Below are 57,671 nucleotides of genomic sequence, written 5' to 3' on the forward strand. Positions count from 1 at the left end.
ACCGCGACAGCAACGCAATCACCGCCACCGACGCGCAAGGGACCGTTCACATCCCGGCAGCCAGTCTCGGGGTGCTGCTGCTCGGACCCGGCACCACCGTTACCCACCAGGCGATGATGCTGCTCGCTGACAACGGCGCCACAGTCGTCTGGGTCGGTGAGCGCGGAGTCCGCTACTACGCCCACGGACGGTCCCTTGCCCGATCCAGCCGACTCCTCGTCGCCCAGGCCTCCGCGGTGTCCCACCGGGACCGGCGGCTTGCCGTCGCCCGCACGATGTACGACATGCGGTTTCCCGACGAGGACACCGGTCAACTGACCATGCAGCAACTGCGGGGCGGACACCGGTCAACTGACCATGCAGCAACTGCGGGGCAGGGAAGGAGCGCGGGTCAGACGCACTTACCGGGAGCATGCCCGCCGTACGAAAGTGACGTGGACCCACCGGGACTACGACCCGGAGAACTTCGCCGGCTCCGATCCGATCAACCAGGCACTATCGGCGGCACACGTCTGCCTGTACGGCATCGTCCACGCCGTCATCGTCGCGCTCGGTGCGGCACCGGGCCTGGGGTTCATCCACACAGGTCACGAGCGTTCGTTCGTGTACGACATCGCCGACCTGTACAAGGCTGAGATCAGCATCCCGGTTGCCTTCGACGTCGTCGCGCGAGGATCGGCGGACGTCCCGGCGGACACACGCCGCGCCGTCCGCGACCGGCTGTTTGAGCTGAATCTCCTTGATCGGTGCGCGGCCGACATCCGTCGACTGCTCCTGCCCGACTCCGCAGGTCAGCAGGAGGGTCACGCGTTCAGCGAGGACGTCGTCAACCTGTGGGACGAGTCCGGCGCGGAGATGCCCAGTGGTATCAACTACGCCGACGAGTATGAGGTCGACTTCTGATGGTCGTCATCGTGCTGACCGCCTGCCCTGCCGGCCTGCGAGGACACCTCACCCAATGGCTGCTGGAGATCGCCGCTGGCGTGTACGTCGGGCACGTAACCTCGCGGGTTCGTGACCGGCTTTGGGCTCGGGTGACCGAACTCGCCGGACCCGGCCGGGCACTCATGGTGTACCAGGTTCGCGGAGAGCAGCGGCTCTCGTTCAAGGTGCATGACCATCACTGGCATCCGGTCGACTTCGACGGCATCATGCTCATCCGACGACCAGCGGATCCCGCCGCTCTGGCCGTCGCCCCGCCCTCCGGGTGGAGCAAAGCGTCCAAGCGGCGACGATTCGCTCGACGCGTTCCCACCCCCAAGTCAGGGATCGACCAGTCGGAGCGAAACCAAAGTGAATGAAAACGGCTGCTGCGTCGCTGAACCTGCAGGTCAACAAGTCTGCTCCCCGCGCACGCGGGGATGGTCCCGCGCCGGCCGTCGCCTGCCTCACCCTGGCCTCCTGCTCCCCGCGCACGCGGGGATGGTCCCAGCATCGCCACGCGGATCGTGCGCCGCGACGACTGCTCCCCGCGCACGCGGGGATGGTCCCAGCGGTGCGGGTGCCCGTCGCACCAGCGGACACTGCTCCCCGCGCACGCGGGGATGGTCCCCAGTCTCCTGCGGGTCGCGCGCCATCGTGGACCTGCTCCCCGCGCACGCGGGGATGGTCCCTGCAACCGGGGCCGGTCGTCGCCGGCTTTCTTCTGCTCCCCGCGCACGCGGGGATGGTCCCCGGGCGTTGCGGTAGCCGCAGGTGGGTGCCGACTGCTCCCCGCGCACGCGGGGATGGTCCCGCCGACGACCACCCGCAGCGGCGTGCCCGCAGCTGCTCCCCGCGCACGCGGGGATGGTCCCTCCAGCCCTGTCGCGGTCGCCCCGAACAGCGGCTGCTCCCCGCGCACGCGGGGATGGTCCCAGGGGCCGCGACCCGGCCCCCGATGGACCTGCCTGCTCCCCGCGCACGCGGGGATGGTCCCCGCTCCACCAGCAGCGCGGCGATCAGCTCGTCCTGCTCCCCGCGCACGCGGGGATGGTCCCGCCGCCGCCACCCCGGTGGCGACGGGCAGCTGCTCCCCGCGCACGCGGGGATGGTCCCTGCTGCACTACGCCGACCTGGCCATGTACGACCTGCTCCCCGCGCACGCGGGGATGGTCCCGAGCAGCCCCGGCCGGGATGGGGACCGGCCGGCTGCTCCCCGCGCACGCGGGGATGGTCCTAGAAAGGCACCACCATGACTGATCCGATCACCCTGCTCCCCGCGCACGCGGGGATGGTCCCGCGGTGACCGGCGGTGGTGGCTGATCGGGTGACTGCTCCCCGCGCACGCGGGAATGGTCCCTGGTCCGATGATTTGCGCAGCACCGCTGCGGGCTGCTCCCCGCGCACGCGGGGATGGTCCCCATTCCATCCGGGGTTGGCCTTTGCCGTCGCGCTGCTCCCCGCGCACGCGGGGATGGTCCTGGGTAGAACTCGGTGGCGAAAGCGTCCGCTTACTCCCCACGCACGCGGGGATAGCCCCACCAACGGGACGAGGGCTTCGATCAGCTCGACTGCTCCCCGCATACGCGGCGATGCGCTTCCTGCACTGCTGTCTGTTGCATGGCTGCAGGCCGGTTGGCAGTCAGGCGGGCAGCTCGAGTCCGGTTGTTCGAGAGTAGCAGAGTTACGCAAAGTGTGTGAGTCGGCTTCTGGCCGGTGGCCGGCCGATTCCGGCGAGCAGGTCGACGGTGGTGTGTGCGCGTACGTCGGGGTCGGTGCCGCCGGTGTGGGCGGCGACGACCGTACGGACGTGGTGTTCGGCGACGTCGGCGAGGCCGTCGTAGACGGCGGTGAAGACCTCCCGGGCGGTGTCGCGCAGCCAGCCCGCCGGTAGCAGCTGGATCGGCAGTTGCGGGTCGAGGGTGGGGAATCGGCGGTAGGTGTCCATCACTTCGGTGCGGGCCTGTACGGCGTGTGGGCCGTCGAGTCGGCCGGCGCTGATCCGGGGTAGCAGCGGCCGCCAGCGGTGCAGGAAGGCCTCGTACTGCTGGTGGATTTCGGCGATGTCCCAGGCGTCGATGGGTTTGCGGCCGGTGACGGCGTCGAGGTCGACGGCCCGGCCGCGGATGACGGTGACGGTGCCGGGGTCGAGCTGGGCCAGGTGGGCGCTGACCAGGTGGGTCGGCGGGTGCGGGGAGATCCACAGTCCGTCGTACAGCGGGGCGTAGCCGAGCCAGCGGAGTTGGCCGCGCAGTGCGCGGCGCTGGGTGCTCTGCTCCTGGGGCAGGGAGAAGGCGACAAGTGTCCAGTGTCCGTCCCACGCCGGTGGGCTGGTGGTGGAGGCGATGATCCAGCTGCCGCCGACGGAGAGGTTGGTGGCGGCGCGTTCGCTGAGCTGGTAGGAGCTGTGCCGGCCGTGGCGGCTGCCGTCGAGGATGCCGCGTCGGGCGAGGCGGCTGATCGCGGTCCGGGCGCCGGTGGCGGTGACGCCGCTCTCGGTGAGCAGGGCGACGATCGCGGCGGACGGTAGCGCGGCCCGGGTGCGCAGGGTGTAGTCGGCGAGCAGGGTGACGGCGAGGCCCTGGGGGGAGTTGCCGGCCTGGCGGCGGGGCAGCCGTACGGAGTCGTCGTGGTCGTCGGGGTAGATCTCCTCGATGGTGAACGGTCGCTTCACGGTCGCTCCGGGGCTCGTCTCGGCGGTGGCGTACCGCGACTGTAGACGGCGCTGATCATCGAGTTGCATCGATTGACACTTGTGCGTCCGAGGAGAACACTAAGTGCCACACGTTGCCGTGCAGGGTCGGGCAGGGCGCGCCGTACCTATCGAGGAGGGTGTATGAGAATCGTTCGAAGACTGCTGCTCGGCCTGGCCGCGTCGGTGGTGGCCGCCGGCCTGGTCGTGCCGGCGTTGACCCCGGCGCACGCGGCCTCACTGGTCGAGGTGACGAACTTCGGGAACAACCCGGGTGGCATGCGGATGCACGTGTACGTGCCGGACAACCGTCCGGCCAACCCGGCCATCGTCGTGGCGATGCACGGCTGCGGCGGCAGCGGTCCCGGCTTCTACTCCGGCAGCGAGTTCGCCTCGCTGGCCGACCGGTACGGCTACATCGTGATCTACCCGAGTGCGATGCAGCAGGCCGGCTTCGGCAACTGCTTCGACGTCTGGTCGGACGCGGCCAAGCGGCGCGGCGGTGGCAGCGACCCGGTGTCGATCGTGTCGATGATCAACTACGTGCAGCAGCAGTACCGGGGCGACCCCAACCGGGTGTACGCCACCGGCAGCTCGTCCGGCGGCATGATGACCAACCACATGCTCGCCGTCTACCCGGACGTGTTCAAGGCCGGGGCGGCGTTCATGGGTGTGCCGTACAACTGTTTCGCCAACGCCGCCGACTACCCGCCGGGCAGCAGCCAGTGCACCGGCGGCAACATGAACCGGACCCCGCAGCAGTGGGGTGACGCGGTCCGCCAGCAGGCGTACCCGGGCTACACCGGACCTCGGCCCCGGGTGCAGTTGTGGCACGGCACCAACGACACCCTGGTGCCGTTCAGCCTGCTTCAGGAGTCGGTCGAGCAGTGGACCAACGTGTTCGGGCTCAGCCAGACGCCGACGTCGACGGACACCCCGCAGCCGAACTGGAACCGCCGTCGCTTCGCCGACAGCAGCGGCACCGTCCAGGTGGAGGCGTACAGCATCCAGGGTGCCGGGCACAGCCTGCCCAGCTCCGGGATGGCCGCCGCCGCGATCACCTTCTTCGGCCTGACCAACCCGTCGCCGACGACCGCCCCGCCGACGACCGCACCGCCCACCACCGCACCACCCACGACGGCCCCGCCGACGACGGCGCCGCCGACGACGGCGCCGCCGACCACCGCACCGCCCACCACCGCACCCCCGACGACCCCGCCGCCGACCGGCGCCTGCCGGGTCACCGTAACCCTGAACGCCTGGAACACCGGCCTGACCGCGAACTACCGGATCACCAACACCGGTACGTCGCCGGTGAACGGCTGGTCCCTGGTGTTCACCCTGCCGGGTGGGCAGAACATCACCTCGGGCTGGAACGCGACCTACTCACCGTCCTCCGGGCAGGTCACCGCCCGCAACATGTCCTACAACGCCAGTATCCCGGTCAACGGATCGGTGGACATCGGTTTCCAGGCCACCCACACCGGTAACACGGCCCGGCCGACCTCGTTCGCCCTCAATGGAGCATCCTGCACCGTCGCCTGAGCGACCACCGTCGTCGGGCCGGTCGACCACCCGGCCCGGCGATGCGACGGCGACGCGCCGGGAACGGCAGGTTGGGCGTACCTGCCGTTCCCGGCGGCCGCGTCGGATCCGGCGTCTCACGTTGGCCGTGTCGGCTCCGGCCTCCCCTCCCCGCCGCTGTCAGATCAGGCCGTGGGCGAGCATCGCCTCGGCCACCCGGCGGAACCCGTCGATGTTGGCGCCGGTGATGTAGTCGCCCGGCATGCCGTACTCCTCGGCGGTCGCGTGGCAGCGGTCGTGGATGTCCCGCATGATCTCCCGGAGCCGGTCCTCGGAATGGGCGAACGTCCACGAGTCGCGGCTGGCGTTCTGCTGCATCTCCAGGGCGCTGGCTGCCACCCCGCCGGCGTTGGCCGCCTTGCCCGGGGCGAACCGTACGCCGGCCTCGGCGAAGACCCGTACCGCCTGCGGGGTGGTCGGCATGTTCGCCCCCTCGACGACGAGGGTGGTGCCGCCGGCGGCCAGGGTGACCGCGTCGGCGGCGCTGATCTCGTTCTGCGTCGCGCAAGGGACGGCGACCTGGCAGGGCACCTCCCAGACGCTGCGGTCGGCGACGAAAGCGGCGTGCGGCCGGACGTCGGTGTACGCGCTGATCCGCTCCCGGCGGACCTCCTTGATCTCCTTGAGCAGCTCCACGTCGATGCCCTTGTCGTCGTGGACGTAGCCGGAGGAGTCGGAGCAGGCGACCACGGTCCCGCCGAGTTGGTGCACCTTCTCGATGGCGTACAGGGCGACGTTGCCGGAGCCGGAGACGACGACACGTTTGCCGTCGAGGCTGTCACCGGTGGTGCGCAGCATCTCCTCGGCGAAGAAGACCACGCCGTACCCGGTGGCTTCGCGGCGTACCTGGGCGCCGCCGTAGCTGAGCCCCTTGCCGGTCAGTACGCCGGACTCGTACCGGTTGGTGATTCGTTTGTACTGCCCGAACAGGTAGCCGATCTCGCGGGCGCCGACGCCGGTGTCACCGGCCGGCACGTCGGTGTGTTCGCCGATGTGCCGGTACAGCTCGGTCATGAACGACTGGCAGAACCGCATCACCTCGCGGTCGGATCGGCCTCGGGGGTCGAAGTCGGATCCGCCCTTGCCGCCGCCGATCGGCATGCCGGTCAGGGCGTTCTTGAACAGCTGCTCGAAGCCGAGGAACTTGACGATTCCCAGGTACACCGACGGGTGGAACCGCAGTCCGCCCTTGTACGGGCCGAGTGCGCTGTTGAACTCGACCCGGAAGCCCCGGTTGATGTGCACCTCGCCGTGGTCGTCCTCCCATGGCACCCGGAAGATGATCTGCCGTTCGGGCTCGCAGATGCGTTCGATGATCTTCGCCTCGGCGTACTCGGCGTGGCGGTCCAGCGCGGGCACGATGCTGTCCAGGACTTCGCGGACGGCCTGGTGGAACTCGCTCTCACCCGGGTTGCGTCGCACGACCGAGCCGTAGATCGTCTCGATTTTGTCCCGTGCCGGCATGGCTCCTCCTGGGTGTGGGTTGACCTGGGTGTACGTCCGGCATGGTGGCACCCTGCCGGGGACGCTACCCGGTCAGCGGTGACCCGGTGTGACGGTCGGCATACCTGGTGGCGGTTCTGACGGCGGTGACGGGGGCGGTTCTGATGGCGGTGACCGGGCGGTTCAGCCGGCGGTGACCGGGCGGTTCAGCCGGCGGTGACCGGGCGGTTCAGCCGGCGGTGACCAGCGGGGCCGGTGCCGGGTCGCGGACCGCCCAGCGGCGGGCCAGCACGGTGGCACCGACGATGGCGCCGACGACGAGCGCGATCTCGAAGGCGACGACAGTGGGTACGGTGCTGAAGCCGGTCGCCCAGGCGTAGGCGATCGTGACCGGGGTGACGACGATGCCGGCGGTCGGCATGAGCAGCAGCATCCTGGTGGCGGTGGCGCGTATCCGGGGCAGGTCGCGCAGCCGGGTGCGCACAGCGACGACCGCGCCGGCGACCAGTAGCGCGGCCGGGATCCCGTAGTAGACGGCGACCGCCAGCAGCAGCGGCACCCGGAAGCTGCGGGGCAGGTCCACCAGGTGCACCACCACCGGGTAGATCACCATCATGGCCAGGTAGCCGACGACGGTGCCGGCCACCGCGCCGGCGAGGGCGGTCCGCACGACGCGACCGTACTCGGCCGGGACGCGGGCGACGCCGGCTTCGTCGGCCAGGCGGCGGGCGAGTCCGGGTACGTCGTCGCCGAGCAGCTGTGCCGGGGTGACGCCGTCGGCTACTGCGGCCTCCAGTTCGCTGCGCAGGTCGGCGGCGAGGGCCGCACGGTCGGCGTGGGTGACGCCGTAGGCCCGCCAGGCGGCGTCGGCGGTGGCGACGGCGTCGTCGATGGTGTCCACTGTCAGCTCCTCGGGTTGTCGCCGACGGCGTCGGTCAGGGTGGCGTCGACGATGCCGACGAAGGTGGCCCACTGCTGCCGCCAGCTGCGCAGCCGTGCGTGGCCGGCGGCGGTGAGCGCGTAGACCTTGCGGTCGGGGCCGGCTGGGCTGGGCTGGGTCTCGTTGGCGACCAGGCCGAGGCGGCGCATCCGGGTCATCAGCGGGTAGATGGTGCCGTAGCCGACGCCGGTGAATCCGGCGGCTTCGATCCGGCGGACGAGTTCGTAGCCGTGCGCCGACTCCTTCGCCAGCAGGGCGAGCAGACACATGTCAAGCGCGCCGCGCAGCAGTTGGGTCTGACGTTCGCTGTCTGCGGGCTCGTCCACCTCGGCCGCTATCATGCGTCGCATAATAGGCAGACCTATTATGCGACGTCAAATAGTTGCGGCCGTCGTGCGGCCGGGACTGTCGGTACCGCTCAGGTCGTGAACCGGGCGCGCAGGCCGGCCGGGGCGAGGCGGCCGGCGAACGCCGGCCCGACCGACGCGGCGTTCGGGGACGCGATGGTGAACCGGCCGGCCAGCCGGGAAGTGACGACTGCGAGTTGACGCCTGGTCAGCATCGTGCCCAGGCACACCCGTGGCCCGGCGCCGAACGGCAGGTAGGCCAGGCCGGGTGCGGCCCCGCCGGCCAGCCACCGGTCCGGGTCGAACTCCTCCGGCCGCGGCCACCACCGTGGGTCCCGGTGGATCAGGTACGCGTTGAGCAGCACCTCGTCACCGGCCCGCACCGACCATCGACCGACTGTGGTGTCCCGGCGGGCGGTGCGGGTCAGCAACCACGCCGGTGGGTACAGCCGTAGCGCCTCAGCCACGACCGCCCCGGCCAGGCCGCTGTCCGCGCGTCTGGCGTCGGCGCGCAGCCGGTCGACGAGCCATTGCCGCAGGGCCAGTTCCCGGACGATGGACGTCAGCGCCGCTGCGGGGACGCCGTACCCACCAATCAGGACGGTGCGCAGCGTCGACACCACCAGGTGGTCGGGCGGCGTCGGGTCGGCTGCGAGCAGTACGTCGAGCAGGTCGGCGGCGGCACCCGGCTCCACGGCGCCTGGGCCGCCGGGGCGGCGGTCACCGGCTGTCCGCCGCTGGGCGACGACGGCGGTCAGGGTGTCGGTGAACCGCCGGTGGGCGTGCCGGAAGCGTCGCCGTCGCGCAGTCGGCAGCCAGGCCGGCGGCGTGTAGGAGGCAGTCTCGAACGGTGCGGTGGCGGCGATGGCGTCGGCGAGTGTGCGGGGTACGTCGCCGGCGTCGGCACCGAGGCAGTGGTCGGCGATCGACCGGGCGGCGAAGCCGCGCATCACGTCGAGTACGTCGACCTCGTGGCCGCCGGTGGCGGTCAGCACCTGGTCGAGGATCTGGGCGGTCCGGATGTCGGTGGTGGTCGTCGCCTGCCCGACCAGCCCGGCCCGCGCCGCCCGCCGGGCCGGTGTCCACTCCCGTCCGGAGGCGGCGGCGAACTCCAGGTCGGGCGGGCCGTCGAAGGGCGCGAGCTCGGTGACGAAGTCGCCGCCGGTGCGGGCGAGGACGTCGTGGGCGACGACCGGGTCGATGACGCAGACGGTGCGCTCGTCGAACGAGAACACGTCGCCGTACTCGGTGTGGCAGCGTCGGAGGAAGCCGATCCGGTCGGCCTCGTACGGCCGGATGTTGCCGGTCAGCCAGTGCCCGCGCGGACCCGGTGGTCGGTTGGTCGCCACGGGTCCGGCGGGACGTGGTCGGCGGGGCAGCGTTGGATCAGCCGTAGTGGTAGGGCCAGTAGATGTAGCGTCCGCTGACGCGACGCCGGCCGATGAGCCGGGTCGCCAGGTGCCGGAGCGTGCGCATCTCGGCCACCTCCTCGATCAGTTGAGATGAATCGATCTCATGATCGTGGCACGTACCGGAGCGATCACGCAATGGAGCCGAATGAAAACTTGAGGTTACGGAGGTGGGGTCGACGTATTTCCGCCTAAGACGTCACCGGCCGGGCCGGACGGGACGCTGGTCGTCCCGTCCGGCCCGGCCGGCGGTGCCGTACGGTGCTGTTACCTCAGCGGTGGTGCAGCGGCCTGGTCACCGCCGCGAAGGCGTCGACGATGCCGTGACCGTAGAACCCGTTGAAGTTCTTCCCGCCGTCGCAGTAGGCGTCCCACTCGGGGGAGCGGCCCTCGTTGGCGTACGACACCAGACGCGGCTCCGGGCAGGCCGTCTTGGCCGCCGTCCGGTACAGGTGCGCCTCCACCTTGTCCGGGTCGAGGGTCAGCCCGCCGCGCCGCACGTCGCGCTTGCCGTACTTGCTGACGATCAGCGCGGCCACCCCGGAGACGTGCGGGGACGCCATCGAGGTGCCCTGCAGGTACGTGTAGTAGGCGCAGGCCCCGGCTGCGGTGCACTCCTTGGCGACGTACGCCTCGGCGCCGGGCACGATGTTGCCGTCGGCGTCGACCGCGCCCTCCTCCTGCAGCACGTGCAACGGGTACGACGACAGGATCGTGTTGTCGTACGTCCGATGGGTCGGGGTGCCGTACCCGTCGCGGAACCAGCCGCCCGGCGCGGCCACCGAGATCTGCTCGGTGCCGTAGTTGGAGTAGTCGGCCTTGGCCTTCGACGGGCCGATCGCCGACACCCCGATCACGTGCGCGCCCTCGACCGGCAGGTCCCAGCAGGTCGCGTTGTCGATGGTGCGCAGCCGGGGCGTGCCGCCGTAGTTCGGGCTCGACGAGTCCGGGCGGGGGCTGCCGAGGTCCTCGTGGTTGTTGCCGAGCGAGCCGACCAGGGTGACGCCGCGCTTGTGGGCGTACCGCAGGGCCCGGTTGACCGCCTCGATGGTGGCCCGCTGCGACGCCTGCTCCTCGGCGGAGTCGGCCGGGTTGTTCAGGCAGTTGTACAGCCACGGGTCGACGTAGAACGACATGTTGACCACGTCGATGCCGGCGTCACCGGCGTAGACCAGGGCGTTGACGACCGAGTCGAGGAAGAAGTAGCCGGAGTCCTGGCCGCCCTTGAGCGCCACCAGGCTGACGTTGGGGGCGACGCCGGACAGGCCGAATCCGTTGGCGGCCGCGCCGATGGTGCCGGCCACGTGGGTGCCGTGGCCGCTGTCGTCGCGGTCGACCGGGTCGAGGCAGCTCTCGACCTCGCACGGGCCGTCGATCTCGGGGATGTCGGGGGCGAAGTTGCGTGACAGCGAGTAGCTGAAGTTCGGCCGCAGGTCCGGGTGCTGGCCGTCGATGCCGGTGTCCAGGATGCCGACGGTGACGCCGCGCTCGCCCGGTTCGACCTTGCGGGACTTGTCGGCCCGCATCATTGCCAGACCCCACAGCTTCTCGTCGAGCGGGTCCATCCGGGCGCCCCGGTGGCCGCCGGCGCCGGCCGGCCGGCCGCCGACGATGCGGTGCTCCTGCTCGACGGCGTCGAAGCGGGCCCGGGGGGCATAGCCGATGGCGCGTTTCTCGGCGGCACCGAGCAGCGCCGGGGCGGCTGCGACCCGGGCGGCGAAGTCGGCCTCCTCGGTGACGACCTCGTACATGCCGACACTGGTGGTGCTGGCCACGACGGTGCCGCCGGCGGCCTCGATCGCGGCGACGGCCGCGGCGGTGCTGGTGCCGGCCTCGGCGACCACTGTGTATGCGGCGGTGTCGTGCGACGTGTCCGGCGCGGCCACGGCCGGTCCGGCCGGTACGGCGCCCAGCAGGGCCAGCGCCGTCACGGTCGCGACAGTGCCAGCGGTGAAGCGTCTGCTCACCACATCATCCCCTTCGTAGAATGTGCATGCATCACACGGGATCGACGCCGCTACGGGTAGTGGCGCCTGGGGTAATGTACAGCCGCTTCGTTACCGACGGGAGTCCACAGCGGGCGGTGCCGACCGGGCCGGTCCCGTGGGTCGTGGCCGGTGATCGGAGTGGGCGCCGAGGTCAGTGGGCGGTGCCGATCCGCCAGTAGCCGGTGAAGGTGATCCGCCGCTTCGGCACTCCGATGTCGACGAGGTGGCGGCGGCCGCTGGTCGGCAGGGCCTGCTCACCGGCCAGATAGGCGGAGACGGTGGCCGGGGTGTCGGTGGTCCAGGCCGTGACGGCGGCGAGCGCCACGGAACCGGGGCGGGTGCCGGGTTCCCGGTGCAGCCAGCGCACCTCGAAGCCGTCAGGGGCGTCGACCGGTTGGGCGTCGGCCGGGTCGGGGATCTCGACGACGGCCAGGCCGACGGCGTCGCGTGGCAGGTCGCGCAGGATGCCGGCGATCGCCGGCAGCGCCGTCTCGTCGCCGGCCAGCAGGTGGTACGTGGTGTCCGCAGGGTAGTCGTAGCCGCGACCCTGGTCGAGCAGGGCGACGGTGTCGCCGGGGGTGGTCCGCTGCACCCAGCGGGTCGCCACCCCGTCGTCACCGTGCACGACGAAGTCGATGTCGAGTTCCCGGGCGGCGGGGCGGAACGCCCGTACGGTGTAGTTGCGCAGGTGCGGGCGGGTCGCGGCCGGCATCCGCAGGTACTTCAGGTAGCCGATGGTGTCGGCCCGGTGCGGTACGTCGAAGTTGGTCTCACCGTGTTCCTGGGGCAGGAACAGCCGGAACCAGTGGTCGAAGCCGTGGTCCGGTAGTCGCTGCAGTTGCTCGCCGCCGACGGTGACCCGGATGATGTTCGGGCTGATCCGTTCGGTGCCGACGACGTCGACGACACACAGCGTGGTGTGCTTCTTGGCATCCTTGAAGCTCATGAGCTCTCCTTCCGGCGGCCCGCTGGCGCCGCCCGCCCGTTGCGCCCCGGCACCGACGATCATCGTTAGGTCAGGTTTGCCTAACCTTAGTTGATGCCGGAGTCGTCGGGAAGCGCCGCCGCGTCGCCGGCCGTGGACCGCCGGTCACCGCTGGCCGGTCTCTGCTGGCCGGTCTCTGCTGGCGGGTCTCTGCTGGCGGGATGTCGCGCAGGATTGGCACCGCTGCCACTGTCCCGGCCGGACACCGATCGGTGACGATCCGACCATGTCGAAGGTTCTCGCCGTACCGCCGGCGCCGCCGGCCGCCGCAGCCGCCCATTTCGCCGCCCAGCTGGCCTACCAGACCGACGTCAGCGACGTGTACGCCGATCTGGCTGCCACGGTGCCCGGTCTGGTCGTCGTGGACGCCCGGGGAGTCGAGGCGTGGCGGCACGGCCGGTTGCCCGGCGCGCTGCACCTGCCGCACCAGGAGATCGCCGCCCGGGCCGCCGACGTGGTGCCCGCCGACACGGTCGTCGTCACCTACTGCTGGGGACCGGGATGCAACGGCGCGACCCGGGCCGCGTTGCGCTTCGCCGCGCTCGGCTACCAGGTGAAGGAGATGATCGGTGGATACGAGTACTGGGTGCGGGAGGGGTTCGAGGTCGTCACCGACGCGGGGCCGCGTCGTGCGCGGGTCGACGAACTGACGGCCGTCGCCGCCAGCTGCGACTGTTGACCCACTGCCGCGGCCGGGCGGATGCTCCCGACGTGACCGACCAACGCCGGCGGCCGCCCACCTGCGGGTGGGCGGCCGGCACGGGTCGGAACTGACCGGTCGGTCACTGGGTGAGCTCGGCGACCTCCTCGGCGGTGAGCCGGCCCCGGGTGGCGGTGGCCGCCGCCGACCGGGCGGCCGCGGCGGGTGCGCTCGTCGGGGGCTCCGGCGGCCGCCGCCAGTGCCAGTCGGTGACCGCCTGGTACGCGGCGGCCACCGACAGCAGCCGGTCCTCGGCGTACGGCAGTCCACCGAGGATGGTGCCGATCGGCACCCCGCCGCCGGTGAACCCGATCGGGAGCGCGATCTCCGGCAGCCCGACGATGTCGAACGGCACCGGACTGGTCTGCACCACCACGTCGCAGGTGCCGAAGATCTGATCCAGGATCCGCTCCAGCAGCAGCAACTTGGCCCGCTGTCCGGTGACGTAGCCGTTGGCGTCGAGCAGGCAGCCCTGCAGCCAGCTGGTCACCGACACGCCGAAGCCGCGCAGGTCGTCGCGCAGATACGGCATGAACGGCTCGCTGCGCTCGGGCAGTCGGACGTTGTTGAACGCGCTGCCGGTGAGCAGGTCCCACTCGTCGGGGAACGGCACCTCGACCAGCTCGCACTCGGGGATCGCCGCCATGGCGGAGAGGAACGCCTGGCGGGCGAGCGCGGTCTCGGAGGTGCCGTCGGCGTAGCCGGGCAGTACGCCGATCCGGGTCTTCCACCGCATCCGCAGGTTGCCGCCGTCGTAGCGCGGGGTGGCCGCGTTGATCAGGTTCGGCACCGGCGGCAGGCCCTGACTGCGCGGGTCGGCCGGGTCCGGTCCGGCCATCGCCATCAGCATGATGGCGGCGTCCTTGGCGTCGCGGGCCAGCGGTCCGGGATGGTCGCGGCTGTAGGTCAGCGGAATGATCCCGGCCAGTGACACCCGGCCCATCGTGGGCTTGATGCCGGTGAGGTTCTGCGCGTTGGACGGCGCGGTGATCGAACCGCCGGTCTGGGTGCCGATGCCGGAGGTGGCCATCCGGCCGGCGACGGCGGTCGCGGTGCCGGTCGAGGAGCCGCCCGGGTTGGTCGACGGGTTCGTCGGCGTCCAGGCGTTGATCGTGGTGATCTGACCGTTCGGCAGCGTGGCCCGGCTGGTGGCCAGCGGCCCCATCTGGGTCTTGCCGAGCACGATGCCGCCCTGCACGGTCAGCTTCGCCACCGACGTGGCGTCGTACGGCGGCACGAAGTCCTGGAACAGGTAGGAGCTCGCGGTCGTCAGCACACCTTCGGTGAAGTAGTTGTCCTTGATGGCCAGCGGGATGCCGTGCAGCGGACCCCGGTACGGGCGGTTGGCCCACTGCCGGGCGGCCTTGAGCGCCGCCTCCGCGGTGACCAGGTTGAACGCCTGGTACGTGGAGTCGTAGGCGGCGATCCGGTCCAGGTACGCCTGCACCAGCTCCACCGGGACGATCTTGTTGTGCCGGATCATCCAGGCGGCCTCGGACAACGTCCACTCGGTCGGATCGGACATGACCGACTCACGAGGTTTGTTGTACGCGGCGCCCTTGTCCAGCTCAGGGTTGAACTTGACCGCTGGGCCGCTGACCGGGCTCGGCGCGGCCGAGGCGATGCCGGCCAGGCCGGGAAACGCCACGGTGCCGACGGTGGTGGCGGCGGCCAGAGCCGCGGTGCGGGCCAGGAACGCCCGGCGGTCGAGAAGCCGGTCCAGCGGTTGCTGTACGTCTGTCATGGCGTCCTCTGTCATCAGGGCTTGCGCCATTCGGTGCTGATGGACGGGTAGAGCATCGGCGCCGGCTGCTGGGACAGCGCCATCGCCGTCGCCGGGTCGGTGGCGTCCGGAGTGGGCAGCTGGTACGCGGCGAGCGTCGGGACGGTGCTGCGCATGAACGACCGCAGCGAGGCGAGTACGGAGTCACGACCGGGGGAGCCGGTGACCGGGTCGGCGGTGGTGCCGGCGGGCAGCTGGTCGAGGTCGATGCCGAGCGAGGCGAGCCGGGCGACGATCAGGGTGTTGAGCTGATCGTCGGTCGGAGGGGTCGGGGCCATGGAACCTCCTGGCTGTGAAGCGATGGCCCACAATCTGCGGTCGGTTCGTGTCCAAGACGTGTCGCGACCATCACGTGATCATGAAAATGCCCTGGTCAAGGCCGATCGATGGGTCATTGTGCCGGCCCTGGTACGGATTGCCAGTTGATGCCGTCCACGGTGACCTGGTTGGCCGACCACGGATGGTGACCGGAGCTCCACAACCGTCCCGGCAGCGCGTCGAGGACGCCGTACGGCCCGGCCGTGCCGGCGGTGAACGTCGCGCCGTCGTCGTCGCTCACCCACGTTGGACACCGGTCCCGGCCGGTGCCGGCGACCAGCAGCCGCCCGTCGGCGCCGATGGTCGCCACCCTGGTCGTTACGGCGGGCAACGTCGTCGGCACCTCCTGCCACCGCTGGCCGCCGTCGTCGCTGCGCCACAGCGTCGGCCGGCTGCCGACGCGGCTGTCGAACAGCGCGAACGCCGTCGCGGCGTCCCGGGCGGCCAGCCCGCTGACCGTGGACCCGGCCGGCCCGGCGCTCACCCGCCAGCTGGCGCCCTGGTCGGTGCTGACCGCCACCGCGGTACCCGTGCCGCCGACGGTGTACCCGGCCGTCCAGATCGCGCCGTCGGCGGTGACGTAGACCAGCCCCGTGTCGGTCGGGGGGTCGGCCAGCCGGTACAGCCGACCGTGCAGCGGGTCGACGGCGACCGGCGGCCGCAGGTCCGGGCAGGGCGTCAGACAGTTCACTGGCACCGCCCACGGGGGGAAGGCCTCGACGGTCAGCGCCGTGCCCGTCGCGTCCGACCAGGTACGGCCCGCGTCGGTCGAGACGTGGTCGGTGGCGCCGACGCCGACCACGTACACGTCCGGGGTGAGCGCGAACGCGGTGACCCGCGACACCCGGTGGCCGCCGGTGTCACGCAGACACGACGTTCCGGGGTCCGGCCCGACCAGGGGCAGCCAGCTGGCGCCGCCGTCCACACTGCGGGTGAACCGGACCCGGCAGTCCTGCTCACTGGTCTCGTAGCCGACCACCGTCCGGTCGTCGAAGACCACCAGCCGCAGCGGGAAGGCGGGCCGATCGTCCGCGTCCGGGTCCCGCCCGACGGTGGCGGCCAGCCCGGGGGCGACGACCGCGACGACGAGCAGTCCGATCGCCACCCCGACCAGGGTCGCCAGCCGACGGCGGGCCCGCGCCCGCAGCCGCCCCAGCGGTGGTGCGGTGACCCGCCGACCGATCCGGTCGGCGTCGAAGCCGGTCACAGGGGTCTCAGGCATGACTACTCCGATCCGGACGCGGCGCGTCGAGCAGCGCCGCCAGGGCGACCCGGCCCCGCGACAGCCGGGACTTCACGGTGCCCTCGGTCACCCCGAGGGCTTCGGCCACCTCGGCGACCGGCAGATCGGCCAGATAGTGCAGGGCGATCGCGTGCCGCTGCCCGTCCGGCAGCTCCCGCAGCGCCCGCATCAGGGCGACGTGCGCGGTGGAGGTGTCGGCGACGAGCCGTTCGGCCTCGACCGGTGCCGCGAGCCGGGGCAGCAGCCGGGCCAGGATCCGGCGCCGTCGGTGCCGGCTGCGGGCGAGGTTCACCGCCACCCGGCGCAACCACGCCTCCGGGTTGTCGAGCGTGGCGAACCGCTGCGGGAACATCAGCGCCCGCACGAACGCCTCCTGCACGACCTCCTGCGCCTCACCGAGGTCACCGGTGACCGCGTACAACTGGACGACGAGCCGTCGGTAGCAGCCGGCGTACAGCGCGCCGACGATGTCGCCGGCGGGCGCCGGGGAGTCTCGCATGCCTTGTCCCACTCCCCGGCGGGGTGCCAGGTTCCCGCGATCGGCGATCGGCGATCGGCGATCGGCGGTCCGGTCAGGGCCGGGGCGGTCCGGCGGCGGTGGCGCCCCGGCAGCCGGGTGGATCCTCCGGGTGCGCCCGGCCGCAGAAGAAGATCTCCTGCGGCTCCTGGTCGACCTGCGGCACGCTGGCGACGTACATCAGCGACAGGCGTTTCTCCACCGGCTCGCCGGTGCCGGCGTGGAACGTCGTCGGCCCGGTCACCCCGTCGTACGCCCCAGCGGTGTTCTGCCGCAGCACCTCGGTGAAGAGCGCGACCGCGCTCACCGCCGCCGGATCCCACGGCCGGGAGCCGACGGTCAACCGTGCGCCGAGCTCCTTCATCGCGTCGGTCAGCATCATCGTCGCGTCGTAGGCCAGCGCGACCCGCTCACCGACCGGTGGCCCGGTGTCGCCGGTGCAGCGCCGTTGGCCCAGCAGATCGTCGCGGCGGATCAGGTCGAGGAACCGTCGCCGCTTCTCGTCGACGCTGGAGTCGGCGACGAGCCGGCTGCACATCGCCAGCGCCGCCTTGGACACGTACGTCACCGGCAGGTTGCCCGGCGCGTTGGCGCGCAGCTGCGGGTTGGCCAGGTAGCGGTTGACCGAGTCGTCGGCGACGAGGTGGCGGGGCGGATCGTTGCGGCAGTCCCGCAGCGCCTCCAGGAACTCGTCGAACTCCGAGTAGCGACCGGCGAAGAAGAGCAGCCCGGAGTAGCCGCACTCGTGCCGTAACGAGTCACCGACCCGGAACGGGGTCACCGTCGCTCGATCGCCGAACCGGGTCCGCATCCCGGAGACCAACGTGTTGACGTAGAGGTCGTCGGCGAGCGGACTGTCGTCGCCGGTGGTGTAGTAGACGTGCGCCTCGTCGACGCCGAGCACGTCGCTGGCGTACGTCGACACCAGCTTCACCTGGTCGACGTTGGGGGCCACCATCTGCAGGTAGAGCTTCGAGTGCTGGTGCAGCCCGTCCGCGGACAGCGTCGGGGCGATCGCCGGCAGCCGGACCTCGTGCAGCCGCCGCAGCGCCGCCGCCGTGGTGGCGCGGCTCTCGACCAGGCCGACCACCCCGACGACCGTCGGATCCCGGCTCGCCAGCCCGGCGACCAGTTCGACGGTCCGCTCGGCGTGACGCATCTGCTTGCCGCCGTTGGCCACCACGATCCGCAGCAGCGGCAGTCCGTCGGTGCTCGCCGACCCTTTCATCAGCGCGTACTGCGCGACCGCCATCCCCTCCAGCTCTTCGCGTTCGGAGACGTAGGAGACCTCCCGTGGACCGGTCCGCTGGCCGGTCATGATGCCCAGGTACACCAGCGTCATCAACGGCCGGCGCCGCTGGCTGGCCTGCGAGATCTGGGTCACCTCCGCGTTCTGCCGGAAGATCCGCTCCTGGATGTCGCGCAGCGCCTGCTGACCGGGGTCGTGGTTGAACACGTACCGCAAGCTGTCGCTGTAACCGATGCACTCGCCGTCGATCAGCCGCAACGCGATCTGGCCCTGGCCGGGATGCGGCAGACAACCCGGCCCCCAGCGCCCGCCGGCCCAGGCCCCACCGGCGGCGACCAGGGCCAGGACCACGGCCGCCGCGACGGTGCGTCGGGCCCACCAGGGCGGTGCCGGCGGCACCAGGTCGGGCACCACCGGGTGGGCGTGCCGGTCGGTACGCTCCAGCGTCGACTCCAGCACCAGGAACCAGGCATCGGTACGGCGAAGCCGACGCTGCTCCGGCAGGGCGTCCCGCCACGCGTCCAGACCGATGCCCGCCTCGGCCAGGTGCAGCGGCGTCGGGATGCCCGTGGCGGCCGACCCGCCGCCGGCCGTGTCGGCCACGATCAGCAGCGGATCCCACCGGCCGGTCTCGTTGCGGACGTCGTTGACCAGCCGCAGCAGCGCGTGGCCGGCGTTGCCGGGGGCGACGTCGGACAGCAGCAGCACCGGGTACGCGGTGCGGTGCCAACCGGTCGGCGACCAGACCCGGCGGGCGTAGCCGGCCCGCAGGTCCTCCAGGAAGGCGTGCACCAACAGCTTGCGTACCTGCTCGGGTTGCTCCCCGGTGCGCCGGTCGGTGGTCAGCCGTTCCGCGAAGCCGATGAAGGTGCCGCTCTGCCGGGGCGCGAGGTACTGCTGGCGCATGAACCAGCGGTACCGTCCACCGAGCACCGGAAGTCGACCGGACAGGGCGGCCCGGAACACCACGTCCGGCACCGCGCGCAGGACCAGCCAGAGGACCAGCCGGTACGCGGTGGCGAACAGCGTCTCCGCCTCCGAGGCACCCTGCAGGTTCTCGGTGGCCGGCCGTCGGCGCCACTGCCGCAGCATCTGGGTGATCCGGGCCCGCCGTTCGGTGACCTCGACGTCGGCCAACCGCTGATCCATCAGCCACCGGGCCAGCGGGTAGTGCCCGAAGGTGAACGGCGTGCCGCCGAAGGCGTCCAACGCCAGCTGATGGTGCATCACGTCGAGCAACGACCGGATGCCCCCGGAGTCGGGGAACCGGGTGGCGTCGATGACGACGTGCGGGACGCGTCGCCGGTGCGGCCGCCGCAGCCGCCGCAGCAGCCCGGCGCGGATCTCGGCACCGTCGTTGCCGACGGTGATCACGATCGGCAGGTCGTGCTCACCCCGGCGGGGGCGGCGCAGCAGCCTGCCGACGACGGCCAGCAGTTCGGCCATCCCGAGTGAGGCGAGGCGGTCGCCGGCCCGGTCGCCTGGTGTGGAGTCACCGGTCACCTGGTCAGTGTCGACCATGGGCGCCAGCCGTGGGGGCACCGTCGTGCGGCGGTGCGCGTCGTCGGCTGAGTGTGCGCGTCGTCGGCGTGCCTCAGGCGGCGTCGCGCACCCATGCCTCGGCGTGCGGCCCGGCACCGACCAGTCGCAGCAACTGGACCGACTGGGTCGGATCGTCGACCGTGACGAAGTAGGAGTTGCCCCGGCGCAGGTGCTGGTGGACGGTGAGGCCGAGCGCGTCACCGGCGTCGGCGAGCGCGGTCAGCGCGCCCGGATCCGGGACCCGTACCCGGATCTGGCTGCGCCGCCGGGAGCCGTTGGCGACCAGCAGCGCCGCCCGCCACATCGTCCGGGCCGTCGACGTGCGCTGGCCGGCCCGCACCTGCGGGCCGACCTGCCAGGCCGCCGCCTGCCACAGCCGGTCCAGCCAGGCGGTGACCTCGGCGGCGTCGGCGGCGCTGACCAGGACGTCGAACTGTTCCCGGTCGTCGCGTCCGCGTAGCGGCGCGGTGGTGGCCACCCGTACGCCCGGGAACTCGGCGTCGATGACCGTGGCGACCCGTTGGGCGAGTGCCGGATAACCGGTGCTGACCAGGCTCACCAGACCGGTCCGGCGCTGCCACGGCACCGGGCGCAACAGGTGGGTGACGGTGGCCGCCTCCACCCGGGGCAGCCGGTCGGCGGGGACGGCGGCGGCGAGCGCGTCGAGCAGCCGCCGGTGCGGGATCGCTCCCCAGCGCGGCGTCCCCGCCCCGGCGCAACCACGGGTACGCACCTCAACCGACATGCTGGGCCTCCGCCACCGGTTCGGCGAGCGCCTGGTACGCCGGTTTGATGACATCGTCGATGATCGCCAACCGCTCGTCGAACGGGATGAACGCACTCTTCATCGCGTTGACCGTCAACCACCGCAACTCCGACCACCCCCACCCGAACGCCTCCACCAACAACCACATCTCCCGCGACATCGACGTCCCACTCATCAACCGATTGTCCGTATTCACCGTCACCCGGAACCGCAGATCACGCAACAACCCGATCGGATGCTCACCAATCGACCCCACCGCCCCCGTCTGCACATTCGACGACGGACACAACTCCAACGGAATCCGCTTGTCCCGCACATACGCCGCCAACCGCCCCAACCTCACCACACCACCAGCACCCACCTCCACATCATCCACAATCCGCACCCCATGCCCCAACCGATCCGCCCCACACCACTGAATCGCCTGCCAGATCGACGGCAACCCAAAAGCCTCACCCGCATGAATAGTGAAATGAAAATTCTCCCGCTGCAGATACTCGAACGCATCCAGATGACGCGTCGGCGGAAACCCCGCCTCCGCCCCCGCGATGTCGAACCCCACCACCCCCGCATCCCGGTACCGCACCGCCAACTCCGCGATCTCCTGCGACCGCGCCGCATGCCGCATCGCCGTCAACAACGTCCCCACCCGAATCACCCGACCCGACGCCGCCGCCCGCGCACACCCGTCCGCGAACCCCGCCACCACCGCCTCCACCACCTGACCCAACCCCAACCCCCGCGACAGATGCTGCTCCGGCGCGAACCGCACCTCCGCGTACACCACCCCGTCCGCCGCCAGATCCACCGCACACTCCGACGCCACCCGAAACAACGCCGACTCCGTCTGCATCACCGCCACCGTGTGCGCGAACGTCTCCAGATACCGCTCCAACGACCCCGAATCCGCCGCCGACACGAACCACCGACCCAACTCCACCGGATCCGTCACCGGCAACACATGACCCACCTCATCGGCCAACTCCACCACCGACTCCGGACGCAACCCCCCATCCAGATGGTCATGCAACAACGCCTTCGGCGCCCGAACGATCTCCGCCAACGAAACAACCGTCATGTCGCTTTTTCTTCCTTACTGTCTACTGGTCGGCCGGATGGCCGTGGTGCAGCGTGTGCCATACCCGGTCCCGGGTGAACGGCAGCGCGGTGAAACGGACCCCGGTCGCGTCGCGCAGCGCGTTGGCCAGCGCGGCGGCCACCGGGTTGAACGGACTCTCACTCATCGACTTCGCGCCGGCCGGCCCGAGCGGGTCGCTGGTCCGGGCGAAGTGCACCTGGGTCAGCGGCACGTCGGCCATCGTCGGCAGGTGGTAGCTGCGCAGGTCGGGGGTGCCGACGCGGCCGTCGCCGTCGATCGTCACCGCCTCGGCCAGGGCGGCACCGAGCGCCTGGGCCACCCCGCCCTCGATCTGCCCCCGGCACTGCATCGGGTTGATCACCGTACCGGCGTCGGCGCTGTGCACGCTGCGCAGAACGCGTATCTCGCCGCTGTCGGGGTCCACCGCGATCCGGAACCAGTGCGCGTTGAACGCCACCGATCGCCGCATCCCGTCGGAGTGTCCGTCGGCGGCCAGCAGTTCGCCGTCGGCGGCGGCGCGGCGGGCCAGTTCGTCGAGGCCGACCGGCCGGTCGGCGCACCACACCGTGTTGCCGTCGAGCCGGCAGTCGGCCGGATCGGCGCCGGTGGCCTGCGCGGCGGCGGCGATCAGCAGGCGCCGCAACGCCTGAGCGGCCCGCTGCGCGGCCGCGCCAGCCACCACGGTGCCGGTGGAGGCGAACGCGCCGGTGTCGTGGCCGACCAGTGCGGTGTCCGACTGCCGCACCCGGATCCGGTCCACCGTGGTGGCCAGGACGTCGGCGACCAGCTGCCGGTGCACAGTGGTGGAGCCGTTGCCGAACTCCGCCATCCCGATGTCCAGGTGGTATCCGCCGTCGGCTCCGACGGTGATCCGGGCCCGGCCGTGATGCCCGCCCGGCGGGCCGGTGGCGATCATCGCGACCGCCATGCCCTCGCCGACCTGCCACCCGTCGCCGTCCGGCACGGCTTCGTCGGGTGCCGGGTCCGTGTCGACACGGCGGGCCTGGTCGATCAGCTCCAGGCACTGGTCCAGGCCGTAGCTGTGCACCTGCACGGTGTCGTCGTGCCCGACCGGGGTGACCAGCGGATCGTGCGGCCCGATCACGTTGCGGGCCCGGAACGCGAGCGGGTCGTGTCCGAGCCGACGGGCGAGTTCGTCCACGGCGGACTCCACGGCGAACGACACCTGACCGAGCCCGTAGCCGCGAAACGCCCCCGCCGGCACCGTGTTGGTGTAGACCGACCAGCCGTCGACCTGCTTGTTCGGGCACCGGTACAGCGCCACCGACTCGCTGCACCCATGGGCCAGGACGGCCGGGCCGTGGTTGCCGTACGCCCCGGTGTCGGCGACCACCCGCAACCGGATCGCGGTCAGCGTGCCGTCCCGCCTCCCGGCGACACTCACCTGGACCTCGAACGGGTGCCGGGTGGTGGCCGCGGTGAACTGCTCCGTACGGGTGAACTCCAGTTTCACCGGCCGCCCGGTGCGCAGTGCCGCAAGGGCGACCACGTCCTCGACGAGCATCTCCTGTTTGCCGCCGAAGCCACCGCCGACCCGACCGGCGACCACTCGGACCCGTTCGAGCGGCAGGTCGAACAGCCGGGCCAGCGCCCGCCGGGTCAGGTACGGCGTCTGGGTGCTCGACCGGACGGTGATCCCGCCGTCGGGTTCCGGCCAGGCGATGGCGCCGTGGGTCTCGAGATGCGCGTGCTGCACCCGCTGGGTCCGGAACGTGGCGGTGTAGACGGCGTCCGCCTCGGCGATCGCCCGGTCCACGTCGCCGACCGCGCCGTGCACCTCACCGGCGACGTTGTCCGCCGGCCGGGCGATACCGGTGGTGGCGGCGTCCTTGTCGTGCAGCACCGGCGCACCCGGTGCCATCGCCGCGACCGGGTCGAACACCGCCGGCAGCGGTGCGTACCGCACCTGGACCAGGGCGGCGGCGGCCTGCGCGGCGGCCTCCGTCTCGGCCACCACCACCGCGACCCGCTGACCGACGAACCGGACCACGTCGTCGAGCAGCCGGGTGTCGGCCGGATCCTCGTGCGGGTGTTCGTGCTGGGCGGTCGAGTACAGCTTGTCCGGGCAGTCACGGTGGGTCAGGACGGCGAGCACCCCCGGCACCCGCATCGCCGCGTCGACGTCGAACCCGGTGATCCGGGCGTGCGGCACGTCCGCGCGGACCAGGACCGCGTGCGTCAGGCCGGGGACCGCCACGTCGAAGGTGAACCGGGCGGTGCCGGTGACGATCTGCCGCCCGGCCGGTGCCGGCACGTTGCCGCCGATCGCGCCCGCCTGGCCAGCCGCGCCCTGCGGGCCGACCGGGTCGGCAGCGCCCTGCGGGCCAGCTGGGTCGGCCGCCGGCCGGTCCGCGGTGTCGCAGGCCACATGGCACACGCCGGCGACGGCGTCGCGGATCGACCGGTAGCCGGTGCACCGGCACAGGTTGCCCTTCAGCGCCCGGGGCAGGTCGGCGCGCTGGTCGTCGTCGAGCGCGGCGACCGTCATCAGGAACCCGGCGGTGCAGAACCCGCACTGGAAGCCCTGTGCGTCGAGGAACCGCTGCTGTACGGGGTGCAGCTGGTCGCCGTCGGCGAGTCCCTCGACCGTGGTGACGCGCCGGCCGGCCGCCCGCACAGCCGGGTAGATGCAGCTGTGCACCGGCTGCCCGTCGACGTGGACGGTGCACGCTCCACAGTCGCCGGCGTCGCAGCCCTTCTTCACCCCGTACCAGCCCTGGTCGCGCAGGAACGTGCGCAGACACTGACCGGGGGCGGGCTGCCCGTCGGCGGTGACACCGTTGACCACGATGCTCATCGACGCCCACCCGTAGGCCCGGCGGCGGTCAGTTCGGCCCGTACCTCGGACGCCAGCCGCAGGGTGCGGTGCCGCCGCCAGGCGGGCAGCCCGTGGACGTCGTCCACCCAGCCGGCGGCGGCGCAGGCGTCGTCCACCTGCTCCCGTAGCTGCTCCTCGGTGAGTCGCGCCGTCAGCCGCAGCACGACCGGTCGGCGGGTGGCGGCGGTCACCGACAGCGACCACCGGTCGGCGTCCGGGTCGGCGCGGCCGACGACCAGCGCGGCGGAGCGTCCGTGGGTGAACAGCGACGCCCGCCGCATCGCGTAGCGGGCCCGCCCGGCCGACGCCGGCAGCCGTACGCTGCGCAGGTACTCGCCGTCGGACAGGACTGTGGACTCGACGTCGCGGACGAAGCCGACGGCCGGCACCGAGCGCCGCCCACCGGCCAGGTCGTCGACGACGCACCACGCACCGGTCGCCACCGCCAGGGACGTCATCGGGCCGGCGGGCAGCGCCGCGCAGATGTTGCCGCCCACCGTCGCCACGTTCCACACCTTGTGCGAGGCGAGCAGCGCGTCGCAGCAGCGGCGGATCAGCTCACCGACGCCCGTCCAACCGGCCGGAGGCGTGAACCGGGCCAGTTCGGCGATGGTGCAGGTGGCGGCGATCTCGACCCCGTCGTCGTCGACCCGCAGCGACGGCCAGCCCAGCAGGGTCAGGTCGCGTAGCCGACGTACGTCGGGCTGCGGCTGTGAGTAGAGATAGCTGCCGCCGGCGAGCCAGCGGTCACCCGGACGCCAGTCGCCGTCGTCGGCGGCGATCACGTCGGAGACGGTATGCAGATCCACGCTGGGCATCGTCGCGCCGGGCCGGTGAGCGGGACAATGACGGCGGACCACAATCCGGCACCGCCGATTCCGGCGGTGGTTGGACGAACCTACAAGGCGGCCCGGACGGGCTTGACCCGGCGATCAGCGGCTACCCATCGTGGGCTGATGTTCAGCCCCGATCTGCTCACCACGGTGCTGCGCTGGTGGTCCACGGGCGCGTCGGTCGCGCTGGCGTCGGTGACCGCCACCGCCGGCAGCGCCCCCCGTCCGGTCGGCACCGCCATGCTGGTGGGCCCGGACGGCTCCGTCACCGGCGGCGTCTCCGCCGGGTGCGTCGACGCCGCCGTACTCGACCTGTGCCATGACGTGCTACGGACCGGGGCGACCCGGTTCGCGCGCTTCGGCGACGGCGACGACGACGTGTTCGCGCCCGGACTGACCTGCGGCGGCACCGTCGAGGTGTTCGTGCAACGTCTGGACCGTACCGGTGCGCCTGACCTTGACCGGCTCGCCGCCGCGCTGCGGCAGGGTCGGCCGGTCGCGGCGGTGACCTGTGTGGATGGACCTGCGGCCAGCCGGGGCCGGTGGCTGCTGGTCGACGGTGGCACCGACCGTGGGACGCTCGGTGACGCCGCGCTCGACGCCGCCGCCGGGCGGGCCGGCCGGGCCGCGCTCGCCGACGGGTGGACCCGGCTGGTCCGCCCGTCGCCCGACGTGTCGCTGCTGGTACGCGGATTCACCGCACCGCCGCGCATGATCATCTTCGGGGTGTCGGACTTCACCGCGGCGGTGGCCCGACAGGGCCGCTTCCTCGGCTACCAGGTGACGGTGTGCGACGCCCGTGCGGTGTTCACCACCGCCGAGCGGTTCCCGGACGCCGACGACGTGGTCGTCGACTGGCCGCACCGCTACCTGTCCGCCGAGGCCGCCGCCGGCCGGGTCGACGACCGGACCGTGCTCTGCGTACTCACCCACGACCCCAAGTTCGACGTGCCGTTGCTGCGGGTGGCGCTGGACCTGCCGGTGGCCTACGTCGGCGCGATGGGGTCGCGCCGATCCACCGCCGACCGGCGTGCGCGACTGCTGGCCGCCGGGGTGCCGGACGCGGCGTTGGCACGGCTGCGGGCACCGATCGGACTGGACCTGGGTGCCCGTACCCCGGAGCAGACCGCGGTCAGCATCGCCGCCGAGATCGTCGCGACCGGCAGCGGCCGTACCGGTGGGTGGCTGACCGCCGGCACCGGACCGATCCACGACCGGGCCGACGACGCCGACGACGCCGACCGGGTGCAGGTGGGCGGCCGCAGCGGCCGGTCACCCGGCGGCGAGCCGCAGCGCCAGGAAGAAGTCCACCCGGTCCTCGAACCGGCTCAGGTCACGGCCGGTCAACCGCTCGATCCGGTGGATCCGGTACCGCAACGTGTTGACGTGCACGTGTAGCAGCTCGGCGCAGCGACTCCACGATCCACCATTGTCGAGGAACACGGTGAGGGTACGGACCAGGTCGGCGTGGTGGTCCCGGTCGTAGGCCTCCACCGGCCCGAGCAGCCGGTCCCGGAAGCCACGCCGGGTGCCGACCGGCACCCCGGCCAGCAGCAGCGAGTGCGAGGCGAGTTCGCCGGCCGCGACCACGCTGACCGGGCCCGAGGCGGACCCGGCCGCGGAGCGGTGGGCGTGCAGCGCCTCCTCCACCGCCCCGCCGAGACCGGCGGCACCGACGCCGGGCGCGCTGACCCCGAGGGTGAGCCGACCGCCGCGCAGCCCCGGTGACATCCGGTCGGCGGCGGCGACCAGCGCCGTACCGATCGACGCCGCCATCGGTGGCGGCAGGGCCAGCACGGCGAGCGCCCCCGACTCGAGATCCGGTTCGAGCAGCGCCACCGCCCGGTCCGGGACCACCCGGCTGAGGAACTCGTCGACCACCGCCACCGTCAACGTGCCGGGGGCGCGCATCCCGTCCAACGTCGCGGCGACCGCCACGAACGTCGCGTCCGGATCCAACCGGGCGGCCAACAGCGCCGCCCGCAACCCGGCCACGTCCCCGGGCACCCGCAGCGCGGCCCGCAACTGCCCGGCCAGCCGGGCCTCGACCCGGGCCACCTCGTCGAGATGGGCCCGCTCCAACGCCACCACACTGGTCAACTCGTCCACCGTGCCCGGCAGCGCGTCCAGCGCGCCCTGGCAGGCCACCAGCCACGCGGCGAGCCGATGCTCGGCCCGGCCCGGCACCCCGAACACCGAGTACTGCTCACCGTCGACCGTGACCGTCGTCGGCAGCCGCTGCGCCGTCAGGAAGGCCCGGCTGAGCGCGTCGGCGACAGTGTCCGGTAGCGGTGCCGTACCAGCCACCACCCGGCCACTGGTGGTCAACGTCCAGCAGTCCCGGCCGATCGCGCCGGCCACCGTCGGCAGCAGATCGGCCAGCCGGGCACCGGCCGCCATCGCCGCGACCAGCCCACGTTGGCGCCCCAGCACCGTCGCCAACGAACTGGCCCGCTGTGCCCACAGTGTCGGGTGCACGTCGTCGATGATGTCCCGGAACGACACGTCGGCCGGCACCTCGAACAGCGGCAACCGGTGCCGCCGGCAGGCCGTGACCAGATCCCGGGGCACGCTGCCGTGCAGCGCCCCGCCGGCACCGAGTGCGGTCACCCCGGCGGCGGCCAGCGCCGACACGAACACCTCCGACTCGGCCGGTCCCCGGTGCCACATCAGGCCGGTCAGCACCAGATCGGCGGCGGCCACGTACCGGCCCGGGTTGGGCAGGTCGATGACGTTGACCCGGCCCACCGTGCGGTCCCGTCCGTCGTCGCCGGTGAGCGGGACCAGCTTCAGGTGGGCCTTGTCGAGCACGTCGGCCAGCAGCACGGGGGTCGCCTCCGGTCACGGTGATTGGATGAACCTCCAAAACCGTACGGCGACGGTGTTTCGTCTTTGGTCCCCGCGCCGCTACCGACCCGCTGACCCCGACTGCTTGACTGCTGACCAGCGAAAGGGGTGCCGGGAGTGGATCGCGGACTCGACGTGTTCAACACGCTGCCCGCCGACGAGGCGCGCGCACAGCTGCTGAGCTGCTGCGCCGCGCCGGACTGGGCGGCCGCCGTGGCGGCGGCCCGCCCGTACGGGGACCGGGCGGCGCTGGCCGCGACGGCTCGTGAGCAGCTGAGCGGGTTACCCTGGCCGCAGGTGCTCGCCGCGGTCGCCGCCCATCCACGCATCGGGCAACCGCCGTCGGGCGAGGGCCGGGAAGCCAGCTGGTCCCGCCGGGAACAGGCTGCCTCGACCGGCGGCGACCAGCACGGCGACGACGCTGCCCGCGCCGAGTTGGTCACCCTCAACGACGCCTACGAACAGCGCTTCGGCTACCGGTTCCTGATCTTCGCCAACGGTCGGGGCGCCGGCGAGCTGGCCGCCGCCGCCCGCCGCCGGCTGCACCACGACGAGGCCACCGAACAGGCGGTGGTCCGCGTCGAGCTCGGGCAGATCGCGGCGCTGCGCGTCGGACGACTCGTCGACGACCTCACGCCGACCACCGCCAGCAACGCCGCACCGCTCTCCACCCACGTGCTGGACACCGCCACCGGCACCCCCGTACCTGGCCTGCCGGTCCGCCTCGACGTCGCCGATCCCCACGCCGACGGCGGCTGGCGCACCGTCGCGGCCGGACGGACCGACGCCGACGGGCGGCTGCGGGACTGGGCGCCGGGCCAGGCGTGGACCTGCGGTGGGTACCGGCTGGTGTTCGACGTGGCCGGGCACCTCGGCGACGCCGGCTTCTACACCGAGATCCCGGTCGCCTTCGTCGTGCGCGACACCGCCCGCCACCACCACGTACCGCTGCTGATCAGCCCGTACGGCTACACCACCTATCGAGGGAGCTGACTGATGGGGATCGTCCTGGGTCCGAACCGCTACGGCAAGGCGGAAACCCGGGTGGTACGGGTCGACCGTGCCGCCGATCGGCACACCCTGACCGACCTCACCGTCTCCGTGGCGCTCGCCGGCGACCTCGCCGCCACCCACCTCACCGGCGACAACCGTCAGGTGCTGCCGACCGACACCCAGAAGAACACCGTGTACGCGTTCGCCCGCCAGCACGGCATCGCCAGCGCCGAGGAGTTCGGCCTGCTGCTGGCCCGGCACTTCGTGGACAGCCAGACCAGCATCGACCGGGCCCGGGTCGACATCGCCCAGCACGACTGGCACCGGCTCGGTCCGCACTCGTTCGCCCGCGACGGTGGACACACCCGCACCGCCACGGTGCGCTACGACGGCCAGCGGGCGGAGGTCGTCGCCGGCCTGACCGGCCTGGTCCTGCTCAACTCCACCGACTCGGAGTTCCGCGGCTACGTCGTCGACCCGTACACCACGCTGCCCGAGACCGACGACCGGATCCTGGCCACCGCCGTGGACGCCCAGTGGCGCTACGCCGGGACCGACCCGGCCGGTGGCTTCGACGCCGCGCACGCCGACGTCCGGCGGGCCCTGATCGACGCGTTCGTCGGCACCTACAGCCGGTCGCTGCAGCAGACCTTGTACGCGATGGGGGAGCGGGTGCTCACCGACTGCCCGGACGTGGTGGAGGTGCGCCTGGCCCTGCCGAACAAGCACCACCTGCCGGTCGACCTCGACCCGTTCGGGCTGGACAACCCCGGCACCGTGTTCGTCGCGACCGACCGCCCGTACGGCCTGATCGAGGGCACCGTGGCCCGCGACGACGCCCCGCCGGCGCTGGGCGACTGGTGATGCTGGCCATCAGCGGCGCGGCGATCGCCACCGTCGACGCCGCCGGCACCGAACACCGCACCGGGCACCTCGTCGTCGGCGACGACGGCCGGATCGCCGCCGTCGGCCCCGGCGACGTGCCCGCCGACCTGCTGGCCCGGCTCACCGGCGGCGACCCCGACCGGGTACGGCGCATCGACGGCACCGGCTGCCTGGCCACCCCCGGCCTGGTCAACACCCACCATCACCTGTACCAGTGGGCCACCCGGGGCCTGGCCCAGTCCGACGACCTGTTCGGCTGGCTCACCACCCTCTACCCGATCTGGTCGCGCATCGACGCCGACACCGTGCACGCCGCCGCCGCCGCGAACCTCGGTTGGCTGGCGTTGTCCGGCTGCACCACCAGCACCGACCACCACTACGTGTTCCCCCACGACGGCGGGGACCTGTTCGCCGCCGAGGTCGCCGCCGCCGCCCGGATCGGCCTGCGATTCCACCCGTGCCGGGGTTCCATGGACCTTGGCCGTTCCGCCGGCGGTCTGCCGCCGGACTCCGTCGTCGAGGACACCGACGCCGCGTTGGCCGCCACCGAGGCCGCCATCGACCGGTGGCACGACCCGTCGCCGGAGTCGATGCTGCGGGTCGCCGTCGCCCCCTGCTCGCCGTTCTCGGTCACCCCGCGCCTGATGCGCGAGTCAGCCGAGCTGGCCCGCCGCCGGGGCGTACGGCTGCACACCCACCTCGCCGAAACCGTCGAGGAGGAGCAGTACTGCCAGGCCACCCACGGCTGCACCCCGGTGCAGTACGCCGACGACCTCGGCTGGCTCGGCGACGACGTGTGGCTGGCGCACGGGGTCCACCTCGACGACGCCGCCGTGGCCCGCCTCGGCGCCACCGGCACCGGCGTGGCGCACTGCCCCAGCTCCAACGCCCGCCTCGGGGCCGGTACCGCCCGGGTCACCGACCTGCTCGCCGCCGGCGTCCCCGTCGGGCTCGGCGTCGACGGTGCCGCCAGCCAGGAAGCCGGCCACCTCGGCGAGGAACTGCGCCAGGCCCTGTACGCGGCCCGGCTGCGCGGCGGCCCGGCCGCGATGACCGCCCGAGACGCCCTCGCCCTGGGCACCATCGGCGGGGCCCGCTGCCTCGGCCGGGACGCCGACATCGGCTCCCTGCAGGTCGGCAAACTCGCCGACGTGGCGCTGTGGCGCCTCGACGGGCTCGGCCACGCCGGCATCGACGACCCGGTCGCCGCCCTGGTGCTCGGCCCACCCGCCCCGGTGGAACTGCTGCTGGTCGGCGGTCGCCCGGTCGTCGAGAGCGCCGAACTGCGCACCGCCGACGCCGCCGACCTGGCCGCCGGGGCCGCGCACGCCCATCGCGTACTGACCACCACGGCCCGCCCTGAACAGGAGTGACGCCCATGTCCCGCACCCAGGCCGCGCAGTCGGCCGTACCGTCGGGTGACGTCGCGGACGTCCTCACCGACGACGCCGTCGCCTTCCTCACCGACCTGCACCGGCGCTTCGCCGGCCGCCGCGCCGACCTGCTCGCGGCCCGCCGCCGCCGACGCGCCGAGATCGCCCGCACCGGCCGGCTGGACCTGCGGCCGGACACCGCCGCCGTGCGCGCCGGGGACTGGACCGTACCGCCGCCACCGGCGGACCTGACCGACCGGCGGGTCGAGATCACCGGACCCACCGACCGGAAGATGACGATCAACGCGTTGAACTCCGGCGCCCGCGTCTGGCTGGCCGACCTGGAGGACGCCAACACCCCGCACTGGGCCAACGTGATCGGCGGGCAGCGCAACCTGGCCGACGCCGTCCGGCGCACCATCACGCTGCGGACCGAGGCGAGGACCTACCGGCTCGGCCCCGGCCCGTACCCGACGATCGTGGTCCGCCCCCGGGGCTGGCACCTCGACGAACGCCACCTCGACATCGACGGCGGTCCCGCCGTCGGCGCTCTAGTCGACGCCGGACTGTACCTGTTCCACAACGCCGCCGAACTGCTGCGCCGCGACAGCGGACCGTACCTCTACCTGCCGAAACTGGAAAGCCACGAGGAGGCGGCTCTCTGGCACGACGTGTTCGCCCACACCGAGGCCACCCTCGGCCTGCCGACCGGCAGCATCCGGGCCACCGTCCTGATCGAGACGATCACCGCCGCGTTCGAGATGGACGAGATCCTCTGGGCCCTCGGCCCGTACGCCACCGGCCTCAACGCCGGCCGCTGGGACTACCTGTTCAGCATCATCAAGAACTTCCGCGACGCCGGGGAGGAGTTCGTGCTGCCCGACCGGTCGGCGGTGACGATGACCGCACCGTTCATGCGGGCCTACACCGAACTGCTCGTCGCCACCTGCCACCGGCGGGGGGCGATGGCGATCGGCGGCATGTCGGCGTTCATCCCGAACCGGCGTGACACCGAGGCGACCGCCCGCGCCGTCGACCAGGTCCGGGCCGACAAGCTCCGCGAGGCCGGCGACGGTTTCGACGGCTCCTGGGTGGCCCACCCCGATCTGGTGCCGGTCTGTCGGGAAGTCTTCGACGAGGTCCTCGGGGACCGGCCCCACCAGCTGGACCGGCAGCGCCCGGACGTGTCGGTCACCGCCGATCAGCTGCTCGACGTCGCCGCCACCGGCGGGGCCGTCACCGCCGCCGGGCTGCGCGGCAACGTCGCGGTCGCGCTGCGCTATCTGGAGGCGTGGCTGCGTGGCAACGGCGCCGTCGCGATCAACAACCTGATGGAGGACGCCGCCACCGCCGAGATCTCCCGCTCGCAGATCTGGCAGTGGATCCACAACGGGGTACGGCTGTCCGACGGCACCCCGGTCACCGCCGACCTGGTGCGCGCCATCGGCGAGGCCGAACTCGCCGCGATCCGCGCCGAGACGACCAGCGAGGACTGGACGGCCAGCCGGTTTGCGGACGCCTGGTCCCTGTTCGTCGAGGTCGCCCTCGCCGACGACTTCGTCGACTTCCTCACCCTGCCGGCGTACCGGCTGATCGACTGATGCCCCGGCTCGCTGCGGCGGACTACGCCGCCATCGACGACCGCCTCGCCGAGGTCGACGCCGCCCTGCGGCAGCGCTACCCCGGCCACACGCCGCAACGCCAGCCGGTGCACACCGTCTACGTGCCCGCCGACCGGGTCACCGCCGACCTGGTGCCGACCTGGGGCGCGGCGGCACTGGCCACGCTGGACGCGCACCCGCCGACGCCGTACCCGGCCGAGCTGGACCACCGGGTACGGGCCAAGCTCGCCCGCGAACCAGTGGAGGACCTGCGCATCGACGTCGAGGACGGCTACGGCGTACGCGACGACGCAGCCGAGGACGCCCACCTGCGGGCGGCGGCCCATGCGCTGACGACGGCACGGGCCGCCGGCACGGCACCACCGTGGGTCGGCGTACGGATCAAGTCGCTGGAAGCGGCGACCCGCCGCCGTGCGATCCGCAGCCTCGACCTGTTCCTCGACGCCTGCGGCGGGCCCCCCGCCGGATTCGTGGTCACCCTGCCGAAGGTGAGTCACCCCGGCCAGATCGCCGCCATGGTCGAGGTGTGCGAGCGGTTGGAGCAGGCGTACGGGCTGGCCCGCGACACACTGCGGTTCGAGATCCAGATCGAGACGCCGGCGGCCGTGCTCGGCGCCGACGGCCGCGCCACCGTCGCCACGCTGATCGGCGAATCGGCCGGCCGCTGCACCGGGCTGCACTTCGGCACCTACGACTACGGAACCGGATGCGGGGTCGCCGCCGATTACCTGAGTATGGACCACCCCAGCTCCGACCATGCCAAGGCCGTCATGCAGGTCGCCGCGGCCGGCACCGGTGTACGGCTCAGCGACGGCTCCACCAACGTTCTGCCGGTCGGCGACACCGCCGCCGTGCACGCCGCCTGGCGGCAGCACGCCAACCTGGTACGTCGATCCCTCGAACGCGGCTTCTACCAGGGCTGGGATCTGCACCCCGGGCAGCTGCCGACCCGGTTCGCCGCCACCTACGCCTTCTACCGCGACGGGCGGGCGTCGACCGTGGCCCGGCTCGCCGCCTACCTCGACCGCCGGGCCGGCGGCATCCTCGACGAACCGGCCACTGCCCGGGCACTGGCAGGGTTCCTGCTGCGTGGACTCGACTGCGGTGCCCTCGACACCGCCGAGGTCGGGTTCAGCCGCACCGACCTGGTCGCGGTGGCGCAACCGACCCAGGGAGCCGCCGCATGACCGTCGACCTGGTGCTGCGGTCCCGCCGCACGGTACTGCCCGACGGTGAACGGCCCGCCGCCGTCGCGGTCGGCGGCGGTCGGATCGTCGCCGTCACCGACTACCGGGAACAGGTGCCGGCGACCGTCGACACCGACCTCGGCGACGTCGCCCTGCTGCCCGGACTCGTCGACACCCACGTGCACGTCAACGAACCCGGCCGTACCGAATGGGAAGGGTTCGCCACGGCCACCCTCGCCGCCGCCGCCGGCGGCGTCACCACCATCGTCGACATGCCGCTGAACAGCCTGCCACCGACCGTCGACGCGGCCGCGTTGGCGGTCAAGCAGCAGGCCGCCACCGGGCGGTGCCATGTGGACGTCGGGTTCTGGGGTGGCGCGGTGCCCGGAAACGCGCCCGCGTTGCCCGACCTGTACGCCGCCGGGGTCTTCGGGTTCAAGGCGTTCCTGGCCGACTCGGGGGTGCCGGAGTTCCCACCACTGGACGCCGGACAACTCGCCGCCGCGTTCGCCGCCGTACCCGCGTTGTTCGTCATCCACGCCGAGCAACCCGACCAGCTGCACACTGCCGTCTCCTCCACCCGCTACCGGGACTTCCTCGCCAGCCGGCCGCCCGCCGCCGAGGTCGACGCCGTGACCTCGGCCATCGACGTGGCCCGGCGCGGCAACGCCCGGATACACATCCTGCACCTGTCCGCCGCTGGCGCGCTGCCGGTGCTGGCCGCCGCCCGCCGGGCGGGTCTGCCGGTCAGCGCCGAAACCTGTCCGCACTACCTGACCCTGTCGGCGGAGGAGATCCCGGACGGTGCCACCGAGTTCAAGTGCTGCCCGCCGATCCGCGACCGCGCCAACCAGGACGCCCTGTGGGCGGCACTCGCCGACGGCACCATCTCCTGTGTCGTCTCCGACCATTCGCCCTGCCTGCCGGCGCTCAAGACCCCCGACACCGGGGACTTCTCCACCGCCTGGGGCGGGATCGCCTCCGTACAGATGGGCCTGCCGGCGGTCTGGACCGAGGCGCGCCGGCGCGGATTCGGTCTCGGCGACGTGGTCCGCTGGATGGCCGAAGGCCCGGCGGACCTGGTCGGCCTGGCCGACAAGGGGCGGATCGTGGTCGGGGCACAGGCCGACCTGGTCGCCTTCGACCCGACGCCGAGCTACCACGTCGACCCGGGCCGGTTGCGCCAGCGGCACCCGGTCTCCCCGTACAACGGACGACGCCTGACCGGCATCGTCCGCGCCACCTGGCTGCGCGGCGCGCCGATCACCCCGGACGCGCCGCGCGGCCGCCTGATCACGAGAGGGACGGATGACCGGTAGCCGCGTATCCTCCACCCTGCCCGACCTGCCGGGCGACTTCGACCTGACCTGGTTGCCCGACCTGGCCTCCCGCGCGCTCGGCGGGGGCGTGGTGAGCGCCAACGACGAGTTCTTCGCTGCCGCCGACAATCTGGTCGATCCGCGTCCGCCGGTCTTCGCCGCCGGCACCTTCGGTGCCAAGGGCCAGGTGTACGACGGCTGGGAGACCCGACGTCGCCGCCAGCCCGGATCGGACCATGCCATCGTCCGACTCGGTGCACCCGGCATCGCGCGGGCCGTCGTCATCGACACCGCCTACTTCACCGGCAACTATCCGCCGTACGCGACGGTCGACGGCTGCTGCCTGACCGGTCACCCTGGGCCAGCGGAGCTTGCCGCAGCGCGGTGGACCCCGGTGGTGGCGCGGACCGCGTTGGCCGGCAACGACCGGGTGGTGATCCCGGTGGACGCACCGGGGCGGCTGACCCATGTCCGGCTGACGATCCATCCCGACGGCGGGGTCGCCCGGCTGCGGGTGCATGGCGAGCCGGTGCCCGATCCACAGCTGCTGACCGAGGTACTGGACCTCGCCGCGGTGGAGAACGGCGGCCGGGTCGAGGCGTGCAGCGACCGGTTCTACGGCTCGCCCCAGCAGTTGCTGCTGCCCGGCCCGGCCCGCACGATGGGGGAGGGCTGGGAGACCGCGCGCCGTCGCGACGACGGCAACGACTGGGTGCAGGTACGGCTGGGTGCGCCCGGCGTCGTCGAGCTTGTCGAACTGGACACCAGCCACTTCAAGGGCAACGCGCCGGCCGCTGCCCGGCTGCGGTGCCGCGACGCCTCGGCTACCGTCGGTGGCGCGGCGACGGCTGCTGTCGACGAACCGGATCGCTGGCACGACCTGCTGCCGGTCACCCCGTTGCAGCCGGACACCCGGCACCGGTTCCGGTTGTCCGCACCTCGCGCCGCGACCCATGTGCGGCTGGACATCTTCCCCGACGGCGGGATGGCCCGGCTGCGGCTGTTCGGGCGGTTGACCGAGGACGGTGCCGCATACCTGGCGAGTCGGCATGGAGCGCCACCGGTCTGACCCCGGGATACGCGCCGAAGGGCCGGACCCCGGGTACGGGGTCCGGCCCTTCGGTGTTCCTGTTCCCGCGGTGGGTGGGTCAGCTGTTCCAGTGCTGGGCGACGAGTTCGGCGGCCTGGGTCTCCCACTGGGCGTAGTGGTCCGGGTACGCCGACACCTGCACGGTCTGGGCGGCCTGGGTCAGCGGCATGTCCTGCCAGCCGTCGACGGCCTTCAGCCCGTTGAGGAACGCGGTGGTCGAGTACTCCACGTCGGTGATCTGCTCGACGGTGCCCCAGCCCGACGACGGCCGCTGCTGGAACAGGCCCTGCGAGTCGTGGTCGTTGCGGTCACCGAGGTGGCCGAGGTTCTCCAGTTTCGACTCCTGCAGGGCGGTGGCGATGGCGACGACGGCGGCACGCTCGTCCATGCCGGCCTTCTTGGTGGCGGCGATGATGCCCTTGACGTTGTCGGTCTGCTCGGCCGAGAGGGTGATGCGGGACTGTTCGCCCTGCACGCCGTGTGGGATGAGCTTGGCGGTGTCGACGCTGTCGCTGGCGGCCGCTGCGGCGGCGGGTGCGGCGAGGGCGGTGGGGGCGTGGTCGGCGGCCAGGGCGGGGGCGGCGATCGCCCCGCCGGCGAGGGTGAGACCGGCGATGCCCAGGGCGGTGTTGCGCAGGCTGGTGGCCAGGGTACGGCTGATGATCGTGGTCATGGGGGGTCCACCTTCCGTTTTCCGAGGGGGCACACCCGTCACCCGGCCCCTGGAACGGGCGGGTGGTGTGTGGGGTGTGCGGTAAACGGTCATCCGGGTGGTACGGGGACGCGGCGGTGGCTTCTCGCCCGCTCGGGGGCTGGCCTTCCGTGCGTCGCGACCATGTACAACGACGCGGGCCGGCCGGTCATTCCCCGGCCCGACAGCCCGCCGTCACCGCCGGTGACGACATGCGGACGGGACACCGCGTCAGATGGTATTCCTCTGAGGAATAATCATTCCTCTGAGGAATACTGCTCGACCGCTGTACCGGTCCGCCAGCCGGAGGCAGCCGGTCCGCCGGGACGCCAAGCGGGCCTGCCGTGAGCGCGCGGCCAGGTGAGCGAACTGCGGCGGCGGGCGCTGGCTACTGCGCGGCGCGGACCATGCACAACGACCCGGCCCGGCGGATCATTCCGCCGGGCCGGCCACCTCGGCGTTGGCCTCCGCCGGATCCGCCGCCGGACGACGCGGGGCCGGGTAGACCGGCGGCGTGGCGGACGCCGGGCCGGCGTCCGCTGCCTCGCTGCCGGGGTTCGACTCCATCACGAGGTAGTGGGGGCGGCGCTTCGTCTCGTAGTAGATCCGGCCGATGTACTCGCCGATCACCCCGAGGATCATCATCTGGATGCCGCCGAGCCCGATGACACTGACGATGATGGTGGTGTAGCCGGGGGCGTCGATCCCCCGGATCAACGCGGCGGCGACCACCCAGGCGGCGTACGCCACAGCGATCACGGTCAGCCCCATGCCGGCGTAGATCGCCGAGCGCAGCGGCCGGTTGTTGAACGACAGTAGTCCGTCGAACGCGTAGTTGAGCAGCGAACGCAGACTCCACCGACTCCCGCCGCCGGCGCGGGCCTCGTTCGGGTAGGCGAAGACGACCGTGTTGAAACCGATCCACGAGTACAGGCCCTTGGAGAAACGGTTGTACTCGGGCATGGTGCGCAGCGCCTGCACGGCCCGCCGGGACAGCAGTCGGAAGTCGCCGGCCCCGTCCAGCAGCCGTACGTCCACCCAACGGTTCATCAGCCGGTAGAACGCCCGGGACGCGACGGTCCGGATGAACCGGTCGCCACGGCGGTCCCGGCAGGCGATCACCTGGTCGTGACCTTGCCGGTACAACGCCACCATGTCGGGCAGCAGACGCGGCGGGTGCTGCAGGTCGGCGTCCATCACGATGACGGCGTCGCCGGTGGCCCGGTCCAGCCCGGCGAGCATCGCCGACTCCTTGCCGAAGTTGCGGCTGAGCGCCAGGTAACGGACCGCGGGATCCCGCGCGGCGAGCTGACGTAGCCGCGCCAGGGTCGCGTCGGTGCTTCCGTCGTCGACGTAGACGTACTCGACGTCGACGTCGGGCAGCGCGGCCAGCGCGGCGGACACGGCCGTGTGCAGCGGTACGAGGGAGTCTTCCTCGTTGAAGCAGGGCACCACGACGGACAGCCGCAGCGGTCCGTCCTCGGGATCAGTCGAGTCGGGGTCAGTCGAGTCGGTAGACGAGGACACCGTCGACCTCCTCCCGGGTGATGCCCAACCCGTCGACCGGACGTTGGGCGACCCCGTCCCACGGCGTACCGGGCAGCCGCTCCGGCATCACCAGGACGGTACGTACACCCAGTTGCCGCAGGTAGGCGATGCTCGCCGGGTCCGGGAAGAACGCGGTGACCGCCCTAGTCTGCTCCTGGCTGGCCGGCACGAAACCAGCCAGTCCGTTGGCCACCCGGGGGAAATCGCCCTCGGTGGTCCAGAGCATGACGTTCAACTCGAAGGCACCGGCGTCGCTCGGCAGGACCAGGACCGGCTCGGTGACCTGTTGCCACGCGGCCGGCGGTCGCGGGACGACCGGGTGGGCGACCCGGTTGACGCCTTCGAGCAGCACCAGCGCCAGCGGTATCAGCAGTACCGCGCGTACCGCCTGCCGTCGGGAGTCCGGCCACTCGCGGGTGAATCGGCGCAGCGCGGCGGCCGCCGCTGTCAGCGTACCGGCGGCCAGCACCGCCAGCAGCAGGCTGGTCCACAGCATCATCCGTCCCGGGGTGCGCAGCGCGTCCCAGCCGGGCAGGTGCTTGGACAAGGTCAGGTACCCGGGGTCGCCGTCACCACCGAGGGTCGAGCCGAGAGCGAGCAGGGCGGTGCCGACGACGCCGGCCCCGAGCGCCACCCGGTGCCGGACCCGGAACGAGGAGACCACCAGACCGGCGGCGGCCAGGGCGATCAGGGTGACGCCGGGCAGCAGCGCCATCTCCGGGGGCCAGACCAGCTCGGCGCGGGTCGCGGCGTGCCGGTCGCCCCACAACCAGGACTCTCCGGGCGCGGTGACCAGCCCGACCCACGGCGGGGAGAACAGCTCGGTCCAGGCCAGCGAGCGCTCCGCCTGTGGGTTGAGTGCGACCACCTGGAAGTAGGCCATGGCGATGCCCAGGGTGACGGCCCCGAACAGCACCCCGCCGGTCAGGTCGGCCAGGAACAGCCGTCGCCCGAACACGGGTCGCTGCCGTTTGCGCCACCAGGACCAGGCGTAGCCGATGGCGGCGACGATCCCGGCGGCGAGCAGGAAGTAGACCAGCGGCAGGCCGATACCGAAGCCGAGGCTGATCTGCCAGGCGGCGACCAACCAGCCGGCGAAGGCCCAGCCGGGGCTGCGGCGGTCGGGCCGGTACCCGTGCCGCAGTGACCAGCCGTGGCCGCGGGCCAGCATGGCCAGGCTGAGCGCGATCCCGCCGGCGGACAGGATGTTCAGGTGCCCGGAGTGGGCGAGTCGCCACGGGGCGAAGGCCCAGGCGACGCCGGCCACCGCACCGCCGATGCGGCCCGCGCCGAGCTGGCGGACCAGGGCGTACACGCCGACGAAGGCGAGCGCGTGCAGCAGGACGTACAGGATGTTGTAGCGGATCAGGGCCGCCTCGAACCCGGAACCGATCATCCCGGCGGGCGCGTAGCCGAGCAGGGTGTCGCTGTACGCGTAGGTGTACCGCTCCGGGAAGAAGGTGTTCGAGTGCCACAGCTGCGTCGGGTCGGTGGTCAGCACGTGTCCGCCCCAGGCGATCTGCCACGCCTGCAGGGTCGGGTCGGCGATGTCGCCCGGGATGGTGCTGGCGGGGTGGCGCAGAGTGGGCCAGGTCAGCACCACCGCGACGAAGAGGCCGCCGAGCACGGCCAGGGTCCATTCGTGCCGCAGGAACCGCCACAGGAGCGGGCGGGTGGCGGACGGGCGGTCTTGAACGGTCTCCACGAGAATCGATGATCTCAAATCAGTACGTGGGCTGTCGAACCCGACCCGTCACCCGTCGGGTCGGATCGGTGCGCCGATCATCGTCGTTGCCGCTCACCCATGCAAGCCCGGCTGCCGCTGCCCAGATCTAGGGAATCCGCCATTGTCACCGTGGCCGGTTGCGACGACGCTGGCGTACGGCGGTGCTGCGTCGCCGGGCCGGCCGTCGCGCCGGCGGCGGTGCGAGCTGGTGCGAACGGGAGGGTGACGAACGGTGAGCGGCAACTTCAACAAGGAGGACGCTGGTTTCGCCGCAGCGATCGCTGCGCTCGACGACCACGTCAGCAGCATGATCATCGCTGGGCAGACCGCGTACCGGATTCAGGCTGAGATCCGTGCGACGTACCAGGCGGGTTCGAGTTACGCGTTCCAGGCCAAGATCGACGATTGGATCAGTGCGTACAACAACGTGATGATCAAGTTTCAGGATCTCGGCGAGAAGACCCTCTTTGTCGGCCAGATCATCGACTCTGGTGAGGACGGCGCGGGCGTCACGGGTGCCAGCTGGGACACCAACGACGGCATCTACGACATCCTGGCCCCGGTCGGCCGCTGACCGCGGCCTCGAGGCGGAGGTGACCGGTGGCCGATGAGACATTCACCGTTACGGACAGCTACCTAAACAGTACGGTTCGTCAACGGTTCGAGGCGTTTCTCGCCGAGGCGAAGAAGGACCCGGACGTCCGGCGGCTGCTCGCCTATACCGGTCAATCGCCGGCCCCGGGCGACGACGCGCCCTTCAGCGTCCTGCTCGCCGGCAACGAGAAGGTGCTGACCGAGGTCGGTCAGCTGGAGAAGAACTTCACCACCATGGCCGACGAGGCCAAGGAGAACGTCGCCGCGCTGTTCGACCTCATCGAGAAGTTGCGTGACGATTTCCTGGAAGCCAAGGAGACCCTCGACATCGGCAGCAACGACGCACTGAGCGTGTCCCAGATGCTGGACCTGGTGCGCGACGTGTGGCAGCCCGTCCCGAACCTGCGCCCGTAGTCGCAGCAGGATCCGAAGGCGACGCGAGTGGTCGACACCGTACCGGCCAGCGGTCAGGACTGGGAGCTGGCCAACGCGCTGTTCCTGCCCTCCGACGCTGACGTCGCCTACCGCCAGCACGTCGCTGGTCCGGACGCACCGAAATGGGTCACCGAGGGCGACGCCATCGTGCTCTCCTACCCTCCACCGACCGCCGCGCCCAACCTGCGTTACAAGGACTTCAACGCCTTCGCCGTCTTCGGCGTCCAGGGCACCGGCCTCGGTCGCCCCTACGCGATCGCGACCCCGTACGCGCCCGTGACGGCCTGGCAACAGGACGAGGTGGAGGTCCAAAAATGGGTGGTCGTCGGGCTCAAGCTCGACGACAAATTCGAGTCCATGCCCAAGGACAGCCCGATCCGACGGTTCGAGAGCCTGCAGCTCAGCCTCAACCCGCTGATCAGCTACAACCCGGCCGCCAACGACGTGGCGTCCCGTCGGACGTTCTGGACCAACGAGTCGGTCCTGATCGGGGTCGGCAAGTGGGCCGAGCACTGGGCGAACGAGTTCAAGCGCTACGCCAACGAGCTGAAGACCGATGCCAGCGCGTGGGAGGGCTCGGCGGCCGGACAGTTCGCGGCGTTGCTGCGCGAATTCGAAAAACGGCTACGCGAAGTGCAACGGGAGGTGTACCCGAGCGGCGCGACCAGCGTCCCGAGAGCCATTGGTGACGGGGTGCTGGCCATGGAGAAGGCACTCAACGATCTGTACCGCGGGCACGTTGCCTTCTATACCGATCCCGGGACCTGGGTCCCTCGTTACCACGTCTTCGACGCCCTCCACGACCACTACAAGGGTGTCGAGAACGCGGTGCGGCTGGAGGACAACAAGCCGGTCTTCCTCAACGAAAGCTACGACCCCCGCAGCCAGGTGATGCGGGACGCCGTCGACAAGGCCGCAAAGGCCAGCTGGCTCGCCAAGGTCAAGGAGATCCTCGATCCGGTGGGGAAGGAGGTCATCGGCGCGATCCGTACCCAGTACGGCAAGTCCGCCGAAGTCTTCGCCAACGCGAAGTTCGACACCGCGCCCCGGCTCGTGCCGCCGACCGCCAGTGACTCCGGCGGCGGAAACGGCAAGAAGGAGATCGAGAAGCTCCAGGACGACTACGAAAAGACCATCGACAAGCTGGTCGACAAGTACGACAAGATCATCGCGGACCTCGAGGGCGACCTGCGCAACCAGAAGGACGAGTTCGAAGAGATCCTGAAGAACAACAATGGCGACAACCGCGAAGCGATGAACAAGATGAAGGAGGACTACGAGCGGATCATCGGCGACCTGCAGGACGACGTGGGTGCCCAGAAGGAATCGTACGACGACATCATCAAGAACCTGAACGACGATCAGCGCGCCAACATCGCCAACCTGAAGGACGACTACGAGCGGGTCATCGACGGGCTGCAGGGCGACCTGACCGCCCAGAAGGACGACTACGAGAAGCTCCTGCGCGGGGAGGGCGTGCCGAACCAGTTCGGCATCGTCAGTCCGGGACCGGTCCTGTTGCCGTCCCCGCAGCCCGGAGCCGGCGGTGACGGGGCAGCGCGACTGCAATACCCGGAAGGAACCGTACTCGGCCCGGACGGCCGCCCGGTGCTCGACGCCGACGGCGCCCCGGTGGTCCTGCCGCCCGGCTCCCGGATCGGCCCCGACGGCACCGTGACCGGCCCGGACGGCCGACCGGTACGCGACGGCGACGGCGCAGCGGTGCTGGTGCCGCCCGGTTCGTCGATCGTCACCGACGTGCCCCGCATCCCCGCCCCCCAGGTCGGCCGACTCGAACCGCCCGCCGGTGGGTTCGACACCCCGGTACCGGACCTGCAGACCGCCTGGGACCTCGCCCGCGACCCCAACCCGATGTGGCTGGTGCCAGGCGATGACGGCGGCCTCAACCTGGTCGGGCCGGACGGCACTCAGCGCTCGATCGGCGGCCTGGAGCTGGTGCCGGACGGCAAGGGCGGCTACGACCTGGTCACCGACGGCGGCACCCGTACCCCGGTCGGTGGGTTCGACCTCGCCCCTGGCGACACCGACGGGGTGCGCCTGCTGCCCAACGGTGACGGCGGCGTCGACCTGGTCGAGCCGGACGGTACCCGACGCACCATCGAGGGTCTGGAACTGGTGCCGGACGGCAAGGGCGGCTACGACCTGGTCACCGACGGCGGTACCCGTACCCCGGTGGACTGGCTCGACCCGGACAGCCGCGTCCCGCCACCCGGCACGATCGTCCCGCCGCAGGTCGTCGTGCCGAGCCCGACGCCCCGCCCCGATCTGGTCGGCGGCCGGGACGACTTCGGACTCGACACCCCCCGACCCGGTCCCAGTGTCGTGGTGCCGCCCGCCGCTGACCTGGTCCGCGGTGGCCCGGGCGCACCCGGTGCGGGCGTGTCCGGCCCCGGCTCGCTGGTCGGCGGGGTCGGCAACACGCCAGGTCAGGCACCGGCCGGGCAGACACCGGCGCAGGCCGCAACGGCACCCGGCGCCGGGCTCGGCCCCATGGCGGGCACCGCCGGTGCGGCGGGGGAGAGCAGCTATCCGCCCTACATGCCACCGCCCGGCGGTGGCGGAGGTGGCGGCGGCGGCCAGGACCAGCCCCGTAACCGGACGCCGTACCCGCTGCGGGAGGAGATCGACCAGGCACGCAGCAAGGCGAACCGGCGCAAGAGCGACGAGCCGCGCGGCTGGCCGTGGGAGACGGCCGAGCCGACGCCGGAGTCGCCCGCGACCGCGGACGACATCCTCGACGTGCTGGCCGGCAACCCACGGCAGCCCGGGACGACCCACCGGCCGGCGAAGGACGCCGCCGAGGACCTGCCGGTCGGCGACGCCCGGGAGTCCGGGCTCGCCGCGCTGCGGGTGCCGACCATGGAGGACACCATTCGGGGCGAGGAGAACACCTGGGGCGCCGACTCGGCCGCCAGTGGCGACACCGCCCGCTGACCGTCGCCGACCAACCGACGTACCGCAGGTCCGCCTGCGGCGGTACCTCAGCCGCAGTCCGGCCGGGTCGGATCCGTTGGCGCCGCGCCGTCCCGGTACGCCCGGGGATCCAGCATCGGACCGGTGGGCAGCAGGTCGACCAGGGCCGCCGGCAGCCGTCCCACCGATGCGCCCCGGTAGCCGAGTTCGGCGGCCGGGCCGTCGGCACCGAGCGGATACCGTACGCCGTTGTCGGCCACCAGGTACCAGGCCGCCGTCGGGGTGGTCTGCAGCAGCACGCCGCTGTCGCCCTGGATCGCCACCTGGTCCACCTGGCCGCACCCCGGCACCACCCCGACCGGCACCGTGCCGCCGGTCGCGGCGCCGGCCGGAGCGGGTGCCAGCGGCTGTGCGGTGACCAGCGTCAAGGTCGGCTGCTGCTGGTCGGCCGACACACTGGCGCACAGATCCACGCCGGCCAGGTCGACCAGTGCCGGCGGTGCCGGTGGCAACGCGTCGATCCGGGTGCCCAGCGGCGCGCCGGAGCGATGTTCGGCGATGTCACTCGCACCGAGCGGCACCAGTTGCGGTGTGGCCCCGTCGTACGCCTGCTGTTGAGTACGGGCGTCGCCGATCAGCAGCGCCAGCACCGTCGGGGTCAACTGGGCCAGACCATCGGGGGTGAGCAGGTACGCCGATCCGCCCGGCCCACTGAACAGCTGACCGATCCGGCTGGGGCGACCGGCCAGCGTCGGGCCGGCGGAGCCCCGCCCGGGCACCTCCGGCGCAGCCAGGTCCGGTCCGGCCGGCAGCAGCCGCAGGAACTCGGCGGGCACCGGGCGGACCGGTGCGGCACCGTACCCCAGCGCCTCCCGGGCCCCGCCGTCGGTGTCGATCAGGTGCCGGGTCTCGCCGACCAGCAGGTGCAGGCTGCCGTCCGGGGCGCCCACCAGCGCCGCGTCGCCGCCGAGTGGCTCGGCCGCGCGCGTGGCGGCGACCTCCAGGGTGAACCGTGGCGCGGCGTCGTCGCCGGCGCGACCCGAGCAGGCCAGCCAGGGGTCCACGCTGAGCCGGGCGGCGTCGGGCAACCGTTCCGGTACGCCGACCAACCCCAGCGGCGTGCCGCGTGGCGTGCCCGCCAACGCGGCACCGCGCACCGTGACCACCGACGGCTGGTTGCCGAGCAGCAGTTGCAGGCTGGTCAGGTTCGCCACCGGATGCAGGACGCCATTGGCGTACAGGTAGCGGGCCCCGGTGTCGAGGTCGACCACGACCGCTCCGCTGACTCGCCAGTTGACCTCGCGGGCCGGTGGGAACAGGACGGTGACGATGGTGACCAGCACCGCCACGATGAACGCGATGGCCAGTCCGCCGGCGATTCCCCGCAGCGACCGCCCGGTGGGCTGGTCCGGGTGGTCCGGTGCCGAGCGCAGCAACGCCGCCGACAACCGGCTCATCATGAACATGTGGGCCTGGACCTGGTCGCGGCGGGACTGCACCGGTCAGCCCATCACGCTGCGGATCAGGCCGTACAGGCCGAGCACCTGGAGCAGCAGGGGCACCGTCACCGCCGCCGCCACCGTGTGCGCCAGGTCTGCGGCCCGTCCCCAGTACGGCACGAAGCGTCGGCCGGGCACGTAGTGGCTGGCCACGACGAGGCCGGCCGAGGCGGCGATCAGGGCGCCGGCGATCACCAGGAACCCGACCGGCCCGGTCTTCGCCACCAGATCCAGCAGGATCAGCACCACTCCCGCGCTGCCCGGTACCGCTGCCGCAAGCCGCTGCCAGCGGGCCCGCAGCACCAGAGCGTGCAGCAGCAGCCGCAGGGTGAGCACCGAGGTGAGGGCGAACGTCCACCAGCCGTCCTGACCGGCCAGTACGAACAGACAGGCGGCCTCTATCGCGCCGCTGGCCAGGTAGAGCCAGTTGAGGAACACGTCGGCGCGGACCGTACGTTGCCGGACACCGGTGTCCGGCAGCGGCTCGACCTCCTCGGCCAACTGGCCGGCGTCGGCCGGCAGCATCGGCATCCGTAGCCCGGAGAGCCGGAAGGCGGTGGCCGGCAGCAGCGAGTTGACTACCACCGCGGTGACCGCGACGATCGCCGCCGCACCCGCAGCGGTGGCACCGACCAGGAGAACGACCCCGGCCAGTGCCGCCTGGACACCGATCAGGCAGGCGGCGGTGAACACCGGCGCGGTCCGGGTACCGACCGCCGGTACCGCCACCAGCGCCGCCGCCACCACGGCCAGCCCGGCCAGCAGCAGCGCGGCCGCACCATCGGGCGCGAAGGCGGTGACTCCGAAGGCCACGTACGCCGTACCACCGGTGGCGAGCACCCCGGCCGCCGCCGGATGCACCCGGGCCCGGGCCACTGCGGCGGCCGCGCCGAGCAGCACCACGCCGAGGGCCAGCGCGGCGAACCTCCCGGGCCGGTCCGCCCCGGTCAGCAGGGCCAGCAGCAGGGTGAGCGCGGCGGCGACCCAGGTCAGCAGGAGTGCCCTGGTCCAGGCCGGTCGCCAGGTGTCGGACCGGTCGGCCATCGCGGTGACCACGCCGTCGACCATGTCGTCGAAGTGCACCGCCGGAATCTCGGCGTAGTACGGCCGCAGGTGCAACTGCTCGCCGTCGACCAGGCCCGCGGCCCGCAGGGTCTGTTCGCCGTCGAGCCGGCTGCCGTCGAGGCGCTGCAGCACCCAGCCGCCGTGTGGGATGCCGGCCTCGGCGAGGTCCTCACCGCCGAGGCGTACCACGGTCGGCAGGAGTTCGGCGATCACCACGTCGGTGGGCAACGCCAACTCGACCCGCCCCGAGGGGACCACGACGACCAGCCGGCACAAGGTGTCGACGTCTGCCACCAGAGGTAGGCCTTTCCATGAACCGTGCCGGTATCACACTGGAATAGTCCGACGGCCGGCGGGTTGTCCAATCCGTCTATCGGAGACTGGGTGAATCCCCAGACAATCCCCGCCTTCTGGCCTGTCGCCGGGTGGCGTCGCAGGATGGCGCGGTGAGCACGCTGCTGATCCGACGGCCGCCGCGGCCGCCGGGGCCGGAAGCCGTCGAAGGCGACATGACGCTCCAGGAACCACCGGAGCTGCCCGAACCGGTCAGTGGTCTGTCGCAGATGCTGAGTTACCTGCCGATGGCGCTCGCCTCGCTGGGCATGGTGATCATCTTCCTGCGGCCGGTCGGTGGCGGCGGTGCCGGTCTGACCATCTTCGCGGTGGCCCTGATCCTCATCGCCGCCCTGGCCATGGTGCTCAGTCAGGTGCTCCGGACCGCGCGCGACCGCAAACGACAGCTGCACGGCGAACGGCGTGACTACCTCAGCTACCTGAGCCGGATCCGCCGGCAGGTCCGTGCCGCCGTGATCAGCCACCACCGCGCCCAGCAGTGGCGCCACCCCGATCCGCAGGCGTTGCCGAACTTCGTCGGCACCTCCCGCATGTGGGAACGGCGACCCAGCCACGACGACTTCACCGAGGTCCGCCTCGCCACCGGCGTGCAGCCACTCGGGCTGCGGTTCCATCCGCTGAACACCAAACCGGTGGAGAACCTCGAACCGTTGTCCGCCCACGCGCTGCGGCGGTTCGTCGAGGCGTACCGCACCGTGCCGGACCAGCCGATCACCGTGACCCTCGGCCGCTACGCCCGGGTGCTGCTGCACGGTGACCGACCCACCGCCGTGGCACTGGTCCGGGCGCTGCTCGCCGAGACGGCGGTGTTTCACGGGCCGGAAGAGGTCCGGATCGTCGTCGTCGCCGACGGTGGGGTGCGGCAGCGGTGGGAGTGGGTCAAGTGGCTGCCGCACGCGCTGCACCCCGACGACGACGACGGAGCGGGCCCGGTCCGGCTGTTCACCGACCGGGTGGCCGACCTGGAACGCCTGCTCGGTGAGGAGTTCGCCGCCCGGGCCGGGTTCACCACCGAGGCGACGGCCAGCGTCGACGAGCCGTACGTCATCGTGCTGCTCGACGGGGTCGAGGTGCCGGAGAACCACCGGATCCGCCATGACGGGTACCGCAACGTCACCGTGCTCGACCTGGCCGGGGCGTTGCCGTGGCGGACCGGCGCGCAGACGCTGTGGCTGCGGATCTCAGCGCAGCAGGTCGAGTCCGTCACCGCCGCCGCCGACCAGTCCGAACGGGTGACGGTCCTGGGCCGCCCGGTCGGGCTCGGGCCGGCGACCGCGACCGCGCTCGCCACCGCCCTCGCCCCGCTTCGGCTCAGCGGTGGACCCGACGGCGGGGAGGCGCTGACCGCCGACGTCGAACTGACCACCATGCTGGGCATCGCCGACCTGAACCGGCACGACCCGGCGCAGCTGTGGCAGCGCTGGCCGGCCGACCGTCGCCTGCGTGTGCCGATCGGGGTGTCCGCGGACGGTCGCAGCGTCGAACTGGACATCAAGGAGTCCGCGCGTGGCGGCATGGGCCCGCACGGGCTGCTCATCGGCGCCACCGGATCCGGCAAGTCGGAGCTGCTGCGGACCCTGGTGCTCGGACTGGCGTTGACTCATTCGTCGGAGTCGCTCAACTTCATCCTGGTCGACTTCAAGGGCGGTGCGACCTTCCTCGGGCTGGACCAGCTGCCGCACACCTCAGCGGTGATCACCAACCTCGCCGACGAGGAGGCACTGGTCGGCCGGATGGAGGACGCCCTCAACGGCGAGATCGTCCGTCGCCAGGAAGTGCTGCGCCGGGTCGGGGTCACCTCGGCTGCCGACTACGCCGCCCGCCGCACCCGCACCGACCCCACCCTCGCACCGCTGCCCAGCCTGTTCGTCGTGGTCGACGAGTTCAGCGAACTACTCGCCGCGCACCGGGACTTCATCGACCTGTTCGTCATGATCGGCCGCCTCGGGCGCAGCCTCGGTGTACACCTGCTGCTGGCGTCGCAGCGGCTCGACGAGGGCCGGGTGCACCAGCTCGAGTCCCACCTGTCGTACCGGATCGGCCTGCGCACCTTCTCGGCGATGGAAAGCCGCGGCGTCCTCGGCGTGCCGGACGCCTACGAGCTGCCGTCGCAGCCGGGCAACGGGTTCCTCAAGACCGACGTGACGACGATGGTGCGGTTCAAGGCGGCGTACGTGTCGGGGCGCTACCGGCCGACCCGCCGGTCCGGTCCGGAGGCCGGTGTGGCGACCCGGGTGGTGCCGTACCGCAGTGACTGGGTCGACCGGCCGGACGACGATCAGCCGCCGTCGGTCGAACCGGCATCCGGCGAGGGTACGCCCGATTCCACCGACGCCGACGCACCGTCGCTGCTGGAGATCGCGCTGGACCGGCTGCGCGACAGCGGCCCGCCCGCCCACCAGGTGTGGCTGCCGCCACTGGGCGACGCGCCGGCCCTCGACGAGCTGCTGCCGCCGGTCAGCGCCCACCCGCAGCGCGGACTGACCTGGCGGCACCGGGCCGACCCGGCGCAGCTGTCCGTCCCGGTCGGCGTCGTGGACCGGCCCTTCGACCAACGGCGGGACCTGCTCACCGTCGACCTCGCCGGAGCCGGCGGGCACGTCGGCGTCGCCGGCGGCCCGCAGAGCGGAAAGAGCACCTTGCTCCGTACGCTGATCATGAGCCTGGCACTGTCGCACACCCCGGCCGAGGTGCAGATCTACTGCCTGGACTTCGGCGGCGGCCTGCTGTCGGGCATCGCCCGCCTGCCGCACGTCGGCGGGGTCGCGGGCCGCCTGGACAGCGAACGGATCAGCCGCACCATCGCGGAGGTGCTGGAGGTGATGAGCCGTCGGGAACGGCTGTTCGCCACCGCCGGAGTGGACTCCATGGTGGATTTCCGGCGTCGGCGGGCCGCCGGTGAGTTCCCCGAGGAGACCCACGGCGACGTGTTCCTCGTGGTGGACGGGTGGGCGACGGTCCGTCACGACCTGATCGACCTGACCCCGGCGTTCACCAGTATCGTGTCGCGTGGACTCAGCTACGGGGTGCACCTGGTGGTGGCGGCCGCCCGCTGGGGCGAGATCTCCACGAACCTGCGGGATCTGCTCGGCACCCGGCTCGAGCTGCGCCTCGGCGACGCCGTCGACTCGATGGTCAACATGCGGGTCGCGCAGACCGTGCCGAAGATCCCCGGCCGGGGCATCACCGAGACCAAGCTGCACTTCCTGACCGCGCTGCCCCGGCTGTCGCATCTGGTGGGTGACGCCGGGGACCCCGGCGACGGGGTGGCCGCCACCGTCGACGCTGTCCGTGCCGCCTGGCCGGGGCAGCGGGCACCGGCGGTACGGATGCTGCCGGCGGTGCTCGGAGCCGACCAGCTCCCGGCGGCGGACGGGTCGCTACGGGTGCCACTCGGCTGGGAAGGGCAGACCCTGGGCGTGCAGTGGCACGACTTCGAGGAGAACCCACACCTGGTCGTCGCAGGAGACGCCGAGACCGGCAAGACCAACCTGCTCAAGCTGGTGGTCGCCGCCGTCGTCGCCCGCTACACCCCGGACGAGGCCCGGGTGATGGCGGTGGACGTCCGCCGTGGCCTCTACGACGCCATCCCCACCGAACACCAGCTCGGCTACGGGGTTTCGGCCTCCGGAATCAAACAGATGGTCGAGTCGGTCGCCCGCGCGATGCGTCAACGGCTACCCGACTCCAGCATCACCCCGGCGCAGCTGCGGCGCCGGGACTGGTGGCAGGGCCCGGAGCTGTACCTGGTGATCGACGACTACGACATGGTGTCGAGTTCGTCCGGGGTCAACCCGTTCGGCCCGCTGCTGGAGTTCCTCGCCCAGGGCACCGAACTGGGTCTGCACCTGGTGGTGGCACGTAGCGCCAACGGACTGTCCCGGGCCATGATGGATCCGCTGCTGCGGACCCTGATGGAGGTCAACAGCCCCGCTCTGCTGCTGTCCTGCCCGCCGGCGGAGGGTGTGCTGTTCAACAACGTACGACCGCGGGTGCTGCCGACCGGCCGGGCGCAGCACATCACCCGTCGTCGGTTGACCGAGGTGCAGACCGCCCTGGTCGAGCCGGACCCGCCGGCCGACCCGCTGTCCTGATCGGTCGCTCGGATCGGCCGTTCGAGACCGGTCGGCCATGCCTGACCGGTCAGCCGACGCCGACGCGGTCGGGCAGGTCGCCGGGGAGCAACAGCCGCATCTCGTCGACGCTGGCCCCGGGCCGGGCCAGCAGCCGTCCGGCCTGGCGGGTCACCATGGCCTGCAGCACGGTCCTGGCGTACCGGGCGTTGCCGAAGGTCTCGGTACGCGGCACCGCCGCGAAGTGGGCCCGCAGCGCGTCGAGCGTCGGCGGGGCGCACTCGTAGCCGTCCGTGGCGGCCGCCTGCGCCACGATCGTCACCAGCTCGTCGTCGGAGTAGCTGTCGAAGGTGATGGTCCGGCTGAACCGTGACGCCAGCCCCGGGTTCGACGACAGGAACTGGCGCATCTGCGACGAATAGCCGGCGGCGATCACCACGACGTCGTCGCGGTGGTCCTCCATCAGCTTCAGCAGGGTGTCCACCGCCTCCTGACCGAAGTCGGCGACCGCGCCACCGGCGGAGGTCAGGGTGTACGCCTCGTCGATGAACAGCACCCCGCCGCGGGCCCGGTCGAACGCCTCCTGGGTCAGCTGTGCCGTCTGGCCGATGTAGCGACCGACGATGTCGGCCCGCGCCACCTCGACCAGTTGCCCGGTCCGCAGCAGGCCGAGCGAGGTCAGCAGCTCACCGTAGAGCCGGGCCACGGTCGTCTTGCCGGTGCCGGGCGGCCCGGCGAACACCAGGTGGTTGTCGATCGACATCGCGGGCAGCCCGGCCGCGCGCCGCATCCGGGCCGCCGCGAGCAGGTTGACCAGGTCCTCGACGGCGTCCTTCACCCCACGCAGACCGATCATGCCGCGCAGCCGCTCGACCGGGCCGGCGGGGTCCGTCTGCTCTGTCGCGACAGGCTGGTCACCGACGTCCGGAGGCAGCAGGGTGGTCAGCTCGTCGCCGTCCACCTCGGGTTGCGCGGCGAGTCGGCCGGCCTGCCGGTCCACCATCTCCTCGAACGTCCGTCGGGCGGTCCGGCCGTTGCCGAAGGTGCGGTCGCGCGGCATCCGGTCGAAGTGCGCCGCGAGCGTCTCGGCCGTGCCCGGTCCGAGCCGGTAGCGGTGCTGTGCGGCGAGCTGGCCGACGATCGTGACCATCTCGTCACTGGTGTAGTTCTCGAACTCGATGGTGCGGCTGAACCGTGACGCCAACCCGGGATTCGACGCGGTGAACCGCCGCATGTCGTCGGAGTAGCCGGCGGCGATCACCACGACGTCGTCGCGGTGGTCCTCCATCAACTTCACCAGGGTGTCGACGGCCTCGCGGCCGAAATCGTGCCCGCCGGTCGACTCCTGGGCGGCCAGGGTGTACGCCTCGTCGATGAACAGCACGCCGCCGAGCGCGGTGGTGAACACCTCGGTCGTCTTGATCGCCGTACCGCCGATGACCTGCGCCACCAGGTCGCCCCGGCCGACTTCGACGAGATGCCCGCTGCGCAGCACACCCAGCTCGGCGAGGATGCCGCCGTACAGCCGGGCGACGGTGGTCTTCCCTGTCCCGGGCGGGCCCGCGAAGATGACGTGGCGGCTCGTCGGCGGCACCGGTAGCCCGGCGGCCCGCCGACGCTGTGCCATCCGGTTGAGGTCCACGAGGCTGGTCAACTGCCGTTTCACGGTTGGCAGCCCCACCATGGCCTGCAGCTGCCGCAGCGGACTGTCGTCACCGACGTCGCCGGGGTCACCCCCGGCGTCCGCGCCGGCCACCGTGCCGGAGTCGTTGTCGCGGTCCACGACGTTGTCCGCACTGACCCGGGCCGCGCCGACGGCCTCCCGTAGCCCCGCGCCCCGGTTGCCGGTCAGCTGGCAGTCGGCCAGCGTGACCGGCTCGGCGCTGTCGACCCGGACGCCGTCCCCGCTGTTCTCGCTGACGGTGCAGCCGGTCAGCGACGCCCGCGCCTGGCCGCCGACCTGCACCCCGTGCCGGCGGTTACGCAGGCTACGGGACCGGTCGACGACCAGCTGGGCCTGCTCCTCGGCGAGCAGCCCGTGACCGCCCGACCCGGTCGTCTCGCAGTCGGTCATCGTCACCCGGGCCCGGCCACCGACCGACACACCGTGCTGTGCCGCGTCGCGGATGGTGACGGCGGTCAGCCGGGGATGCGCCGTACCGGTCACCCGGACCCCGTCCGCCGCGACGCCGGCGATCTCGCCGCCCTCGACCCGGCCCTGCCCGCCGCCCTCGATCAGCAGACCCGGACCGTCGGTGCCGGTCAGCTGGCAGTCCCGCAGCAGGGGAGTGGCCGAATCGTCCACCCGGACCGCGGCCCCGGCGCCGCGTTCGACTGTCAACCGGTGCAGCTGCGGGTTCGCCCGTTCGATCACCGTGACACCGCAACCGCCGGCCTGCCGTACGGTCAGATCGGTCAGCACCGGTCCGGCCGCGCCCTTGACGAACAGGCCGTCCATCCTGGCCTCGGTGACCTCGCACCGGCTGAAGGTGCCCCGGGCCTGCTCCACCACGCAGATGCCGTACCCACCTGGACGGTCCACCCGCAGCCCCTCGACGACCGGGTCGGACACGTCGCCGACGACCACGCCGTGGCTGCGGGTGTCGCTGACCTGGCAGTCGGTCAACGTCACCCGGGACTTGCTGGTCACGTAGATGCCGATGTCGGTGTCCCGTACGGCGGTCCGTCGGATCCGGGTGGTGCACTGCTGCTCCAGGGCGATCGCCGGCTTGTCGGTCGCCGACACCTCGCAGTCCTCGATCAGCCCCCGGCCCTGCCCGTTGACGCAGATGCCGTTGCCGCGCGCGTCGCGCAGCACGCACCGGCGCACCACCGGGTCGCCGCGTTCGGCGATGACCAGGGCGGACGTGCCGACGTGCTCGACGACGCTGTCCTCCAGCACGCTGCCGGCCCCGGAGGTGTCGACGACACCGGCACCTTCGGGATTGACGACCCGGCAGCCGCGCATCGCCACCGCCCCCTGGTTGGCGGCCAGGACCGCCGTCCAGCCGGCGCCGGCGACTTCGCAGTCGTCGACCTCCACCTGCCCGCGCAGCACCTCCAGGGTCGCGGCCTCGGCGTCCTGACCCTGCAGGACCAGACCGGCCAGCTTGACCGCCTCGCTCAGTACCCGGATCACCGGACCGGTACGAGTGGTGATCCGTACCGAACCACGGCCGTCGGTGGCGGTGATGGTGACCACCGTGGTCACGGTCAGCCGTTCGTCGTACTGGCCGGGGGCGACCGTGATCAGCGCGCCGGGCTGAGCCGTGCGCAGGGCATCGGAGATCGTGCGATGGCCCCCGGGGCGGGACGGGTCGACCGTCAGCACCTGGCGCGTCACGCGGGCATCGCCGTCCCGTCGAGTTGTGGTGGACCGGACGCCTATGGTGGCCCCGACGCCGCGGACCTGAACTTTCCGAACCTGACTTCGCGCATCAGGATACCGATGGGCGTCGGCGGGCCCGGCGGCGTGGTCGGCAACGCTGGGGTGGTCACTAGTAATCCGGGTACGCCACCGCGCCGCTCTGGCCGGTGCGGCGGGGCACGCCGTACCGTGCGACGTGCGGGTACCGTACGATTCTGTTTCGTCCTAAGGAGTGGCTGTGGCCGACATCCACCTGAACCACCCGGGCCTGAGCCAGGCCATTGACGACATGATGCGGGCGACGGGGCAGATGAGCAACGCGATGCAGCAGCTCATGCAGGGCCTCGTGCCGTTCGAGCAGACCTTCGAAGCCGACGGTTCCCGGCCGCAGTGGGACGCGTTCAAGCTGGCCGTGGCGCAGGCCGACGAGCAGATGCAGAACTCGTTCGGCAAGGGTGCGTTGGCGCTGAGCGACATGCAGCACATCCACATCGACTCCGACCGGCGCAGCACCAACATCCTGGGCGGCTGATGACCTCCGCCTGGGACGCCCGGATCCAGCAGGGGATGGCGGAGATCCGCCGCTACCAGGAGGATCTGGCGCAGATGCAGCGCTCGCTGCAGGAGCGCAGCGCGTCGGTGACCACCGCTGACCGGGCAATGACAGTGGTCGTCGGTGCCCAGGGTGAGCTGAAGGAGATCGACTTTCACGGGGCCGCGTACCGGTCGATGGCCGGATCGGATCTGGCCAGGGCGATCCTCGGGGCCTACCAGCAGGCCCGGTCGAAGATGGCGGCCGAGACCGACCAGGTGGTGCGCTCCTTCGTCGAACGCGGCACCGGTATCCGGGACACCATGGTCGGTGACAATCCCCTGGAGGATCTGCTCGGCCCGATTCGCCAGGCCGCCCGGGACATCGGCAAACTCGACTGACGTTCCGGGTCCGGTCTAGGGAAATGTCCATGGCGGCTGCGGCGGCGGTCTGCGATGTTGACCGTGCAGAGTTGTCCTGGCGCTGCCGGTTGGACGTGTGGTGGCGCGGGGATCGCCGGGGGGAGTCGCGTGTCCGAGCTTGTGGTGCCCAGTGATCTGCGGTTGCGTTTCGCCCGGTTCGGCCAGGCCGAGGAGGTGTTGGGGCGGCTCGGCGAGACGATCGAGCAGATCCACGACCTCAACCTCGCCGGCGCGGGCAACACCTCCGACGAGATCGCCCAGACCTACCGGTCCAAGGTGGATGGTCCGACCGAGAACCTGAAGGTGCTCGTCAAGCGGGTCCGTGGGGTGCTGCTGATGACCGACGAGGGTGGTCAGCTCGCCAGCGACACCTTCGACCAGGGTGAGGTGGAAGCGGGGAACCAGGGCCGGCGGTGGTGAGTTCACCGCCGGCAGCGGAGTGAGCTGTGGCGATTCAGCCCTCCGAGGAGATCAACAACCTCTTCATGGTCCTCACCGGTTCGCGCATGCCGGACATCAACGAAGACATGCTGCGTACCGTGCAGGACCAATATCTCGAGGTGTCGGCCGACCTCGGTGAGCTGCAGACCCACGTCGAATTCCTGGTCGTCGGTGTCCGCCGGTCCTTCGACGGTCAGGCCGCCGAAGCCTTCGCGATGCGCATGGAGCAGTTCGTCTCCGGCGACGTCTCGGTGCTGGATGGAGCCGCCGAGCAGGCACGGGCACTCGCCGCCTTCGCCGGCGAGGTCGCCACCGAAGCCGAGTACATGAAACTCATGATCATCGCCGAGCTGATCGTGCTGCTCGCCGAGATCGCGATCGCGGTGGCGATGGCGTACTTCAGCTTCGGCCTGTCGACCGCCCTGCTGCCGATCAAGTTCGCCATCACCCGGATGATGATCCGGCTCGGGATGCAGCGCCTGATCATGCGGATCGTCTCGTCACCGCTGTTCAAGACCGTCGTCGACACCCCCTGGTTCCAGTCGTTCGTCAATTCGCCCTGGTTCAAGACCGCCGCCCAGGGCGTGTTCATCTACGGCCCGATTGACGGAGTCATCGAACTCGGCATGTCGGGCGGGGTCCAGGACTACCAGATCAGGAAGGGCCACCGGAAGGACGTCAACGACAAACACCTGACGTCGTCGCTGATCAGTGGCTACTTCTCGGGCGCGATCCAGCACTTCATCACCGCCAACCTGCTGCGCAAGTTCCTTCCGCCGCTCCGGTCGGGCCGTGACGGCCCGGGCGGGTTCGACCTCGACCCGCCCGGCGGCGGCCCCGGACGGGGCGCCGCCGTCTTCACCGAGAAGTCGCCGCCGCCGGTGGGGCGCGGCGGTGCCGGCGACGGTCCGAGGAAAAGAAGTGGCCCGGACACCGTCCCCGGCAGCAACGTCGGACCCGACGGGCGGCCCGCCGCCGGCCCGTCACCGATGCGCCACCTCCGGCTGCCGATCGTCCTCACCTCGGTCGGCGTCGGCACCGCAATCGGCGAGACGATCGGCGAGGTGATATCCGGTGCCGCAGTCTATGGCAGGGTCGACATCGACCCAGAGATGCCGGGCCTCGCCGCCGGTGCCGCGGCGATCCAGGCCATCACCGAGCTGAAGCTGGCCCAGCCGCTGGGCAACTGGCTCGGCCGGCTGAGCTTCGGGCCGCCGCCGGTCGTCACCGGCGGTCCCGGTAGCGCGCCGTCGGCCAACTCCTCGCCACCGCCTGCCCCGGGCCAGACGGCGACCGAGAGGAACGGGAGTACGCCGTCCGAGGCGCGGCCGGTCGACGCCCCGACCCCGGAGCGGACCGACCGCTCCGGCCCGCTGGACCGCCCTGGCCCACTGGACCGTTCCGGTCCGGAGCCGATCACCTCCGGTCCGGTGCCCCGACCACCGGTGGTCAGCGCCCCGGTCGTCGACTCCCTCG

The 57,671-nt window shown here is 71.9% G+C and carries 42 protein-coding genes, 2 pseudogenes and 1 CRISPR repeat array (2 of these 45 only partly in view); of the genes and pseudogenes, 21 read left to right on the forward strand and 23 right to left on the reverse strand.

Annotated elements, in window-relative coordinates; all coding sequences use genetic code 11:
- The 3 genes and pseudogenes from O7623_RS03450 to cas2e form a co-directional block, all read left to right on the forward strand.
- Positions 1-221 (forward strand): annotated as a pseudogene (locus O7623_RS03450) (type I-E CRISPR-associated endonuclease Cas1); its annotated part reaches 94 nt to the left of the window's first position; the annotation flags it as partial.
- 136 nt (positions 222-357) lie between these two features.
- Positions 358-903, forward strand: coding sequence for a CRISPR-associated endonuclease Cas1 (cas1, locus tag O7623_RS03455; RefSeq protein ID WP_282227128.1), 546 nt, complete (start codon positions 358-360; stop codon positions 901-903).
- Positions 903-1,301, forward strand: coding sequence for a type I-E CRISPR-associated endoribonuclease Cas2e (gene cas2e / locus O7623_RS03460; protein ID WP_282227129.1), 399 nt, complete (start codon positions 903-905; stop codon positions 1,299-1,301). The genes cas1 and cas2e overlap by 1 nt, the downstream gene beginning before the upstream one ends.
- Positions 1,302-1,340: 39 nt before the next feature.
- Positions 1,341-2,461: direct repeats of the CRISPR family, unit length 28 nt; unit sequence CTGCTCCCCGCGCACGCGGGGATGGTCC.
- Positions 2,462-2,605: 144 nt separating this feature from the next.
- Here cas2e and O7623_RS03465 read toward each other — a convergent pair.
- Positions 2,606-3,595, reverse strand: coding sequence for a PaaX family transcriptional regulator C-terminal domain-containing protein (locus tag O7623_RS03465; protein WP_282227130.1), 990 nt, complete (start codon positions 3,593-3,595; stop codon positions 2,606-2,608).
- 162 nt (positions 3,596-3,757) lie between these two features.
- On the opposite strand from O7623_RS03465, the gene O7623_RS03470 reads away from it, so the two are divergent.
- Positions 3,758-5,158, forward strand: coding sequence for a PHB depolymerase family esterase (locus O7623_RS03470; RefSeq protein ID WP_282227131.1), 1,401 nt, complete (start codon positions 3,758-3,760; stop codon positions 5,156-5,158).
- 159 nt (positions 5,159-5,317) lie between these two features.
- Here O7623_RS03470 and gdhA read toward each other — a convergent pair whose 3' ends face one another.
- The 6 genes from gdhA to O7623_RS03500 all read right to left on the reverse strand — a co-directional run bounded on the left by gdhA (position 5,318) and on the right by O7623_RS03500 (position 12,270).
- Positions 5,318-6,661, reverse strand: coding sequence for an NADP-specific glutamate dehydrogenase (gene gdhA, locus O7623_RS03475; protein WP_282227132.1), 1,344 nt, complete (start codon positions 6,659-6,661; stop codon positions 5,318-5,320).
- Between the two features lie 208 nt (positions 6,662-6,869).
- Entirely contained in the window at positions 6,870-7,541 is a 672-nt protein-coding gene (locus tag O7623_RS03480) for a hypothetical protein (RefSeq protein ID WP_282227133.1), read from the reverse strand.
- Positions 7,542-7,543: 2 nt separating this feature from the next.
- The gene (locus tag O7623_RS03485; RefSeq protein WP_282227134.1) at positions 7,544-7,921 is read right to left on the reverse strand and encodes a PadR family transcriptional regulator; all 378 of its coding nucleotides are present in this window, start codon (positions 7,919-7,921) and stop codon (positions 7,544-7,546) included.
- Between the two features lie 77 nt (positions 7,922-7,998).
- Positions 7,999-9,276, reverse strand: a complete 1,278-nt coding sequence (locus O7623_RS03490; RefSeq protein ID WP_282227135.1) for a cytochrome P450 — start codon at positions 9,274-9,276, stop codon at positions 7,999-8,001.
- Between the two features lie 332 nt (positions 9,277-9,608).
- The gene (locus O7623_RS03495; RefSeq protein ID WP_282227136.1) at positions 9,609-11,303 is read right to left on the reverse strand and encodes a S8 family serine peptidase; all 1,695 of its coding nucleotides are present in this window, start codon (positions 11,301-11,303) and stop codon (positions 9,609-9,611) included.
- Positions 11,304-11,475: 172 nt separating this feature from the next.
- Complete coding sequence (locus tag O7623_RS03500; protein ID WP_282227137.1) at positions 11,476-12,270, reverse strand: siderophore-interacting protein; 795 nt, start codon at positions 12,268-12,270, stop codon at positions 11,476-11,478.
- Between the two features lie 265 nt (positions 12,271-12,535).
- On the opposite strand from O7623_RS03500, the gene O7623_RS03505 reads away from it, so the two are divergent.
- A complete protein-coding gene (locus tag O7623_RS03505; RefSeq protein WP_282227138.1) occupies positions 12,536-12,988 on the forward strand; it encodes a rhodanese-like domain-containing protein in 453 nt (150 codons plus the stop codon).
- A 103-nt stretch (positions 12,989-13,091) separates the two neighbouring features.
- Here the strand turns inward: O7623_RS03505 and O7623_RS03510 are convergent, their stop codons facing one another.
- The 9 genes from O7623_RS03510 to O7623_RS03550 all read right to left on the reverse strand — a co-directional run bounded on the left by O7623_RS03510 (position 13,092) and on the right by O7623_RS03550 (position 25,183).
- Positions 13,092-14,753: an amidase gene (locus O7623_RS03510; protein WP_282227139.1), complete on the reverse strand. Its 1,662-nt coding sequence runs from the start codon at positions 14,751-14,753 to the stop codon at positions 13,092-13,094.
- A 14-nt stretch (positions 14,754-14,767) separates the two neighbouring features.
- Positions 14,768-15,070 carry a hypothetical protein gene (locus O7623_RS03515; protein WP_282227140.1) on the reverse strand — a complete coding sequence of 101 codons (303 nt, stop codon included), beginning with the start codon at positions 15,068-15,070 and terminating at the stop codon, positions 14,768-14,770.
- A 113-nt stretch (positions 15,071-15,183) separates the two neighbouring features.
- Complete coding sequence (locus O7623_RS03520) at positions 15,184-16,332, reverse strand: sialidase family protein (protein ID WP_282227141.1); 1,149 nt, start codon at positions 16,330-16,332, stop codon at positions 15,184-15,186.
- On the reverse strand, positions 16,325-16,852 hold the full coding sequence (locus O7623_RS03525; RefSeq protein WP_282227142.1) for an RNA polymerase sigma factor: 528 nt from the start codon (positions 16,850-16,852) through the stop codon (positions 16,325-16,327). Before O7623_RS03525 ends, O7623_RS03520 begins: the two co-directional genes overlap by 8 nt.
- 73 nt (positions 16,853-16,925) lie before the next feature.
- The gene (locus O7623_RS03530) at positions 16,926-19,622 is read right to left on the reverse strand and encodes a hypothetical protein (RefSeq protein WP_282227143.1); all 2,697 of its coding nucleotides are present in this window, start codon (positions 19,620-19,622) and stop codon (positions 16,926-16,928) included.
- 91 nt (positions 19,623-19,713) lie between these two features.
- The gene (locus tag O7623_RS03535; protein WP_282227144.1) at positions 19,714-20,406 is read right to left on the reverse strand and encodes a hypothetical protein; all 693 of its coding nucleotides are present in this window, start codon (positions 20,404-20,406) and stop codon (positions 19,714-19,716) included.
- Positions 20,396-21,505 carry an adenosine deaminase gene (locus tag O7623_RS03540; protein ID WP_282227145.1) on the reverse strand — a complete coding sequence of 370 codons (1,110 nt, stop codon included), beginning with the start codon at positions 21,503-21,505 and terminating at the stop codon, positions 20,396-20,398. The genes O7623_RS03535 and O7623_RS03540 overlap by 11 nt, the downstream gene beginning before the upstream one ends.
- 22 nt (positions 21,506-21,527) lie before the next feature.
- Positions 21,528-24,344: a molybdopterin cofactor-binding domain-containing protein gene (locus tag O7623_RS03545; RefSeq protein WP_282227146.1), complete on the reverse strand. Its 2,817-nt coding sequence runs from the start codon at positions 24,342-24,344 to the stop codon at positions 21,528-21,530.
- Positions 24,341-25,183 (reverse strand): FAD binding domain-containing protein, encoded by an 843-nt coding sequence (locus tag O7623_RS03550; RefSeq protein WP_282227147.1) that lies wholly within the window; start codon positions 25,181-25,183, stop codon positions 24,341-24,343. The genes O7623_RS03545 and O7623_RS03550 overlap by 4 nt, the downstream gene beginning before the upstream one ends.
- 138 nt (positions 25,184-25,321) lie before the next feature.
- On the opposite strand from O7623_RS03550, the gene O7623_RS03555 reads away from it, so the two are divergent.
- On the forward strand, positions 25,322-26,596 hold the full coding sequence (locus O7623_RS03555; RefSeq protein ID WP_282227148.1) for an XdhC/CoxI family protein: 1,275 nt from the start codon (positions 25,322-25,324) through the stop codon (positions 26,594-26,596).
- Here the strand turns inward: O7623_RS03555 and O7623_RS03560 are convergent.
- Positions 26,543-28,024 (reverse strand): annotated as a pseudogene (locus O7623_RS03560) (PucR family transcriptional regulator ligand-binding domain-containing protein); the annotation flags it as partial. The gene O7623_RS03555 and the pseudogene O7623_RS03560 overlap by 54 nt on opposite strands.
- A gap of 138 nt (positions 28,025-28,162) precedes the next feature.
- Between O7623_RS03560 and uraD the strand changes: the two are divergent.
- Genes uraD through alc form a run of 7 tightly spaced genes read left to right on the forward strand, consistent with a single transcriptional unit; the run spans position 28,163 to position 36,493 of the window.
- Entirely contained in the window at positions 28,163-29,038 is an 876-nt protein-coding gene (gene uraD, locus O7623_RS03565; protein ID WP_282227149.1) for a 2-oxo-4-hydroxy-4-carboxy-5-ureidoimidazoline decarboxylase, read from the forward strand.
- Between the two features lie 3 nt (positions 29,039-29,041).
- Positions 29,042-29,902 carry a factor-independent urate hydroxylase gene (gene pucL / locus O7623_RS03570; protein WP_282227150.1) on the forward strand — a complete coding sequence of 287 codons (861 nt, stop codon included), beginning with the start codon at positions 29,042-29,044 and terminating at the stop codon, positions 29,900-29,902.
- The gene (locus O7623_RS03575) at positions 29,902-31,296 is read left to right on the forward strand and encodes an 8-oxoguanine deaminase (protein ID WP_282227151.1); all 1,395 of its coding nucleotides are present in this window, start codon (positions 29,902-29,904) and stop codon (positions 31,294-31,296) included. Before pucL ends, O7623_RS03575 begins: the two co-directional genes overlap by 1 nt.
- A gap of 5 nt (positions 31,297-31,301) precedes the next feature.
- A complete protein-coding gene (gene aceB / locus O7623_RS03580) occupies positions 31,302-32,897 on the forward strand; it encodes a malate synthase A (RefSeq protein ID WP_282227152.1) in 1,596 nt (531 codons plus the stop codon).
- A complete protein-coding gene (locus O7623_RS03585) occupies positions 32,897-34,105 on the forward strand; it encodes an aldolase/citrate lyase family protein (RefSeq protein WP_282227153.1) in 1,209 nt (402 codons plus the stop codon). Before aceB ends, O7623_RS03585 begins: the two co-directional genes overlap by 1 nt.
- The gene (gene allB / locus O7623_RS03590; RefSeq protein WP_282227154.1) at positions 34,102-35,424 is read left to right on the forward strand and encodes an allantoinase AllB; all 1,323 of its coding nucleotides are present in this window, start codon (positions 34,102-34,104) and stop codon (positions 35,422-35,424) included. Before O7623_RS03585 ends, allB begins: the two co-directional genes overlap by 4 nt.
- The gene (alc, locus tag O7623_RS03595) at positions 35,414-36,493 is read left to right on the forward strand and encodes an allantoicase (RefSeq protein ID WP_282227155.1); all 1,080 of its coding nucleotides are present in this window, start codon (positions 35,414-35,416) and stop codon (positions 36,491-36,493) included. The genes allB and alc overlap by 11 nt, the downstream gene beginning before the upstream one ends.
- A gap of 79 nt (positions 36,494-36,572) precedes the next feature.
- Here the strand turns inward: alc and O7623_RS03600 are convergent, their stop codons facing one another.
- The 3 genes from O7623_RS03600 to O7623_RS03610 form a co-directional block, all read right to left on the reverse strand.
- On the reverse strand, positions 36,573-37,163 hold the full coding sequence (locus O7623_RS03600) for a hypothetical protein (protein WP_282229296.1): 591 nt from the start codon (positions 37,161-37,163) through the stop codon (positions 36,573-36,575).
- Positions 37,164-37,637: 474 nt separating this feature from the next.
- A complete protein-coding gene (locus tag O7623_RS03605; protein ID WP_348775149.1) occupies positions 37,638-38,675 on the reverse strand; it encodes a glycosyltransferase family 2 protein in 1,038 nt (345 codons plus the stop codon).
- Positions 38,676-38,706: 31 nt separating this feature from the next.
- Positions 38,707-40,458 (reverse strand): hypothetical protein, encoded by a 1,752-nt coding sequence (locus tag O7623_RS03610; RefSeq protein WP_282227157.1) that lies wholly within the window; start codon positions 40,456-40,458, stop codon positions 38,707-38,709.
- A 253-nt stretch (positions 40,459-40,711) separates the two neighbouring features.
- Between O7623_RS03610 and O7623_RS03615 the strand changes: the two genes are divergently transcribed.
- Genes O7623_RS03615 through O7623_RS03625 form a run of 3 tightly spaced genes read left to right on the forward strand, consistent with a single transcriptional unit; the run spans position 40,712 to position 44,463 of the window.
- Positions 40,712-41,053, forward strand: a complete 342-nt coding sequence (locus O7623_RS03615; protein ID WP_282227158.1) for a hypothetical protein — start codon at positions 40,712-40,714, stop codon at positions 41,051-41,053.
- 26 nt (positions 41,054-41,079) lie between these two features.
- Positions 41,080-41,487, forward strand: coding sequence for a hypothetical protein (locus O7623_RS03620; protein WP_282227159.1), 408 nt, complete (start codon positions 41,080-41,082; stop codon positions 41,485-41,487).
- 27 nt (positions 41,488-41,514) lie between these two features.
- Positions 41,515-44,463, forward strand: coding sequence for a hypothetical protein (locus O7623_RS03625; RefSeq protein ID WP_282227160.1), 2,949 nt, complete (start codon positions 41,515-41,517; stop codon positions 44,461-44,463).
- A 47-nt stretch (positions 44,464-44,510) separates the two neighbouring features.
- Here the strand turns inward: O7623_RS03625 and eccB are convergent, their stop codons facing one another.
- Together eccB and eccD are read right to left on the reverse strand one after the other, a co-directional pair.
- Positions 44,511-45,941 carry a type VII secretion protein EccB gene (eccB, locus tag O7623_RS03630; protein WP_282227161.1) on the reverse strand — a complete coding sequence of 477 codons (1,431 nt, stop codon included), beginning with the start codon at positions 45,939-45,941 and terminating at the stop codon, positions 44,511-44,513.
- Positions 45,942-45,944: 3 nt separating this feature from the next.
- Positions 45,945-47,300 (reverse strand): type VII secretion integral membrane protein EccD, encoded by a 1,356-nt coding sequence (gene eccD / locus O7623_RS03635; RefSeq protein WP_282227162.1) that lies wholly within the window; start codon positions 47,298-47,300, stop codon positions 45,945-45,947.
- 152 nt (positions 47,301-47,452) lie between these two features.
- Here eccD and eccCa point away from each other — a divergent pair, with 152 nt between their 5' ends.
- Positions 47,453-51,454: a type VII secretion protein EccCa gene (gene eccCa / locus O7623_RS03640; protein ID WP_282227163.1), complete on the forward strand. Its 4,002-nt coding sequence runs from the start codon at positions 47,453-47,455 to the stop codon at positions 51,452-51,454.
- A 49-nt stretch (positions 51,455-51,503) separates the two neighbouring features.
- Here the strand turns inward: eccCa and O7623_RS03645 are convergent, their stop codons facing one another.
- A complete protein-coding gene (locus tag O7623_RS03645; RefSeq protein ID WP_282227164.1) occupies positions 51,504-54,776 on the reverse strand; it encodes a right-handed parallel beta-helix repeat-containing protein in 3,273 nt (1,090 codons plus the stop codon).
- A gap of 262 nt (positions 54,777-55,038) precedes the next feature.
- Between O7623_RS03645 and O7623_RS03650 the strand changes: the two genes are divergently transcribed.
- The 4 genes from O7623_RS03650 to O7623_RS03665 all read left to right on the forward strand — a co-directional run.
- Positions 55,039-55,332, forward strand: coding sequence for a hypothetical protein (locus tag O7623_RS03650; RefSeq protein WP_282227165.1), 294 nt, complete (start codon positions 55,039-55,041; stop codon positions 55,330-55,332).
- The gene (locus O7623_RS03655) at positions 55,332-55,733 is read left to right on the forward strand and encodes a YbaB/EbfC family nucleoid-associated protein (protein ID WP_282227166.1); all 402 of its coding nucleotides are present in this window, start codon (positions 55,332-55,334) and stop codon (positions 55,731-55,733) included. Before O7623_RS03650 ends, O7623_RS03655 begins: the two co-directional genes overlap by 1 nt.
- A gap of 129 nt (positions 55,734-55,862) precedes the next feature.
- Entirely contained in the window at positions 55,863-56,174 is a 312-nt protein-coding gene (locus O7623_RS03660; protein ID WP_282227167.1) for a hypothetical protein, read from the forward strand.
- Positions 56,175-56,200: 26 nt separating this feature from the next.
- On the forward strand, positions 56,201-57,671 hold the 5' end (the start) of the coding sequence (locus tag O7623_RS03665; RefSeq protein ID WP_282227168.1) for a hypothetical protein. The gene runs 9,428 nt beyond the window's last position; 1,471 of the gene's 10,899 nt are visible here — the first part of the coding sequence; the start codon lies at positions 56,201-56,203; its stop codon lies off the right edge, out of view.

This window comes from Solwaraspora sp. WMMD791, assembly GCF_029581195.1.
GTDB lineage: Bacteria > Actinomycetota > Actinomycetes > Mycobacteriales > Micromonosporaceae > Micromonospora_E.

Excerpts from the sequence above, each read along its gene's own strand:
- cas1 (WP_282227128.1), top strand. The coding sequence starts at position 358 with ATGCAGCAACTGCGGGGCAGGGAAGGAGCGCGGGTCAGACGCACTTAC.
- cas2e (WP_282227129.1), top strand. The coding sequence starts at position 903 with ATGGTCGTCATCGTGCTGACCGCCTGCCCTGCCGGCCTGCGAGGACAC.
- O7623_RS03470 (WP_282227131.1), top strand. The coding sequence starts at position 3,758 with ATGAGAATCGTTCGAAGACTGCTGCTCGGCCTGGCCGCGTCGGTGGTG.
- gdhA (WP_282227132.1), bottom strand. The coding sequence starts at position 6,661 with ATGCCGGCACGGGACAAAATCGAGACGATCTACGGCTCGGTCGTGCGA.
- O7623_RS03485 (WP_282227134.1), bottom strand. The coding sequence starts at position 7,921 with ATGATAGCGGCCGAGGTGGACGAGCCCGCAGACAGCGAACGTCAGACC.
- O7623_RS03500 (WP_282227137.1), bottom strand. The coding sequence starts at position 12,270 with ATGAGCTTCAAGGATGCCAAGAAGCACACCACGCTGTGTGTCGTCGAC.
- O7623_RS03505 (WP_282227138.1), top strand. The coding sequence starts at position 12,536 with ATGTCGAAGGTTCTCGCCGTACCGCCGGCGCCGCCGGCCGCCGCAGCC.
- O7623_RS03510 (WP_282227139.1), bottom strand. The coding sequence starts at position 14,753 with ATGACAGACGTACAGCAACCGCTGGACCGGCTTCTCGACCGCCGGGCG.
- O7623_RS03515 (WP_282227140.1), bottom strand. The coding sequence starts at position 15,070 with ATGGCCCCGACCCCTCCGACCGACGATCAGCTCAACACCCTGATCGTC.
- O7623_RS03520 (WP_282227141.1), bottom strand. The coding sequence starts at position 16,332 with ATGCCTGAGACCCCTGTGACCGGCTTCGACGCCGACCGGATCGGTCGG.
- O7623_RS03525 (WP_282227142.1), bottom strand. The coding sequence starts at position 16,852 with ATGCGAGACTCCCCGGCGCCCGCCGGCGACATCGTCGGCGCGCTGTAC.
- O7623_RS03535 (WP_282227144.1), bottom strand. The coding sequence starts at position 20,406 with ATGTCGGTTGAGGTGCGTACCCGTGGTTGCGCCGGGGCGGGGACGCCG.
- O7623_RS03540 (WP_282227145.1), bottom strand. The coding sequence starts at position 21,505 with ATGACGGTTGTTTCGTTGGCGGAGATCGTTCGGGCGCCGAAGGCGTTG.
- O7623_RS03545 (WP_282227146.1), bottom strand. The coding sequence starts at position 24,344 with ATGAGCATCGTGGTCAACGGTGTCACCGCCGACGGGCAGCCCGCCCCC.
- O7623_RS03550 (WP_282227147.1), bottom strand. The coding sequence starts at position 25,183 with ATGCCCAGCGTGGATCTGCATACCGTCTCCGACGTGATCGCCGCCGAC.
- O7623_RS03555 (WP_282227148.1), top strand. The coding sequence starts at position 25,322 with ATGTTCAGCCCCGATCTGCTCACCACGGTGCTGCGCTGGTGGTCCACG.
- pucL (WP_282227150.1), top strand. The coding sequence starts at position 29,042 with ATGGGGATCGTCCTGGGTCCGAACCGCTACGGCAAGGCGGAAACCCGG.
- O7623_RS03575 (WP_282227151.1), top strand. The coding sequence starts at position 29,902 with ATGCTGGCCATCAGCGGCGCGGCGATCGCCACCGTCGACGCCGCCGGC.
- aceB (WP_282227152.1), top strand. The coding sequence starts at position 31,302 with ATGTCCCGCACCCAGGCCGCGCAGTCGGCCGTACCGTCGGGTGACGTC.
- O7623_RS03585 (WP_282227153.1), top strand. The coding sequence starts at position 32,897 with ATGCCCCGGCTCGCTGCGGCGGACTACGCCGCCATCGACGACCGCCTC.
- allB (WP_282227154.1), top strand. The coding sequence starts at position 34,102 with ATGACCGTCGACCTGGTGCTGCGGTCCCGCCGCACGGTACTGCCCGAC.
- alc (WP_282227155.1), top strand. The coding sequence starts at position 35,414 with ATGACCGGTAGCCGCGTATCCTCCACCCTGCCCGACCTGCCGGGCGAC.
- O7623_RS03655 (WP_282227166.1), top strand. The coding sequence starts at position 55,332 with ATGACCTCCGCCTGGGACGCCCGGATCCAGCAGGGGATGGCGGAGATC.